Genomic DNA, 56,345 nt, shown 5'->3' on the forward strand with positions numbered 1-56,345 from the left:
TGCACGGCGACGGTCTTGATGCCCAGCTCTTTGCAGGCACGCAGGATCCGCAGGGCAATTTCCCCGCGGTTGGCGATCAGGACTTTTTCCAGCTTCGCAGACATCGTTGGTTCTCCGCGGTTCAAACGATGGTGAACAGCGGCTGGTCGAACTCAACCGGCTGGCCGTCTTCTACCAGGATGGATTCGATCACACCGCTGGCTTCAGCTTCGATGTGGTTCATCATCTTCATGGCTTCGACGATGCACAGGGTGTCGCCTTTCTTCACGGTCTGGCCGACTTCAACGAAGGCTGGCGAGGATGGCGAGGCCTTGCGGTAGAAGGTGCCGACCATTGGCGAACGGGCAACGGTGCCGTTCAGTTTCGGTGCGGCGGCTTCGGCAGCAGGAGCGGCTGCAGCGGCGGCAGGGGCCGGGGCTGCTACAGGAGCGGCGACTGGAGCCGGAGCGTAGTACTGCTGGGCTGGGGTCTTGCTGTGACGGCTGATCCGTACGGATTCCTCGCCTTCCTTGATCTCCAGCTCGTCGATGCCAGATTCTTCCAGCAGTTCGATCAGTTTCTTGACTTTACGGATATCCATTAATCATCAACTCCCAAGGTTCGGTCAGGGGCGTAAATATAAAAACGTGTTTTCTAACGTTTCTTGTGAGCCCAGGCCTTCAGGCCAGGTGCTCGGTATCAGGGTTTGGCGTTGGCAGCCAGGTGTTCCAGGGCAGACTCCAGGGCCAGGCGGTAGCCGGTGGCACCCAGGCCGCAAATCACCCCTACGGCGACATCGGAAAAGTAGGAGTGATGGCGAAACGGCTCACGCTTGTGCACGTTCGACAGGTGCACTTCGATGAATGGGATGCTCACTGCCAGCAATGCGTCACGTAATGCGACGGATGTGTGTGTGAAAGCAGCCGGATTGATCAGGATAAAATCGACGCCTTCGCTGCGCGCGGCGTGGATGCGGTCGATCAATTCGTACTCGGCATTGCTTTGCAGGTACTGCAGGTGATGGCCGGCGGCGCGGGCGCGCTGCTCCAGGTCCTGGTTGATCTGGGCCAGGGTGACGGCGCCATAGACGCCCGGTTCGCGGGTACCGAGCAGGTTCAGATTGGGGCCGTGCAGCACCAGTAGCGTTGCCATCTGTGGTTCCTTTTATCGTTAGGCACAAACGTTGCGCGGCGACTATGCCGTAAACCGGCGGGCAGTGTCCAGTTGCCGACAATAGCCAGCACGATGACCGAGATTCACGCCAAATATGTGACTAATTTATTAATTTTGGTCATCAGTAATGGCTTTTTGGCGGGCAGAAGAAGTTATAGACCCAGATCGGCGCGAATGCGCGTCAGATGTTCGGCAAATTCGACGGCGTTTGTCTCGCCAACCACACGAGCGCTGGTTTTTTCGCTGCCGTTCGCGGCAAAGAACAATAGCGCAGGTGGACCGAAAAGCTGATAGCGATCGAGCAGGGCACGCTGCTCTGCATTGCTTTGGGTGATGTCGAAGCGCAGCAGTTTGTAGCCGATGAGCTGGTTTTTGACCGCCGGTGCAGCCAGCACTTCGTGTTCGATGACCTTGCAGCTGATGCACCAGTCGGCGTACCAGTCCAGCACTACGGGCTGCCCGGCTTCCTTGGCCAGGGCCAGGGCGCTGTCGAGGGCGGCGGGGGTGGTGATGGTTTGCCAGTCGCTTTGTGCAGCGCTCAGGGGCTGGGCGCCTGCAGTGGGCGGCGGCAAGGGGCGCAGCGGATCGCTCTGGCCGCTCAGTGCGCCGTACCAGCAGGCCAGGGCATAGACCAGCAGGGCCAAGCCAAGCAGTTGCGCCAGACGCTGCAGCGTGGTTTTCGCCGTGAACTCCAGAGTACCGAGGAACAGCGCCACGCCCGCACTCAACAATCCGACCAACAGCAAGGTGACCTGTCCGGGCAGTACCCGGCTGAGCAGGCCGATGGCCAAGCCCAGCAACAGCACACCAATGGCATTCTTGACCGTGACCAGCCAGGGCCCGCTTTTTGGCAGCCAGGCCGCGCCGCCGGTGGCGACCAGCAGCAGTGGGGCGCCCATGCCCAGGCCCAGGGCAAACAGCTTCAAGGCACCGCCAACAGCATCACCGCTGGCGCTGATATACAGCAGCGCACCGGCCAGCGGTGCAGACACGCAAGGCGAGACCAGGAGGCTGGAGAACACCCCGAGGATCGCTGCGCCAATCAGCGAGCCGCCTTTGGTCTGGCCGACCAGCCGCTCCAGGCGATGACTGACGGCGTGGGGCAGTTTCAGCTCGAACAGGCCGAACATGGCCAGGGCGAAGACCACGAAGAACAATGAGAACGGCACCAGTACCCAGGCCGACTGCAGTCGCGCCTGCAGGTTCATGCCGGCGCCGAACAAGCCCATCAACGCACCCAGCAGGGCGAAACACGCGGCCATCGGCAGGACATAGGCCAGCGACAGGGCGAACCCGCGCAGGCCCCCGACCTGACCACGCAGCACCACCCCGGAAAGGATCGGCAGCATCGGCAGCACGCAAGGGGTAAAGGTCAGGCCGACACCCGCGAGGAAGAACAGCAGCAGTTGTTTCCAGGTCCACCCCTGGGGGGCTGCAGCGGTATCGGCATCGGGCGCCGCGCCGCTGCCGTCGATGCTCAGGCGCACGGTTTCCGGCGGGTAGCACAGGCCTTTGTCGGCGCAGCCCTGATAACCCACGACCAGGGTAAAGGCGCGGGTGTCGTTGGCCGGGCGCGGGATGTCGATATCCAGGATGCCGTGATAGACCTCGACGTCGCCGAAGAACTCATCATGCTTGGCTTCGCCCGGCGGAATCTGCGCGGCGCCCAGGGCGATGTCGGCAGGTTCGGCGCGGAACTGGAAGCGGTGGCGGTACAGGTAATAGCCGTCGGTGGCGACGAAGCGCAGCTTGAGGGTCTGGGCGTCGCTTTGCACCAGGCTCAGCTTGAAGGCTTCGTGTACGGGGAGGAAGTCGGCACTGTTGTTCAGTGACGGCGCACCCAGGGTGGCGCTTGGGCGGTTGTCGAGCAGGCCGGCGCCGACGGCGGGCAAGGCCAGAAGCAGGAAAAGAAGGCAAAGCAGGCGGCGCATGGCGGTCTCGCAGTACAGATGTGGCTGCATGATAGCGGACTTTATGCCTGTAGGAGCGGGCTTGCCCCGCGATAGCCATCCAACCGTCACATCCCATCGCGGGGCAAGCCCGCTCCTATCGAGGGATGTTGTTCACAGCCGAAACGCCCGTACCGCCGTGTTCAGTTCGCCTCCCAGCCTGAGCAACTGCTCCCCCTGCTCGCGGCCTTCGCCAATGCGTTGAAGGTTGTCCTCCCCCAGGTCATGAATCCGCTCGCTGTGATCGCGAATCTCACTCACTGCCCCGCTTTGCTGGGCCGTCACGTCGGCAATGCGCACGGCGGTGGCGGAGATGGTCTGGATTGCCGCAACGATCTCATCCAGTGCCCCATCGGCGGCCTGGGCCTTGTTGGCGGTGGCTTCGGCATGTTCAAGCTGGGCGCGCATGCCTTCCACCGATTCGCGCGCGGCCTGCTGCAGGCGCCCGATCAGGGTCTGGATCTCGCCGGTGGCGCCGGTGGTGCGCTGGGCCAGGGAACGCACCTCTTCGGCGACCACGGCGAAGCCGCGGCCCATCTCGCCTGCGCGGGCGGCTTCGATCGCGGCATTGAGGGCCAGCAGGTTGGTCTGTTCGGCAATCGAGCGGATTACCGTGAGGACGCCGCCGATGGTGGCCGACTCTTCGGCCAGTTGCTCGATCATCTGGGCATTGCCCTGAACTTCATCGACCAGGGCGCGCAGGCCGGTCAGGCTCTGGCCTATCACCGCCTGCCCCTGTTCCACGGCGCGGCCAGCATCGTGACTGGCGTCGGCAGCCTGACTGGCATCGCCGGCCACTTGCAGGATGGTGGCTTCCAGTTCTCCCAGGGCATCGCGGATTTGAGCGGTGTCGCCCGCCTGGCGTTCGGCGCCGTCGTGCAGGGCGCTGCTCATGCCGGCCAGGGCATGGCTACTGCCAGCCACCTGCTCGGCATTGTTGCGAATGGTCCCCACCAGCTCCACCAGATAACAGCGCAGGCGATTGAGCGAATCCTGGATGTCGTGCATTTCACGGTTGCTCTTGCCCAGCGAGATGGCCTCGGCGAAATCGCCCTCGGCCCAGCGCGACAAGGCCGGTGCCAGGTTGGTCAGTACTCGGGCGAGGCGGCGCTGCAAGGTGTCGATGAGCAGGGCGATCAGCAGGATCAGGCCGATCATCAGGCCCTGGATGATCCGCACCTCACCCTGGATGGTCGCGTGCTGGCTGCGCACCGCCGGTTCCAGCGCGGCAATGGCTTGCTGCACGGCGTCGATCTGTTGGTGGGTGCTGTCGGCCAGTTCGCTGCGACGCTGGATCTGCTCGCGGGTGCGCTGCAACTCGGCGGGGTAGCGATTGAGCAGGCTGTTGAGCTCGCGCTTGAGGGCGATCCCCGTGTCTTCGACGTCCTGGCTGCCTTGGGTCTCCAGGCCCATGAGGGCAGCAAAGTCATCGGCATTGGATTCGCGGGCAGCCGTCACGCCGAGCAAGGGCAGGGCATCGAGCGCCTTGGCCTGGTCGACGATCAGTTGCAGTTCGCGCTCCACCTCATCGGCCAGCGCGCTGCGTCCGCTGCTGACCAGCTTGTCGCGGGCCAGGGAAAGCCGCGACAGGTGCAGCGCGGCCTTGAACAGTGTGAGGCTATAGCGCCCGGCGTCCGGGTTGCTGCTGGCCTGGGCGTAGCTGGCCAGTTGGTCCAGGCTTGCGCCCAGTTCACGTTCGGCCTGCAGCAACAGTGCCTGCGGGTCGCCGGCCAACTTGCCGGCGGCCAGCAGCTCATCGCCGGCAAAGCGTTGCAGGTTGTCCAGGCTGGGGCGCAGGGGCGCGGCCAGTTCATCGGGCAGTTGCTTGAGGGCATCCTGCAAAGCCGCCGTCGCCTGCACCGCCGTGGCATGGCGCAGGGCATCGCCGCTGCTGAGGTAGTCGCCGATGTTGCGTGCCGCCTGGTTCTGGAATTGCTGCGACAGCGACAGGTAACGCTCCATCATTTGATAGGGGCGTTCCAGCGCGCGCTGCGACCACCACAGGGTGGCGCCCAGGGCGATGCAGACGGTTACCAGTAACACGGTATTGAAATTGGTGAGCAGCTTCAGGCGCATGTGCAGGGTCTACCAACGGCCGAACGGTAAGCGCCTGAAGTTATTGCGTTTTTATGACCGGGTTATGACGAAGTAGACCGTCCGGCTAAAAAAGTGGCACTTTGCCTTGATCAGTCCGCCCGCAGCACGCAGTTGCGTCCGGCGCCCTTGGCCCGGTACAGCGCCATGTCGGCGGCGGTGGCCATGCTCAAGGCGTCGTGCCCGTCCTTGAGTTGCACAACGCCGGCACTGAAGGTGCACGACAAGTCCCGGGGCTGGGCCGGGTAGTGGATTTCAGCGAAGCGGCGTCGGATTTCATCCAGCACTTTTTGTGCGGCGGCAAGGTCAGTGTTGGGCATGACGATGGCGAACTCTTCGCCACCGTAGCGGCCGATGAAGTCGGTCTTGCGCAGGCGCTGTTTGAGGAACAGGGCCAGGCTCTTGATCACCCGGTCGCCCATGGGGTGACCGTGGCTGTCGTTGACTTTCTTGAAGTGGTCGATGTCGAGCATGGCAAAGCTCAGCGGCTGTTCTTCGCGCCGTGCGCGAAAGCTGCAGTCTTCGAGCAGTTGCAGGATGTGGGTGTGGTTGTACAGGCCGGTCAGGCTGTCGCGCACCATCCGCGCCTTGAGATTGCGGGCGCGGGCGGCGCGGTTGCGCACGGTGGTAATCAGGTGGCGCGAGCGGATCGGCTTGGTCAGGAAGTCATCGCCGCCTTCGCTCATGGCATCGAGCTGTTTGTCCAGGTCGTCTTCGGCCGACAGGTAAATGATCGGCACACTGACGTAGCGATCATTGTGGCGAATGACCTTGGCAAGCTCTGTGCCGGTGCAGTCAGGCATGTACATGTCGAGGATGATCAGGTCGGGCTGGAAGTCCGCAAGCTCGGCCATGGTGCGGATCGGGTCGGTGAGGGTCCGGGTGACGATGCCGGCACTGTTGAGCAGGCGCTCGGTGTGCATGGCCTGGGCCCGGGAGTCGTCGATGATCAGCACTTTGAACGGTTCGTACTGGGTGACGCTGGTCAGCAGCTCGACCTTTTCCAGCAGGCTGGAGGCTTCCAGGGTGCCGGTGAGGAATTCCTGGCCACCGGCGCGCACCGCGGCCAGGCGTGTTGGCGTGTCGGTTTCATCGAGGCTGAAGAACAACAGCGGGACCCGCTGCTCCAGGCCTTGCTGGGCCTGGGCCGCCAGTTGCAGGCCGATGCCCGTGCCGGTGAAGTCGACATCCATGACGATGGCCGACGGCAACCGCTCGCTCATTGAGGCGCGAAAGGCATCGGCGCTGTACAAGGCTTGTACACCCAGGCCGAAGAACTCCAGTTGCTGGGCCAGGCGCTCGGCCCGATCGTGATCCTGGAGCATGATGTAGACCGGCTTGCGCAGCGGCGGCAGGGGCACTTGCTCAAGCTGGTCGCCCTGGCGCAGGCCCGTGCGTGACAGGCGCTGCATCAGGCGGTTGAGTTCACTGATCAGCGGGCTGCTCAGGCGCGCGCTGTTGGCTTCGACGGCTGTCAGGGTCTGGCCGATGGCTTCAGCCAGCAGGCTGTGCTCCGGTTGCTCGAAACGCTCGGCGTAGCGCTGCAGGCGCAGGTTGGCCTCGCACAGTTCACCGAGGTCACTCGTCGACCACTCGCTGCGCTGCAGGCGTTGCCAGATCTCGAGTATTTGCCGAGCCTGATGAATGACCCGTTGGGCAAAGTGTTGCTTGAGGCGCTCACGACTGGGGTCTTCTGGCTCGGTCATGTCCTGACTACTTATAAGAGGGTGAGGCAGTTCGAGTGATGGCTCTATGCTAGCACCACTTACTGGACAATCGAGTGCCTTGTATCAATTTACTGTACAAGTCTGTTTATTCAGTTGCCGACCCGCTAGTCGCTTATGCGAACCGGCGCGCTTGATTTATAGTGCTGTGATACTTGCCCACCCCGGCAGGCGGTGCGCAGCACAAAGCTCGCACAGCGCTGGCACGAAGCCCGGGGGTTGCGGTCGAACCCCTTGAACCGACGTGACATAAAGGACAACGCCATGCTGGACTGGAAAAACCGTACAGGCAAAGCCGAGGCGCGCGAGCGGGTCGAACCCCGCGGTGCCGCTACCCGCAGTTACTTTGGCGGGTTGTTTTTCAGCCGCGCCCTGGGTTCGCTGATCGGCATTTACCTGCTGGTGTGCGCGGGCCTGGGCTGGTACTGGAGTGCAGAGCCCGACCTGTTCCCCGTCCAGCAAAACGCCCAGATCGCCGCCGAACAGACCGGCAAGCAGATGGTGGTGGGCTACACCACGGTCGAAACCCTCAAGACCGTTGCCGGCACCCTGTTGCACAAGCCGGGCGGCTACATCTCCAACGACCGCTTCCCGCCGGGCCTGTGGATGGACAACATGCCCAGCTGGGAGTACGGCGTGCTGGTTCAGGTGCGCGACCTGAGCCGCGCCCTGCGCAAGGACTTCGCCCGCTCGCAGTCGCAGTCCGCTGAAGACGCGGACCTGGCCAAGGCCGAGCCGCGCTTCAACTTCGACAACAAGAGCTGGATCCTGCCGTCGAGCGAGTCCGAGTTCCAGGAAGGCATCAACTCCCTGACCCGCTACCAGAACCGTCTGGCCGCACCCGACCAGCCGGGCGCGCTGTTCTACACCCGTGCCGACAACCTCAACAACTGGCTCGGCGATGTCGCCACCCGTCTGGGTTCGCTGTCGCAGCGTCTGTCGGCCAGTGTTGGCCGGGTCAAGCTCAACAGCACCCTGAAGACCGAAGTCGTGGTTGCAGGCCAGGCGCCGCAGCTGGACGAGGAAGTGGTCGAAACCCCATGGCTGCAGATCGACAACGTCTTCTATGAAGCCCGCGGCCAGGCCTGGGCCCTGTCGCATCTGCTGCGCGCTATCGAAGTCGACTTCGCCGATGTACTGGCCAAGAAGAACGCCACCGTGAGCGTGCGCCAGATCATTCGTGAACTGGAAGCATCCCAGGAGCCGCTGTGGAGCCCGATGGTGCTCAATGGCAGTGGCTTCGGCATGTGGGCCAACCACTCGCTGGTCATGGCCAACTACATTTCTCGCGCCAACGCTGCAGTGATCGACCTGCGCCAGCTGCTGTCCCAGGGCTGATCGATGGCCATCTCCAAGCAAGAGGCGGCGCATCGCGCTGCCTCCGACGCCGAACTGATCGCCTGGGTCGACGAACACGACCAGCCGCTGGGTGCCTTGCCCCGCGTCGAGCTGCGCGAGAAGGGCCTGATCGGTCGCGGTACCTACATCCTGTTGTTCAACTCGGCCGGTGAGCTGTGTGTGCACCGGCGCACGGAAAGCAAAGCGATCTATCCGAGTTACTGGGATGTAGCCGCCGGCGGCATGGTGCAGGCCGACGAGAGCTTTGCCGAATCCGCTGCCCGGGAGCTGGAAGAGGAACTGGGTGTGGCCGGGGTCGAACTGACCTTCCACGAACGTTTCTTCTTCGACCAGCCTGGCAACCGGCTCTGGTGCGCGGTGTTTTCGGCCGTCTGGGACGGGCCTTTGCGCCTGCAGCCGGAGGAGGTCAGCGAAGCGCGCTTTCTGCCCCTCGAACAGGCCCTGGCCGACAGCCGGCAGCAGCCGTATTGCCCCGATTCGCTGGCTGCCCTGCAGCGCTACATCGACCGTCAAGCCTGACGTCGCTAAACCTGTGCAAAATGGCGCAGTTTTGTACTTAGCAATCGCGGCATTTATCGTTACACTGCGCGGCCTTTTAAGGCTGCCGCACCCTGGTGTGGCAGTTGCGCTGCCCCTGCCAGAGTGGGGCTTCGCGGTCGGTACCCTGCCCGGGGCGTCGACCAGTTTTTGTCCTCACCTTACGAGGATCAAAAGTGGCCAAGAAAGCCGCATCATTCGCCGCCCTCGGTGGCCTGGTGTTCTCCACTGATGCAGGTCGGCATTGTCCGGACTGCAGCAAACCCATAGATGCCTGCATCTGCAAACAGACGCTCATCCCCGAAGGCGATGGCATTGCTCGCGTGCGCCGCGAAAGCAAAGGCCGTGGCGGCAAGACGGTGACGACCATCAGCGGTGTACCGCTGCCCCTGGAACAGCTCAAGGAACTGGCCGCCACGCTCAAGCGTCGCTGCGGTACCGGCGGCGCGTTGAAAGACGGGGTCATCGAAATCCAGGGCGATCACGTCGAGCTATTGTTGGCAGAGCTGATCAAGCAAGGCTTCAAAGCGAAAAAGTCCGGCGGCTAGAGACCGCATCGCGATTTTTTGCAGTTCGCTTTCTAAACTCGTTCCCGTAGGAAGGGTCTATCCCTGAACACGGAAAATCGTCATTTCCAGGTTTTACACTGCGCCCGCCGATTGCTGGCCGGTGTTATTCGACTTTTTATATAGGGGACTTCAATGTCCGTACGACGCACACGCAAAGACGATGGCAGCCAATGGACAGTTGCGGACAGCCGCAGTGTTTACGGGATTCGCCATTGGGGGGCCGGTTACTTCGCAATCAACGAGGCCGGCCGCGTCGAAGTTCGCCCCAACGGGCCAGGCAGTGCGCCGATTGACCTGTACGAGCAGGTCGACGAGCTGCGCAAGAGCGGCCTGTCGCTGCCGCTGCTGGTGCGTTTCCCGGACATCCTGCAAGACCGCGTGCGCCAACTGACCGGCGCCTTCGACGCCAACATCGCGCGCCTTGAGTACCAGAACGTGTACACCGCCCTGTACCCGATCAAGGTGAACCAGCAGGAAGCGGTGGTGGAAAACATCATCGCCACCCAGAACGTGTCGATCGGCCTTGAGGCCGGCTCCAAGCCCGAACTGCTGGCCGTACTGGCCCTGGCACCCAAGGGCGGCACCATCGTCTGCAACGGCTACAAGGACCGCGAGTTCATTCGCCTGGCGCTGATGGGCCAGAAGCTGGGCCACAACGTCTTCATCGTCATCGAGAAAGAGTCGGAAGTGGCGCTGGTGATCGAAGAAGCGGCTGAGCTGAAGGTCAAGCCGCAGGTCGGTCTGCGCGTACGCCTGTCGTCGCTGGCGTCGAGCAAGTGGGCTGACACCGGTGGCGAGAAGTCCAAGTTCGGCCTGTCGGCTGCGCAGCTTATCTCGGTGGTGCAGCGCTTCCGCGATGCCGGCCTGGACCAGGGCATTCGCCTGCTGCACTTCCACATGGGTTCGCAGATCGCCAACCTTGCCGACTATCAGCACGGCTTCAAGGAAGCGATCCGTTACTACGGTGAACTGCGCGCCCTCAACTTGCCGGTCGATCACATCGACGTCGGTGGCGGCCTGGGTGTGGACTACGACGGTACCCACTCGCGCAACGCCAGCTCCATCAACTACGACATGGACGACTACGCCGGTGTCGTGGTCGGCATGCTCAAGGAGTTCTGCGATGCCCAGGGCCTGCCGCATCCGCACATCTTCTCGGAAAGCGGCCGCTCGCTGACCGCCCACCACGCCATGCTGGTGGTGCAGGTGACCGACGTCGAGAAGCACAACGACGAAGTGCCGGTGATCGAAGACAAGCAAAGCCTGCCGGAAACCGTGCAATGGCTGGCTGACCTGCTGGGCCCGACCGACATCGAGATGGTCACCGAGACCTACTGGCGCGCCACCCACTACATGAGCGACGTGGCCGCCCAGTACGCCGACGGCAAGATCACCCTGGCCGAGAAAGCTTTGGCCGAGCAGTGCTACTTCGCGGTATGCCGTCGCCTGCACAACTCGCTCAAGGCCCGCCAGCGCTCGCACCGCCAGGTGCTGGACGAACTCAACGACAAACTGGCCGACAAGTACATCTGCAACTTCTCGGTGTTCCAGAGCCTGCCGGATACCTGGGCCATCGGCCAGGTGCTGCCGATCCTGCCGCTGCACCGCCTGGACGAAGAGCCGATGCGCCGCGCAGTACTGCAAGACCTGACCTGTGACTCCGACGGCAAGATCAACCAGTACGTCGACGAGCAGAGCATCGAGACCAGCCTGCCGGTCCACGGGATCAACGAGGGTGAGGACTATTTGCTGGGCATCTTCCTGGTGGGCGCCTACCAGGAAATTCTTGGCGACATGCACAACCTCTTTGGCGATACCGACTCGGTGAACATCTACCAGAACCCGAACGGTAGCGTGTACCACGCCGGCATCGAGACCCACGACACCATCGAGGACATGCTGCGTTACGTGCACCTGTCGCCGGAGGAGTTGATGACGCACTACCGTGACAAGTGCGCCAGCGCCAAGATCACGGCGCGCGAGAAGACTCAGTTCCTCGATGCATTGCGCCTGGGGCTGACACGCTCTTCGTACCTGTCGAGCTGATGTTGTAGGAGCGGGCTTGCCCCGCGATGGCGGTGTGTCAGTCACACCGCCATCGCGGGGCAAGCCCGCTCCTACAAGCGTCTGACGAACCACCCATCGATCCGCTGCAAGCGCCACCCCATCAGCGCCAGTGTCACTGCCCGCAGTGCCATGAACAGCAAGAACCCCATCCATAACCCATGGTTGCCCAGCCCCGTGGCCAGCCAGGCAAACGGCAAGGCAATGGCCACGCTGATCAGCATGGCGTTGCGCATCTCCCGCGCCCGTGTCGCGCCAATGAACAGTCCATCGAGCAAATAGCTCCATACCGCCACCAGGGGCAACAGCGCCAGGTACGGCAGGTACTGGTACGCCGTTTCGCGCACGCTGGCGATGTCGGTCTGCATGTTGATGAACAGGTGCCCGCCAAACAGGAACAGTACGGCGAACCCGCTGCTGGCCAGCAATGACCAGCCGCAGGCCACGGTAAGTGAGCGGCGCAGGGCCTGGCGATCGCCGGCGCCAATGGCGTGGCCGCACAAGGCCTCGACCGCATGGGCCAGGCCGTCGAGCGCATAGGCGGTGAGCAGCAGGCCATTGAGCAGCAGGGCATTGGCGGCAACCGTGGATTCGCCCAGGCGGGCACCTTGCACGGTGATCAGGAAGAACACCGCCTGCAGGGCCAGGCTGCGAATGAAGATGTCGCGGTTGACCGCCAGCAACGGCCGCCAGCTCTGCCAGCGGGCCAGCAGGGCCCAGGCGATGTGTCCGGGGTAGGTGCGCAGGGCCGGGCGGGTGAGTGCCAGGCCCAGCAGGGCCGCGCTCCATTCGGCGATCACCGAGGCACGGGCCGAGCCCAGCACGCCCCAGTCCAGGCCCAGCACGAACCACAGGTTCAGGGCGATGTTGAGCAGGTTGGTGGTCAGCAGAATGGCCAGGGGCGCGCGGGCGTTCTGGGTGCCGAGGAACCAGCCCACCAGGGCGAAGCTGGCAAGCGCTGCCGGCAAACCCAGAAGGCGGGTCTGGAAGAAATCCTGGGTGGACTGCTCCAGCGCCGCCGAGGGCTGCATCAATTGCAGCGCCAGGTGGCTGAAGGGCACGGCCAGCACACCCAGCAGCACGGCGAACAGCATCGCCAGGATCAAACCCTGTACCAGCACCTGACGCAACGCCGCACCATCGGAGCGTCCTGCCGCCTGGGCGGCGAAGCCGGTGGAGCCCATGCGCAAAAAGCCCATCACCCAGGCCAGGAAGGTATACAGGCTGGCGCCCACCGCCACAGCGCCCAGCTGATGCGCATGGGGCAGGTGGCCGATGACGGCGCTGTCGACCAACGCCACCAGCGGTACGGAAATATTCGAGAGAATCATCGGCGCGGCCAGGGCCCAGACCTTGGTGTGGGTCGGGCGGTCGCGCCAGTCGGTCAGCAATCGGGACATGTCGGCTCCAGGCAAGCCGGACATTGTAGCTGCTGCGGGCACCAAATCACTTCAATGGGGTCTGAGCTCGGCGTCGCCGCGCTCGGTTGTTGCGTGGGTGATATATAGTTCTCCCTTCAGAACCCGCTGCCAAAGAGTGATTTCCATGCTCAACAAAGGATTGTTGCTGGCCTGCGCGCTGGCCTTGCTCAGTGCCTGCGACTCGTCTGCCCCAGACAAGCCCGCCACCGCGCCAACGCCCGCGCCGACCCAGGAAGCCGCCCCGGCGCCCAAGCCTGCGCGCGAAAGTGCCGAGACCCTGGCCCAACGCTATGCCGGTCGTGAGTTGAGCGTGGTGGATGTTTCCGAAGTCCAGGTCGATGGCGCCAGTGCGCTGTCCCTGACGTTCTCGGTGCCGCTGGACGCCGAGCAGAACATCGCCGACCGGGTGCACCTGGTCGACACCGTCAAAGGCAAGGTCGACGGCGCCTGGGAGCTTTCCGACAACGGCATGGAGTTGCGCCTGCGCCACCTGGAGCCCCAGCGCAAGCTGGTGCTGACGGTCGATGCCGGGCTGCAGGCCGTCAATGGCAAGCGTCTGGCCGCAGAGTCGGTGAGCCGTCTGGAAACCCGCGACATGCAGGCCACCATCGGTTTTGCCAGCCGCGGCTCGCTGCTGCCGACCCGTCTGGCCGAAGGCCTGCCGGTGATTGCCCTGAACGTCGACAAGGTCGATGTCGAGTTCTTCCGCATCAAGCCTGAATCCCTCGCCACCTTCCTCAGTGCCTGGGGCCGCAACAGCAGCCTGTACTACTACCAGTCCAAGGAAACCCTGGACATGGCCGAGCTGGTCTACAGCGGCCGCTTCGATCTCAACCCCGCACGCAACACCCGCGAAACCGTGCTGCTGCCGATCGCCGGCATCAAGCCGCTGCAGGAGCCGGGGGTGTACCTGGCCGTGATGCGCGCCTCCGGCACCTATGACTATTCGCAACCGGCGACCCTGTTCACCTTGAGTGACATCGGCGTGTCGGCCCACCGCTACCACAACCGCATGGATGTGTTCACCCAAGGCCTGGAAGGTGGCAAGGCCCTGAGCGGCGTGGCCCTTGAGTTGCTCGATGCCGAAGGCCGCGTACTCGGCCAGGGCAAGACCCACAGCGACGGCCATGCGCAACTGCCGATGCCGCCCAAGGCCGAAGTATTGTTGGCCCATCAGGGCGTGCACACCACGATGCTGCGCCTGAACAACGCGGCACTGGACCTGGCCGAGTTCGACATCACCGGCCCCCAGGCCAACCCCCTGCAGTTCTTCGTGTTCGGCCCGCGCGACCTCTACCGTCCGGGTGAAACCGTGCTGCTCAATGGCTTGCTGCGCGACCAGGATGGTCGTCCGCTCAAGCCGCAGCCGGTGACCGTGGAAGTGCGCCGCCCGGATGAGCAGATCAGCCGCAAGTTCGTCTGGGAGCCGGGCAGCAATGGCCTGTACCAGTACTCGCTGCAACTGGCCAGCGAAGCCCCGACCGGGCGCTGGCAGTTGTTGTTCGACCTGGGCGGTGGCAAGAAGCAGATCTATGAGTTTCTCGTCGAAGACTTCTTGCCCGAGCGCCTGGCGCTGGAACTCAAGGGCAGCGATGCGCCCCTGAGCCCGGAGCAGACCGCTGAAATCGACGTGGATGGCCGCTACCTCTACGGCGCGCCGGCCTCGGGCAACCGCTTGAGCGGCCAGGCCTATCTTCGTCCGCTGCGTGAGGCGGTGCCGGCGCTGCCGGGCTATCAGTTCGGCTCGATCACCGAGCAGGAGCTGAGCCAGGACCTGGAGCTGGAGGAGGTCAACCTGGATGCCGAGGGTAAAGCCACGTTGAGCATCGAGAGCAAATGGGCCGAGGCCCGCTCGCCGCTGCAACTGACCGTGCAGGCCAGCCTGCAGGAGTCTGGCGGACGTCCCATTACCCGCCGCCTGGAGCAGCCGATCTGGCCAGCCGAGCGTCTGCCGGGATTGCGCGGGCTGTTCGACGGTGAAGAAACCGACAGCGATGGGCCGGTGGAATTCGAAGTGCTGGTCGCCGACCGCGACGGCAACAAACTGGCGGCCGACAACCTCAAGGTCCGCCTGATCCGTGAGCGCCGTGACTACTACTGGAACTACTCCCAGAGCGACGGCTGGAGCTACAACTTCAACGAGAAATTCCTGACCCAGAGCGAAGAGACGGTCAGCGTCAAGGCGGGCGGCACCGCGCGACTCAACTTCCAGGTCGAATGGGGCCCGTACCGCGTCGAGGTCGAAGACCCGCAGACAGGCCTGGTTTCCAGCGCCCGCTTCTGGGCCGGCTACCGCGCCCAGGACAATGCCGACGGGGGGGCGGTACGCCCGGACCAGGTCAAGCTGGCACTGGACAAACCCTCCTATGCCGATGGTGCTACGGCTTCTATCACCGTTACCCCGCCTGCGGCCGGTACCGGCTACTTGATGGTCGAGTCCAGCGATGGACCGCTGTGGTGGCAGGAAATCGACGTGCCGGCCGAGGGCAAGACCTTCGCCGTCAAGCTCGACCCCAAATGGGCCCGCCATGACTTGTATGTGAGTGCCCTGGTGATCCGTCCGGGCGAGCGCAAGGTCAATGCCACGCCCAAGCGTGCCGTGGGTGTCCTGCACCTGCCGCTGGACCGCGCCGAACGCAAGCTGGCCGTGACGCTCAGCGCACCGGAAAAGATGCGTCCTAAGCAGCCGCTGACCGTCAAGGTGCAGGCACGCAATGCCGACGGCAGCGTGCCCAAAGAGGTGCATGTGCTGCTGGCGGCGGTGGACGTGGGGATTCTCAATATCACCGACTACCCGACCCCGGACCCGTTCACCGGCCTGTTCGGGCGCAAGGCCTATGGCGCTGATCAGTTGGACATCTATGGCCAGTTGATCGAAGCCGGGCAGGGCCGTCTGGCCAGCCTGGCGTTCGGTGGCGATGCGGGCATGGCCAAGGGCGGCAAGCGTCCCAATACCAGCGTCACCATCGTTGCCCAACAGAGTGCGCCGGTGACGCTCAACGAACAGGGCGAGGGTGAGGCCACCGTCGACATTCCGGACTTCAACGGCGAGCTGCGGCTGATGGCCCAGGCCTGGACCGACGAGCGCTATGGCGTTGCCGAAGGCAAGACGGTGGTTGCCGCCCCACTGATTGCCGAACTCTCGGCGCCGCGCTTCCTGGCCGGTGGTGACCGCACCACGCTGGCGCTGGACCTGTCGAACCTGTCGGGGCAGGCACAGAAGCTCACGGTGCGGGTAAGCACCGAAGGCCAACTGAGCCTGTTGGGCGCGGCCGAACAGAGCCTCGACCTGACCCAGGGCAAGCGCGTCACGCTGCTGGTGCCGGTGCAGGCCAATGGCGGCCTGGGGCAAGGCAAGGTCAAGGTCGAAGTGCTGGGCCTGCAACTGCCGGGTGAACAGGCCGCTGCCTTTACCCGCGACTGGACCCTGGGCGTCCGCCCGGCCTATCCGGCCATGCTCAAGCACTATCGTGTGGCGCTCAAGGATCAACCCTGGAGCCTGCCCGAGGGCGATCTGGCCGCGTTCGAGCCGCAAGGTCTGGAAGCCACGCTGGCGTTGTCCAGCCGTCCGCCGCTGAACCTTGCCGAGCAGATTCGCGCCCTGGAAGCCTACCCGTATGGCTGCCTGGAGCAGACCGCCAGTGGCCTGTACCCCTCGCTCTACGCCGATGCTGCAACCCTCAAGCGCCTGGGCATCACCGGCGAGCCGGCCGAGGTGCGCAAGCGCAAGATCGAGATGGGCATCGAGCACTTGCTGGGCATGCAGCGCTACAACGGCAGCTTCGGCTTGTGGAGTGCGGATGACCAGGAAGAGTATTGGCTGACCGCCTATGTCACTGACTTTTTGCTACGCGCCCGTGAACAGGGTTATGCCGTACCGGCCGAAGCCCTGAAAAAATCCAGCGAGCGCCTGCTGCGTTACCTGCAGGAGCGCAACCTGATCGAAGTCAGCTACAGCAAGAACGCCGAGCACAGCCGCTTTGCCGTTCAGGCCTACGCGGCACTGGTGCTGGCGCGTACGCAACAGGCGCCACTGGGTGCGCTGCGCAGCCTGTTCGAGCGGCGCAGCGATGCCCGTTCCGGCTTGCCGCTGGTACAGCTGGCCATCGCCCTGGACAAGATGGGCGACAAACCGCGGGCCGAGCAGGCCTTGCAGGCGGGCCTGGCGGTCAGCCGCAGCAGCGACGACTGGCTGGGTGACTACGGCAGCCCCGTACGTGACCAGGCCTTGATCCTGGCCTTGCTTGAAGAGAACAACCTGGCCAGTAGCACCCTTGATGCGCGGTTGTTCGAGCTGTCGGATGAGCTGGCGGCCAGCCGCTGGTTGTCGACCCAGGAGCGTAACGCGCTGTTCCTCGCCGGCCGTGGCCTGCTGGGCAAGCCGGAAGGCAAATGGACGGCACGCCTGGACAGCGCCGGTGAAGTGCGCGAGCTGGATGCGGCGCAATCGGGATTGAAACTCGAGGGCCCGTTGCTGGCTTCACCGCTGACCGTGCAGAACCAGGGCAGCGACACGCTGTTCCAGCAACTGACCGTGTCTGGTTACCCGCGCCAGGCCCCGGCGGCCAGCAGCAACGGCATGACCATTCGCCGCGATTTCCTCGGCATGAATGGTCAGGCGCTGGACCTGGGTAATCTCAAGAGCGGTGACCTGGTGCTGGTGCACCTGGCATTGACGTCGACAACGCGGGTGCCGGATGCCCTGGTGGTCGACTTGTTGCCGGCGGGCCTGGAGCTTGAAAACCAGAACCTGGCGCAAAGCGCGGCCAGCCTTGAGAACGCCAGTAGCGCCGTGAAACAGTGGCGTGAGTCGATGCAGAACGCCAACGTGGTGCACCAGGAGTTTCGCGATGACCGCTACGTGGCGGCGCTGAACCTTGAAGGTTATGGCACCACCCACTTGCTATACCTGGCGCGCGCCGTGACGCCGGGCACCTACCGGGTGCCACCGCCGCAGGTGGAGTCGATGTACCGGCCGAATGTGCAGGCGGTGGGCGAGACAGCAGGAGAGTTGGTGGTGAAGGCCCGTTGATCGCGGGGCAAGCCCGCTCCTACCGGTAGGAGCGGGCTTGCCCGGCGATTGTTCAATGAATGATCCAGCTCAGCACCCACAACCCCAGCACCAGCCAGATGATGCCGAGGATGATCGAGGCACGCATGAAGGCACGGATGGCCGAGTACAGCAGCATCAGGCCGATGATCAGGGCGATGATGCTGACCAGCGAGGTGTCCATGCCCAGTGTGCGTGCCAGGCCATCGATGAAGTTGCCACCAGCGTTGGCCAGCAGGTTGAACAACCCGCTCAGGCCGTCGACGACAAAGCGGATCAGTGCGCCGAGTGCCTGGCCAAGCCACTCGAAAAAACCTTCTACATGCATAGTTGCTTCCTGATGATCGAATCGGCGAGTCTGCCGTTGCCAAGCCTTTGGCCATTTACTGGCCGAGTCAGTTCCCTGTTCTCCAGCCGTGACAAGGTTGCCCGATGCTCATCTTAGCTCGCCCGCGCAGTCCGATGGCGAAACGGCTGGGTGCCGCCGCAGGGGCTGTGTTGCTGCTGTGCGCCTTGCTGTGGGGTGCCGATCGCCTGTGGCCATTGCCCCTGCCGGCCGATGACCTGGCGCGGGTCGTGCTGGCCGAGGACGGTACGCCCCTCTGGCGTTTTGCCGATGCCGAGGGCGTGTGGCGCTACCCGGTGAGCAGCGATCAGGTGTCGCCGTATTACTTGCAGGCGTTGCTCACCTACGAAGATCGCTGGTTCTATCACCACCCCGGGGTCAATCCCCTTGCGCTGGGCCGGGCGGCCTGGCAGAACCTGCGCGGCGGGCGGGTGGTGTCGGGGGGCAGCACGCTGTCGATGCAGGTGGCCCGCTTGCTCGAACCGCATCCGCGTACCTTGCCCGGCAAGCTGCGCCAGTTGTGGCGCACCGCGCAGCTGGAGTGGCACCTGTCCAAGGCGCAGATCCTGGAGATCTACCTCAACCGCGCCCCCTTTGGCGGCACCTTGCAGGGCGTGGCCGCCGCCAGTTGGGCGTACCTGGGCAAATCGCCGCTGCACCTGACCCCTGCGGAGGCAGCGTTGCTGGCGGTGTTGCCCCAGGCACCGAGCCGCTTGCGTCCGGACCGCCACCCGGCGCGGGCGCAAGTGGCCCGCGACAAGGTGCTGCAACGCCTGCTCGACTACCAGGTGTGGCCGCAGCAACGGGTGAGCGAGGCGTTGGAGGAACCCCTGCTGCTGGCGCCCAGGCAGGAGCCGGCCCTGGCGCCCTTGCTGGCCCGGCGCCTGAACCGGCCACACAGCCCACCGCTGATTCGCACCACCCTCGACGCCTCGTTGCAACGTCGCCTTGAAGACCTGCTGCTGGGCTGGCGTGCACGCCTGCCAGAACGCACCTCGGCGGCGATCCTGGTGGTGGAGGCGCAGAACATGGCGGTGCGCGCCTACCTGGGGTCGGTGGACTTGAACGACGAGCGCCGCTTCGGCCACGTCGACATGATCAGCGCACTGCGCTCGCCGGGTTCCACGCTCAAGCCCTTCCTTTATGGCATGGCCATGGACGATGGCCTGATCCATTCCGAATCGCTTCTGCAAGATGTTCCCAGGCGTTATGGCGACTATCGGCCAGGGAATTTCTCCATGGGCTTCAGCGGGCCGGTGGCGGCCAGTTCCGCCTTGGCGCTGTCGCTGAACCTGCCGGCGGTGCAGTTGCTTGAGGCCTATGGGCCCAAGCGATTTGCCGCGCAGATGCGCAGCGGCGGCGTGCCCCTGACCCTGCCGCCCTTGGCCGAGCCGAACCTGTCGCTGATCCTGGGCGGTGCCGGCAGTCGCCTTGAAGAGCTGGTGGCTGGCTACGGCGCGTTGTCCCGTGGGGGGCTGAGTGCGCCGATCCGTTTGCAGCCGGATGCGCCGTTGGCCGAGCGCCGGCTGTTGTCGCCGGGTAGCGCCTGGATCATCCGGCGCATTCTCAGTGGCCAGGCCCGCCCGGATCGCGACCCCCATGCCGAGTTGGTGCAGCGCCCGCTGCTGGCGTGGAAGACCGGCACCAGTTATGGCTTCAGGGACGCCTGGTCGATTGGCGTCGGCCCGCGTTACCTGATCGGCATCTGGATTGGCCGGCCCGACGGTACCCCCGTGCCCGGGCAGTTCGGCCTGGCCTCCGCCGCGCCGCTGATGCTGCAGGTTCACGATGTATTGAGTAACCGCGACAGCCAGCGCCGCATTGCTGCTCCGGTGGCCGCGGTACCTGCCAATGTCGGCGTGGCGGCGATCTGCTGGCCGTTGGGGCAACCACTGGCCCGGCAGGACGTCAATTGCCGGCGCCAACGCTTTGCCTGGACCCTGGACGGCACCACGCCACCCACCTTGCAGGCGGCCGACCAGCCCTTGAGCGTGGGCTTGCGCGAAACCGTATGGGTGAACGGCCAGGGGTTGCGGGTCGATGCCAGCTGTAGCGGTGCCGAGCCCAGGGAAATTGTCTTGTGGCCCGCGCCCCTGGAGCCCTGGCTGCCGCGGGTCGAGCGGCGCGACGCGCGGCTGCCCAAGGTCGATCCGGCGTGCCCGCCCCAGGTGCCTGCCAGCTCGCCACCGCTGTCCATTGTCGGTGTGCGCCAGGGCGATGAGCTGCGCCGCCCGGCCGCCAGCAGCGAGCCGTTGCGTCTTGAGGTGTCGGCACTGGGAGGCAGCGGCAAGCGCTGGTGGTTCCTTAATGGCGCGCCGCTGGGCGAGTCGGTTGGCCAGGAGCGCCTGAGTGCGCGGTTCGAGCAAGCCGGGCAGTTTGAGTTGAGTGCGCTGGACGAGAGCGGGCACACCGCCCGGGTCGAGTTCCAGGTCAATGAGTAAGGCGCCTGGGCGCCTTCAATTGGATATAGCGCCAAAGTGGAGTGCGCCTCGACATCCCTTTGCCAGGCGCGTAAGCCGTTGAATCACAACCCCGTTTTTTATCCTGTTCAAAGGTATAGAAAGGGTTAATACCAAGTTCCGAATTGTCCGCCGTCGTTGCCCGCGTTCAGATGCCTGCAACAGAGATCGGCGCTGCGTGTGTCGCTCTCAAACAACGAGCTGCGGCAACGGAGTCGCCCATGAAAACGCAAGCGTGGAAAGCAAGTACGGCCCTGGCCCTGATCCTGGCGGTGAGCCTGGGTGGATGCAGCAGCGGAGGCGGCGGCTCCAAGAGCCATGTCGACAGTTCGACACCCACTGAGGCCGGTTCCGACACGGGGGCCGGTGGCAGCAGTGATGGAACCGCAGGGGGCGGCACTGGTGGCATCGGTGGAACAGGAGATGGCCTGGCCGGTGGTGGCGCGGGTACTGGCGGTACGGGCAGTGCAGGCGGTTCTGGTGGGACCGGAGGTACAGGTGGCACTGGTGGAACGGGCGGGGGTGATGGCGGCACTGGCCCCGGCGGTGAAAACCCCGGCACTGGTAATCCAGGCACCGGCAATCCAGGCGGTGGCGACCCGGGCGGCGGCACTACCACGCCCTTGGTTACTGGCCAGGTGGTTGATCAGGTGGGCAATGCCGTGGCCGGTGTCGGTACGGGAGTCGCTGGCGTAGGTGCGAGCGTGGATTCGTTGCCTGTCCTGGGAAGTACCGGCGCCGGCGGCCTGGTGACCTCCGCCGGCACCGCCGTGAACAGCATCGGTAGCGGGGTCAGTGACGGGCTCGGCCAACTGGGCGCCGGCGGCAATGCCATCGGCACCACAGTGGCCGGTGTCGGCCAGGGCGTATCGGACCTTGGCGGTGGTGTACAGCAACTGGGCGGCAGCGATCTGATCGAGCACATTCCCGTGGTGAACACCGTGGTCGGTCATGTCGGGCAGGCCGTGACCATGCTCGGCGATACCTTGAGTACCCAGAGCACCACCGGCCCCTTGGGCGGCCTCAATGAGGGTGTGAGTAATAAGGTGTTGGTCCCGGTGGTCTCGCTGGTGGAAACCACCACTAACAATCTCGGCAGCCAGACCAGGCTCGGTGGCCCGCTGGACTCGGTGGTCAGCAAGGTCGGCGGTACGCTCGAGGGGGTGGGTGACAAGATCGCCAGTGCCGGTGGCAGCAATCCGCTGACCACGGCCGTCGGCAACCTGGCCAGCACGGTCGGCGGTGCAACCAGTACGTCCGGCGAACTGGTGAACGGCCCTGGCGGCAAGCCAGGCCTGCTGGAAACGGTCGGCGGCGCGGTGGCCGGTGTCGGCACCGGTCTTGATGCCGGCAGTAATAACGCCTTGCTCAGCACCACCGGCACCGCTGCGGCAGCGGTAGGTAACAGCGTGGCTTCGCTGGGCACGGTCATGGGTGGCAATGGCGTGGCCAGCGCTAGCGCGGGTGTGCCGACTGCCGCGCTGACCGGCACTGTGGGCGCTGCGGTGACGCCCGTCGTGACGAGCGTCGCCAGCGTCACCTCACAAGTGGGGGCGGCAACCGGCATCGGTGCACCGGTCGACGGCCTGGTGAGCAAGGTGGGTGGGGCGGTCAGCAGTCTGGGCAACCAGGTGGATGCGGCCAGCAGCAACCCGGTGGTCAGTTCCGTGGGCGCTGCCGTCAACGAAGTGGGTAAAACAGTCGATCAGGTGGGCGGCTTGCTTGCCCCGGAAGGGCAGCAGGGCGGTGGCCTGGGCGGCGCACTCAGTGGACTGGCGGGCGGCCTCAAACATGGGCTGACGGGGGCGCAGCCTTGAGGCACTGCCTTCATTAGACGATTGTTCGGGCAACACCTACGCTTGAGTCTGACGAGGGAACCACGTGGGTTCCCTCGTATTTTCGGGAACATGGAGCGTCCAATGCGTCCATTGGTTGTTGCGATTCTGGGGTTGTCCTGGGCCAGTGTGCTAAGTGCAGAACCCCTGCCAAGTTTCCTCAACAGCAACGATGTCGAACGCAGCCTGCCGGCACCGAACCTGCCCGCCGATGCCTTCCGGCCCACGACGCCAGACCTGCAGACGCCCGCGCCCGCCCCCCAGCAGCAACCTCTGCTGATGAGTACCCGGGTGATGGTGCGCAAGGTGCGCATCGAGGGCGGCACGATCTACCCCTTGAGTGACCTGCGTGATAACTACCAGGACCTGGTCAACCGCGAAGTCACCCTGGCCGAACTGATCGAGGCGACCCGGCGCCTGACTCAGCGCTACCAGCACGATGGTTACCTGCTTTCGTACGCCTACCTGCCGCCTCAGGACTTTGCCGATGGGCGTGTGCGGGTGGTGCTGGTCGAAGGCTATATCCGTGACTTTGAACTGCATGGCGATGTTGGCCCGGCATCGGCGTACCTGGACAAACTGTTCAGCCGGCTCAAGGCCGAGCGCCCCCTTACGCGTCAGTCCTTCGAGCGCTACACCTCATTGATGAGCCGGGTGCCTGGCATAACCTTCCAGGCGCAGGTGCCGCCGCCGGGCACCACCGATGGCGCGACCAAACTGATTGCCCAGGCTTCACGCAAGCCGTTCACCTCGACCCTGAACCTGACCGACGGTAGCCGCGACGACATCCAGGCGCTGTTGGGGGTGAGCAGCAACGCCCAGACGTCATTGGCCGAGCAGGTGAGCTTCAGTGCCCTGTTCCCGCCGGGGGATGATGATGAACACTACTATCGCCTGGACTACGCCCAGTACCTGGACAGCGAGGGCAGCCAACTGACCCTGTCGGCCTCGCAGTACCGCAGCGACCCCAGCGCCCTGGTGCGCCTGAACAACGGCATCAATCTGAAGCAGCACCGCGAGAACGACCGCTATTCGATTGGCCTTGGCCAAACGCTGATCGCCTCGCCCAACGAATGGCTCAGCGTTGCTGCGCGCCTGTATGCCGTCAATGACAACACCGATTACCGGGTCGTCGGCTTCCCGCTCAAGATCAGCAGCCGCACCGACCTGAGGGCCCTGGCCTTCGAGGGAGACTGGCGTGTGGCGGATGCCCGGCAACTGCGCATCGTCAGTGTCGGGGCCTATCAGGGCCTGGATTACCTGGGGGCCAAGACCGACAGCGACATCGACCTGGATTTTCTGCGCCTGCGCCTGTCGGGCGTGCAGAGTGACCGGTTCTTTGACAATTGGCAGGGCGTGGCCTCGGCGGCGTTGTACTGGAGCGGCGACAGCCTGCCAGACAGCGAGCGGGCGGTGTTTGGTGGGCAGAGCTTCGGCCGTGGTTACCCCAGTGACCAGGCGTCTGGCGACAAGGGCTGGGGCGCAGCTTATGAGGTGAACTACAGCTTCAAGCGTGAGGGCGACTGGCTGAAGATCCTGCAGCCCTATGTGGTGCTGGATGCAGCGCGCAGCTGGTTCAACGAGCTGGAAGTGCGCGACTCGACGCTGTCGTCGGCGGCACTGGGGGTGCGCTTTGGCGATGCCCGTTACTACAACATCTCCCTGGAAGCGGCCAAGCCGATGTCGGACATCGCCCTGGACAGTTTCAATCGGCGGCCACGGTACACCTTGAGTTTCAGCTACCAGCTATAGCGACCGCTCCAAATCACCCCCCCGGGGTAGGAGCGGGCTTGCCCCGCGAAAGGCCGGTACAGCCAGAAAAATGGGTGTTGCCCGAACGATTGATCGCGGGGCAAGCCCGCTCCTACCGGTCGAATCGGGGGGGTGAACATTAGTCATCGCGGGGCAAACCCGCTCCTGCCGGGGATGGGGAAACCCGGTGGGGCGGGCCTGTCCCGCGATGAAGTCGCAGGTCAGTTCACCAGGTGCAGGCGTGGCTTGGGGAAGAGGTTGTCGAGGGTTTCCAGCAGGCGAGTGTGGTAGATGGGCTTGCGAAACAGGTCCAGCACCTGCAAGCGCAGCAGGTCACTGATGTCGTCCATGTCGGCGTGCCCGGAGGTGACGATCACCGGCAGGTGCTGGCGGGCGGTGTGCTCGCGCAGGCGCTTGATCAGTGAAATGCCACTCTCTTCGGGCATGCGCAGATCAGTGATCACCAGCGCCACGTCCGGGTGGCGAGTGAGCTGCTGCAGGGCGAGTTTCACCGAGGTAGCCGTGTAGCAGCAAAAACCCTCGTTCTCCAGCAGCTCGGCCAGTTCCAGCAAGGCATCTTCTTCGTCATCCACCAGGAGAATCTGTTGACGTGTAGTTGGCATGGGCATTCCTTTATCGGTGGTGGATGTCTTTACTTTTTTTTACTACTCCGCCTTAGGAGGCTCTAGGGATGTTTTGATTGTTTCAAATGTGGTTTTGACATGCTTGGAGATATCCCCAACGAACCCCGCCAATACCACCGCCACCATCGCTGCAATGATGGCGTATTCGATACCGGACGCCCCGTCCTTGCGATGGAAGAATTCTTTGCAGCTCTTGAGAATCCGGGATACACGCATGGCACTTCTCCTTGCGCACAACGGCGCAGATGACAGGGGCGGGTCGATGATTCCCCTTTGCCATCACAGCATCGTCAACCACTGAAAAACCAGCAAATGTAAGAAGGCATTAATACGAAAGTGATAGCGCGAAAACTGACGCCAGTAAGTCGTTGATTCAGGGGGCTGTCAGCATTACGGCGGAAAAATTTCTGGCGGGTAATGGCGTTTTGTCTTCACTGCGCTACCGTCAAATAGCGAAATCGTTGCTTTCTTGGCAACACAGTTGGCCGGTTCAAAGGCGGTTGCGAGGGACGGGCAGGGCAGTTGGAGGACCGGCATGGGCAGTCGCTTAACCATCATTCTTGCGGGATTTTTTTTGCTGGGGGCTTTGCTGGCAGGCTATTGGGGGCTGGAACTCAGCCGTCCTGCCCAGGCCCCTGTCGCAGCGCCTGTTGCCGCCCCTGTGGTGGAACAGGTGGTCACCAGCGCCACGGACGAAATGCGCCAGCCCGTGGTGGTCCTGCGCCGCGATGTGGCGCCCTATACCCCCCTCACTGCCGACGACCTGCTGCTGGAGCGCTTGCAGGTAGCCCCCGCGGGCAGCTTCCAGACCTTCGAGCAAGTGCTCGGGCGCAGTAGCTGGCGGGCCCTGTCCGCCGGCACCTGGCTGGAGCAGGGCAGTTTCGACGCCGGCGGGCCGCTGGCGCGGATGATCCATCCCCATGAGCGTGCTCTGGCCGTCGCTGTCGATGAAGTGATCGGTGCGGCCGGACAGTTGAGCCCAGGCGACTACGTCGATGTGCTGCTCTACCTGCGCGAGGCCAACCAGAACCCCCAGGCCACCGCCCAGGTGGTGCTGCCGGCGCTGCGCGTGCTCAGTGTCGGGGCCCAGATGGGGTTGGGCAACGACGGCAGGGCGGTCACTCCCCCGCAGGATGAAAAGGCTCGTCAGGACGCGCAACGCAATGCGGCGCGCACGGTGGTGCTGGCAGTCCCCGAGAAGCTGGCCAGCCGCTTGATGCTTGCCACCCAAACCGGCAGCTTGCGCCTGGCGGTGCGCAGCGCCGAAGAAAAACGCCTGGCGCAGTATTGGGCCAATCCCCAGGGCAGCACGGTGGAAGTGGACAACGCCAACCGCGAACTCTATCGCTTCAGTCAGTTGGCCCAGGCACCGGTGCCTCAGGCGGTGGCCAGCACCTCGCCGCGTCGCGGCATGGAAATCATTCGAGGCAACCAATCCCTCCAACCCACTCCCTGATCCAACCAGCCAGGATGCCCTTCAATGAGCAGTCGTTCCGTGCGGGTAACTCAACAAGTGCTGTGCGTTTGGCTGTGCGCCGCCGCACTGGCTTCCCAGGCCCAGGCGGCCTCTACCGGGTGCGCGGCGATGGAGCGGCTGCCCGCGGCTATCGAGATCGACCAGGGCCTGCAACAAGAGGTGCGGGTGCCGGTGAACATCACCCGGGTTGCAGTGGGCGACTCGAAAATCGCCGATGTGCAGGCCAGCGGCGATGACGCGGTATTGCTGACGGCACTGGCGCCCGGTGCCACCAGCCTGATGCTCTGGACTGCCTGCTCCAAGGCCCCCCGCCAGGCCATGGTGTTCGTCAAGGGCGCCGCCACTGTCGACATGGCCGAGAGCGCCCTGCCGCCGTCGCAAGACCCGGTACTGCCCAGCCAGGTACAAGCGGATATCCGCTTTGTCGAAGTCAACCGCACCAAGTTCAAGGAGGCGGGGGCGCGACTGTTTTTCAAAGGCTCCAACAATGCCCTGTTCGGCTCGCCGGGCACGGTGCCCAATACCTTCGTCAGGCCCGACCATGTACCGGGGGTAATGACCGCACCTGGGGTATACGCCGATGTACGCCCGGGCATCCCGCTGGACAACGACGTGTTCAACATTGTCTTTGGCGGCGGCAGCAGCCGGTTTCTCGCCGCCATCAATGCCCTGGAAAACAGCGGCTTTGCCTACACCCTGGCGCGTCCCAGCCTGGTGGTGCTCAGCGGTATGACCGCAAGCTTTCTGGCCGGCGGCGAGATCCCCATTCCGGTGCCCAGCAGTGGTAGCGACAGTGTGTCGATCGAGTACAAGGAATTTGGTATTCGCCTGGCCTTGTCGCCCACCGTGGTCAGCCGCGACCGTATCACCCTCAAGGTGGCGCCAGAGGTCAGCGAGCTGGATTACGGCAAGGCTGTCAACATTGCCGGGACCCTGGTGCCTGGGCTTACGGTACGACGCACCGACACTAGTATTTCCCTGGCCGATGGCGAGAGTTTTGTCATCAGCGGCCTGATCAGCAGCACCACCCGCTCGGCGGTGGACAAGTTCCCCGGGCTGGGCAACCTGCCGGTCATCGGGGCGCTGTTTCGCCAGTCGTCAGTGGCGCGCGATGAAACCGAACTGCTGATGATCGTCACCCCGCACCTGGTCCAGCCCCTGGCGGCCAATGCGCAATTGCCGTCGCTGCCGGGTGAAGGGCTGCGCACGTATGACCCGAGCTGGGGCCGGCTGTTCTTCCTGGAAAACGGCGACTTCGAGGGTCGCAGCGGGTTATCCCAATGAGCGAAAGCCTGAGTCAGACCTTTCTTGCCATCACCCGCAACGACGAGGACCTGCAATGGTTGCAAGGCGCCCTTGCCCCCTTGGGGCAAGTGGTCGGTACCGGGCGCGGCAGCCTTGACGAGTTGCTGGCGCTGATTGATGTCACCTTCGCCAACCTGATCTTCGTCGGCCTGGACCGCGAGCACGTGGTGAATCAGTGCGCCATGATCGAAGGGGTGCTCGAAGCCAAACCGATGCTGGCGATCGTTGCCCTGGGTGACGGCATGGACAACCAACTGGTGCTGAACGCCATGCGTGCGGGCGCCCGTGATTTCGTCGCTTACGGCTCGCGCGCAAGCGAGGTGGCCGGGCTGGTTCGGCGCCTGGGCAAGCGCTTGCCGGCGGTCACCAGCAACCCGAGCCTGGGTGGCCTGACGGTCCTTTACGGCAGCCAATGCGCCTCCGACGGTGCCTTGCTCACCACGCACCTGGCCCGTGTCGTCCAGGGCAGTGGCCAGCAGACCCTGTTGCTCGACCTGGGCTTGCCGCGTGGCGACAGCCTAGCCCTGCTGGGCCTCGAGGCGTCGTTTCATTTCGGTGATGCCCTGCGGCACCTTCGACGCCTGGACAACACCTTGATCGACAGTGCTTTCACCCGTGAGAGTTCCGGCCTGCGCCTGCTGGCCTATGCCGATGACGACGAGCCACTGGAGCGCACCAGCGCTGCCGAGCTGTACATGCTGCTCAGCGCCTTGCGCCAGCATTTCCAGCACATTGTGGTGAACCTCACCGGCCAGCCCGACTGCGAAGCCTTGCGCACCTTTGTCAGCCACTGCGACAAGCTGATCTGGTACACCGACCAGAATGTCCTGGAGTGCAGGCGCAACCTGGATGTGCTGACCTTGTGGCGGGAAAAGGGCATGAAGCTTGAGCATGCCAGCCTGCTGGTAGACCGCTACCTCAAGGGCGTCGCCCCGGACTCCGAAGCCCTGAGCAAGCGTTATGGCCTGCCGTTGCTGGTGGTGTTGCCCTACAGTCCCGAGGTGCGCCTGAATGCCAAGAACCAAGGGCTGACACTGTTTGAACTGGCCCCGCGAGAAAGCCTCACCCATCACCTCAAGGCCCTGGGCGAGCGCCTGGCCCGGCGCTCCGAGCACAACAAACAGCCGTCGGGCAACTGGCTCAATCGGCTCTGGGGGCAAAAATGAGCAGCACCGATGAGCTGTTTGGCGGCCTTCGGCACAACCTGGGCAGCGACCCGCAGGGGCTCAAGCGTGCCCTGCACCGGTTCATCATCGATGCCATCGAGGACAGCGGGCGCAATTTGCTGGAAGGCTCGCGGCCGGCCTTGGCGCAGTTCGTGGTCGAGCAGGTGGGTGACTACATTGCCCGCTTGCACCTGGCCTTGTCGCGCTACGAGATGGAGCGCCTGGCCGAGGAGATTGTCGATGAACTGACCGGCTTCGGTCCGCTGGAGGTGCTGCTGCGCGACGCCAGCGTCACCGAGATTCTGGTCAACGGCCCGCACCGGGTGTTTATCGAGCGGGCCGGCGTGCTGCAACAAACCGACTTGCGCTTTATCGACGCCCATCATGTGGAGCGGGTGATGCAACGCATCCTTGCACCGCTGGGGCGGCGCCTGGATGAGTCGTCGCCGATGGTCGATGCGCGCATGCCCGACGGTAGCCGGGTCAATGCGATCATCCCGCCGGTAGCGCTGGACGGGCCGTGCCTGTCGATCCGTAAATTCCGCAAGGACATGCTCAAGAGTGCCGACCTGCTGGCCACCGGCACCATCGACGTGGACATCCTGGCGTTTCTTCAGTTGGCGGTGGCCAAGCGTTGCAACATCCTGGTCAGCGGCGGTACCGGCACCGGCAAGACCACGTTGCTGAACATCCTCAGCCAATTGATCACGCCCCATGAACGTCTTGTGAGCATCGAGGATGTGGCCGAGCTGCAACTGGACCATCCCCATGTGGTGCGCCTGGAAACCCGCCCGCCCAATGCCGAGGGGCACGGTGAGATCAAGGCCAGCGAACTGATCCGCAACGCCTTGCGGATGCGCCCGGACCGCATCCTGCTTGGCGAGATTCGCGGCGTTGAAGTGCTGGATGTGCTGACGGCGATGAACACCGGCCACGACGGTTCCATGAGTACCGTCCATGCCAATACCGCCCAGGATGCCTTGCTGCGCCTGGAAACCCTGGTGGGCCTGACAGGGCGCCAGGTGGCTGAGAAAACCTTGCGGCAAATGATCTGCGCGGCGTTGGATGTGGTGATCCAGCTCACCCGGCTGGCCGATGGCCGACGCTGTGTCAGCGAAGTGCTGGAGGTGGTGGGCGTGCGTGATGATGTGTATGTCACCAACACCCTGTTCCGCCTCGACCGGCGCCCCGGCGAGGGCTTCACCCGTGAGGCGCCGAACCCGGCCGGGGCAAAACTGCGTCGGGAGTTCACGGAGCCACAGCCATGATCGCGCTGGTGCTCGGGCTGATGTGTCTGGCGATGCTGGGCGTATCGATTCGGTTGTTCTATGCCGGCATGCGCAAGTCGGCGACCGAGCGCATCCTGCAACGGCTCGGGCAGGCCCAGTCAACCTCATCGGCCGTGGCTGCTCCCCGGCGCGACTGGCTTGATCGCCTGTTGCTGCGTGCGGGTATGGAGCGGCACAACGAACGCCTGGTGTTGTGGCTGACGATCTGGGCGCTGTTGTCGCTGTTCATCGGACTGGGTCTGGGATGGCTGGCAGGCGTTGGCCTGATGCTGTCGGGCCCTTTGTTGTTTCGTCTGTACCTGGGCTGGCGCTATCACCGTCGGCGCCAGCGCATGATCGAGCAGTTGCCGCAGTTGCTCGACCACAGCGTGCGCAGCCTCAAGGCCGGGCGCACCCTGAGCGATGCCGTGTTGGGCGCAATCGACGCCGCCAGGCAGCCCTTGCAGGGCGCCATGCAGCGGGTGCGGCGCAACGTGCAAATGGGCGTGGCCCTGGACGATGCCCTGCAAGACCTGGCCGAGCTGTATGACCAGGACGAATTGCGCCTGTTCGCCCTGGGGCTGCGGATCAATCATCGCTATGGCGGTAATGCCAGCGAGCTGCTGGAAAACCTCATCAAGACCATCCGCGAGCGCGAGCAGGGCGCCCGCCAACTGCGTGCCATGACTGGCGAAACGCGCATGACCGCCGTGGTGCTCGGGTCGCTGCCCGTGAGCATGGCCGCCTACTTTCTGTTCAGTAACCCCAAGTACCTGTTGAGCATGTGGCAGGACAGCAGCGGCCAGATGATGTTGGTCACAGCCTTTGCCCTGCAGGTGTTCGGCTGTCTGGCGCTGTGGCGCATGTTGCGGAGTCAGTGAAATGGCCTTGATGCTCTGCGCCGCGCTGTTCTTTACCGCCTTCGTGCTGTTGTGTACGCAACTGCTGCGCCAGCAACGTCGGCAACGGCTGGTGGCGCAGCGCCTGCAGGGCCAGTTGGCACGGGACAATCGCCTGGACAACTGGCTCCATCGACTGGGTAGCAGTCACCTGGCCCAGCGCCTGCTGAGCCTGGACAGCGAAACCCGGCAATTGCTCGATCGCATCGGCTGGCGCCGTAGCCGCCAGCGTGCCGTGTTCGCTGCGTGCCAGGTCGGCATTCCCTTGCTGGCCCTGGGGATTGCCGTACTGCTTGAAGAAACCGTCTACCACGACAGTCCAACGGCCTGGCTGGTACTGCCGATGTGCGCATTGGGGATCGGCTACCTGTTACCGAAACGGCTATTGGTGCTGGCGGTGTCCCGGCGCCAGCAACAGATCGCCCGTGAGGTATCCACCTTCATTCCCTTGCTGCGCATCCTCTTCGAGTCGGGCCTTGCGGTGGAGCAAGGGTTGCGGGTGTTGAGCCAGGAAGGGCGGCAACTGCTGCCGGTCATCAGCGAAGAACTGCGCGGCATCTTGTTGCGGGTCGACTCGGGCCTGGCCCTGGTGCCGGAACTTGAGAAAACCGCGCAGTTACTGGCGGTGGACGAATTCAGCGACACCTGCGTGATTCTTCAACAGCTGCTGACCCAGGGCGGCGGGGCGATGAAGTCGCTGCTGGCGCTCAAGCAACTGCTCGATGATCGGCGCCTGACGGGGATGCAGGAACGTATCTCGAAGATGTCCGGGAAGATGTCGGTGGTGATGATGGTGTTTTTGTTTCCGGCCTTGCTGATCGTGCTGGCCGGTCCCGGTCTTACGGCATTGGCCAGGGCCTTGGCTTCGTCATGAAGGGAGATGCGTGCATGAAAGCAGTCGTGGTGATCATGAGCCTGATGATGCTCGGCGGTTGTGCCACGGACGGCCGCGCGCCCTGGTCGGCCCTGGCCGGGAGCACGGCCAGTTGCGCCAAGCTCGATTCGAGCCAGGAGCTGGCATTGAGCATGGCCGACGAAATGCTTGGCGAAGGCCGACCCCATGCCAGCCTGGCGCACCTCGAGGCATTGCCGGCGGACATGGCCCAGGTGCGTTTGCGCAAGGCCAAGGTGTGGCGCCTGCTCGGTCGTAGCGAGGCCGAGCCCCTGTACCGCAGCTTGCTGGGCAGTTGCCTGGCGGCCGAAGGCGAGCATGGCCTGGGCCAGTTGGCCTCGGCGCGCGGTGACAACGTACAGGCTGAGCGTCATTTGCTGCGGGCGGTACGCCTGGCACCCACCGACGAGAAAATGCGTAACGACCTGGGGGTGGTCTACCTCGACCTTGGCAATGTCGAGCAGGCCCGTTTCGAGTTCCTCACGGCCATCGAGCTCAAGGACAACAACCCCCTGGCAGCGGTCAACCTGGTCAGCCTGCTGCTGTACCAGGACAAATGGCAGCAGGCGGCCGACCTGGTCTCGCGCTTCAAGTTGAGCCCGGCTCAGTTCAGTGAAGCGAAGTACCGTGCCGAGCAGTTGAAAAAGCCAACCACGTCAGCGCCGGCCAGGGTCGATCAGGTCGCGGCGGTACAACAGTGAGGTGTTTATGAAATCGAGATGGGTACTACTGCTGGCCTTGGTCAGCCTGCCATCGGCTGTACAGGCCATCGAGGAAGGGCCTTCGTCCCCGGCGCAGAAGGGGACGGAAACCTGGCTGCAACTGCAGGCGCGCAACCAACAGGCGTCGAAAATACCGCAGACGGCTACCCCCGCGGAGCGCGATCGCAGCATGCAGCGCTGGCTCGACAGCTACAAATATGAGCTTCCGGAACACTTTGACTATGACAGCGTCGGCGCCGGCGACAAGTAGCGGCGCCCGCTAGTGCGTCGTTATTCGCTGGTGCTGCGGCGCATTGCCAGGCGAAAGGGCCAGTGCCAGTTGGGTGCGGTTGCGCATGTGGGTCAGGCGCAGTACCTGGGACACATAGAGCTTGACGGTGTTTTCGGTAATGCCCAGCTCACAGGCCACCTGGTAGTTGGTCTTGCCTTTGCCGACCAGGCGCGCCACGTCCTGCTGGCGCGGTGACAGCTGATCGAAAATCACCGAAATGGTGCTGTTGTCGAGTTCGCCGTCGGCGTCTGTGGCAGGCCGCAGGGCACCAGCAGGGCGGGCCTTGTCCAGGTCCTGGCAGAGGTCGTCGATGGACTCGGCCAGGTACTGCAGTTTCTGATTGAGGTGGCCCAGGTGCTGGTAGTTTTTCTGCCGCTCCTGCAGCGCCGCTTCCTGGCGTTGAATGCCTTCGAGCAGTTCGTAGAGGTCGACCGGCTTTTGATAGTAGTCGGCAAAGCCTTCGCGCAGTGCCCGGATTACGTCCTGCTTGTCGGCGCGACCGGTGAGCATGATGGCCTCGAAGGGCCGCTGCTGCCCGGCAATGATCTTCAGCGCCCTGACCAGCTCGATACCGTCACGCTCGGGCATGTGCAGGTCGCACAGCACCAGGCCGATGGCCGGGTCGGCGGCAAAGCGTTCGATCGCCTGGGTGCTGGAACGGCAAGGGACACAGCGGTAGCCGCTGCTTTCGAGAAATTCGCACAATTCTTCCACTATCGGTGGCTGGTCATCGACGACCAGCACCTTCACTTCGCTAACAGGCTTGTTCACGCGTGACTCCCTGCTTGACGTGCCCTTGCTTCCGGGGTTTGTACGGTCTGGGCATTGGCCGACAACACTGTAGAAAGTAGTCGGTCCTTACGGCGATGCACAAGGCTTGAAAGCCTGGAAAAGCTGCCCAGGCGACTAGTGGACCCATACTGCCGCAAGCAGAAAGCCGGCCAGTATGAAGGGCGCAAAGGGTTGTTTTTTTGACGATTCTTCCAGCACCTGCTTGAGTCGGCTCTTAACCTTTTGACTTAGAAGGGACCACAGCCAGCGTCGTGTCGTCAGCCACACCAGCACCGCAATGCCGGCGCCGATAAAGGTTCCCAATACGTACATCCGGTCGGTGGCCAGCGCCAGCGCGGCGAGCAGTTTGACGTCACCTGCACCGAAGCGTCCCAGCATGTAGCCGGGCAGGGTCAGCAGCATGACGATGGCCAGCGCCCAGCCGCCTTCACTGGCGTCGGCGCCGATCCAGGTGTGTCCGGTCATGAACAGGTAGACCAGCGCGCAGGCTGCGGCGCCGAGGGTCAGGGTATTGGCAATCTGGCGCTCACGCACATCTTGTTCAGCGCATAAGGCAAGCCACAACAACAGGACAATGCTTTGCATCGTGAAATGCATCCCTTTGTGGTGAATGATTCTATGCTGTCAGACAGGTGTCACTGTCAGGGTAGACGCGATCATGAAAGCAAGCCTGTGCAATCGGCAAAAAGGCGCTGCAGCGCTGGAGTTCGTGGCGGTATTCGTGATCTTCTTCGCAGTGTTCTATGGCGTGGTCAGCTATGCCCTGCCCATGCTCATGTTGCAGTCCTTCAACCAGGCCAGCAGCGAAGCGGTACGTCGTTGCGTGGCACTGGACCCCACCAGCAAGACCTACGGCGCCGATGTCGAGACACTGGCCAGGCAAGTGCTGACCCAGCAGCTGTCGTGGATGCCGGGCTCTCTCGACTTCAAGGCCAGCGACGCCAAGGTGACGCTGTCGCCCACCAAGGTGCTGACCGTGAAAATCGACTACGCCAGGGCCAAACTGACCGCGGTGATACCGGTGCTCGACCTGCCGGTGATCGGCCAGGTACCCCGATTGCCGCCCAGCCTCACGGCTGAAGCGAGCCTGCAACTGTGAGTGTGGGGCAGCGCTTGTTGGCGCTTTGGCGTGGACATCCCGCCACAACCCCGCCGGTGGAGCCGGAACCTGTGAGTGTGCCCGCCGCTGCGCTACAGGTGTGGCTGGATGACAACGCCCGTGTGTTGCGCCTGGCCGGGCCCTTGCGCTCGGCCCTGGCCTTGCCTGCGCAGGCCCAGGGGCGTCTGCAGGACTATGTGCAGCCCTGCAGCCTGCTGGTACTCGAAGGCGAGCCGATGGACTGGCAGGGCCAGCCCCTGGATCTGGATTTCAAGGCCGTCGGCGGCACCACCTTGCACACCCGTGGCTGGCTGCAACAACAGGCCGGGCAATGGCTGTTACAGGTGTTCGATGTCGGCGACTTGCTGCAGCATCGCCAGCAATCACTCATCGCCGAGCGCCAGCGTCACCTGACCAGCCACCTGGCCTGTGCGGTCCGCGACTGTAGCATCGAATGCCTGGAGGCCGTGGCGAAGGAGCAACTGCAATGGCTGGCGCGTCATTGGCAGGCTGCAGGCGTTCAGGTTGTGTTGCAGCGCGGTGAGGGGTGGCAAACCTATGTCGCCAGCGGCGATGTTTTGCATGCCCCCAGTGACGAAGCCCTGAGCCCGGTGCTGAGTATGCTGGCGCCGGGGCAAGTGTTTTCCAGTGCCACCCATGTGCATTTGCAGCCGTTGTTCCCGGGCATTGCGGCGTGTCTGGTGCCCTTCGCTTCAGGGCTGCAGGTCAAGGCCTGGCTGATCTGCTTCAGGCCAGGGCAGCCGCTGCTGGGGGGCGATGCGCTGAATCTGTTCGGTGCCTATGCCGAGCCGCTGCTGGGCCGTTTGCAGGCGTTCGAGCTGGAGCAGCAGAGCGAGCGACTGGACAGCCTGCAGGCCCAGTTGGGCGCCGGTTGGTGGCAGTGGCGATTGATCACGCCCACGTTGCAGTTGGACCCAGGGTTGGCCCAGCGTCTTGGCGTGCCTGCGCAATTGACCCTGAGCCAGTGGCTGAGCCGGGTGCACCCCGCTGACCGGGAGGCGGCGCAGCTGGCCCTTGGGCAATTGCAGTGCGAGGGCTGCGACCTGGAGCTGACCCTGCGCCTGCTCGACAACAAGCTGCAAGCCAACCCGCGTTGGTACCGGCTGTGCGGGCAAGTACGCGGCAACGGGCCACAGCGTCGTCTGCAAGGGTTGATGCTCGATATCAGCGACAGCAAGGCGCAGCAACTTCAGGCCGCTGCCGCCCAGGCCCGCCTGGAGAACCTGATCGCAAGCTCTCCCGCGGTGATCTACATCCAGCGCTACAGTGAGGGCGCGCTGCACGCCGAGTTCTTCAGTGCCAGCCTGCAACCGATGCTGGGCTGGGAGGCCCCGCAAGAAGGCGTATTGCAGCCCGGGCAGTGGGTTCATCCGCAGGATCAGTCGCTGTGGCTGGAGCGCACCCGCACCTTGTTGCGTGAGGGGCAGGTACGTAGCCGCTATCGCTTGCGTGACCGCCAGGGCGGCTATCACTGGGTACTCGACGAAGCACGATTGCTGCGCGATGACCTGGGCTTGCCGGTGGAAGTGGTGGGCATCTGGCTGGACGTCAGCGAGGCCACTGAAGCCGCTGAAAAAATGCGTGAGAGCGAGGAGCGCTACCGGGTGCTGGTGGAGGATTCCCCGGCGATGATCTGCCGCTACACCGCCGCACTTGAGCTGGTGTTCGGCAACCAACCACTGGCCGATTATCTGGAGTGCAGTCCTGCACAGTTGCCGGGCATCAACCTTGGCCAATGGATGTCGGCGTCGCAGCGAGAGATGTTTGTCCAACGGCTGGCCAGCCTTACACCAGAGCACCCGGTGAGTACGGCGGAGATCTGCCTGGAGCTGCCCGGACGCGAACATGCGTGGTGGGTATGGTCAGATCGCGGCTTGTTCGACGAGCGCGGCAAGCTGCTGGAAATCCAGGCGGTGGGGCGCGACAACACCCAGGTTCGGCGCACCCGCCAGCAACTGGTGCAAAGCGCGAAAATGGCCACCCTCGGCGAGATGGCCACCGGACTTGCCCATGAGATCAACCAGCCCCTGAACGTGATGCGCATGGCCGTGGTCAACGCCCTGAAGCGCCTGGAAAACGGCGAGGCCCAGGTGGACTATCTGCAGGACAAACTCAAGCGCATCGACGCCCAGGTGCAGCGTGCCTCACGGGTGGTCGAGCACATGCGCGTGTTTGGCCGACGCTCCGAGGTCGATCAACACCTGTTCGCACCGTGGCAGGCGGTGGAGGGCGCTTTGTCGCTGCTTGGGGACGGCTTGCGTGGCAAGGGCGTGGACCTGCGGATCGACACGCCGGAAGAGGGGTTACAGGTCAGCGGTCACCAGGACCAATTGGAACAGGTGCTGATCAACCTGCTGGTCAACGCCCGGGACGCTCTGCTGGCGCGGCGGGAGCACAGCGCACTGGCGCCCTGGATTGCCCTGCGCCTTGAACAGGACCCCGACCAGGTTCGCTTGCTGGTCGAAGACAACGGCGGCGGTATCGACCCGCGTCTGCTGGAGCGCATTTTCGAGCCGTTCTTCACCACCAAGCCGGTGGGCGTCGGCACCGGGCTTGGGTTGTCGGTGAGCTATGGGATCGTCGATGCCATGGGCGGCAGCCTCAGCGTCGAAAACGGCGACGAAGGGGCGCGCTTCTGCATCGAGCTACCGGTTCACAGCACCAGTTGAGCGCGGGTGCTGGAGCAACTGAGGTTGGCGCTGACTTCGGTGGTGTTGAGGTCGATGCCCAGGGCTTTGAGCAGGGAGTTGATCAGAGGGTCCACCAGGGGGCTGAGTACGTTTTTTATCATGGGTCTAAGAATGTTGGTGACCCCGGTCAACAGGCCATCGACACCCTCCAGAATTGAACCCAGCACATCGCCTTTTTCCTGGTATTTGTATATGTGCAGGGGAACGCTCCCTACAGTGGTATTCAGGCTTTCGATGATGTTGCTCGTTTGCATGGCCTGATAAGGGGAGGGCTTTCCGATCTCCAGCAAACTGTCGCCCTTGAATAGCATATCTTCGTGGTGGGGAAGCAACACCACGGGTTCTGGTTTGATCCCAATCCCCCCGCCAGCGAACGGCTTGCGGCCTTCGCAAACCTTGATAAGCCCCAGAAGACCGGTACAGACATTGGTGCCGATATCAATCAGCGGAATCGGGTTGATAGTGCCTTCGCCCTCTTCTAAAAAGGTGTCCGGATCATCGATCTTGCCGATGGAAATCTCCCCGGTTGCCCTGTCCGTGGCAGCGGTCAGTTGCCTCTGGGGCGCGCAGCTGAAATCACTGACCCGACTGGTGGCTTTGACCGCACTGACACTGATGTCGATACGAGCGGCTTTTTTCAATGCTTCTATATCGCTGACTTTGCAAGGTATGAGCAGGGCGCACCCCAGGGATTTGATGGTGCCCATGAGGTCCAGGCGCAGCAGGTCACTGAGCGGTTTGGTCAATGTTGTCGCCAGGTTGGCAACGGTGCTGACGATGTTGCCTACGGTTTCGATAACGGGTGTGTTGAGCGAAATCATGGTCCGGATCTGTGCCGTCTGCACATTGATGTTGTCGGTCTGAGGATTGCCAATGGCAGAAACTTTCGGTGGCTCAATCACCTTTACCTGAATTTTGGCGGTGACCAACCCCAATACGTTCACCGGCAGATTGACCACCGCCGCATTGTGCTTGTTCGACAGCAGAATCACCCCTTGCACCAGTTGCAGCAGTTGCAGGCTGGTATCCAGCCCGGCCTTGGGCGTTCCCGCACTCACCTGAAGGATATCGGCGAGCTTGAGCACTCGGTTGTTGTCGGTAGCAACGGTGAGTTTTGCAAGGTTGCTGGCGACATCCAGGGCTTTGTTGCTGCCGTTCTTCATGACTTCGACGGCAGCGTCGATCAGGTCGGTGGCCGAGACATTGGAGTTCAACAGCTCATCATAATTGCCGACCTGTGCGTTGACCTCGATCGCCAGTTGATCCAGGTATTCCAGCAGGTTGATGTCGGTATTGGCCAGGCCTTGCCAACCCAGCGCATCCAGATGTACCCGGGCTCCCAAGGGGTCGGCCAGTGCATTGAGCAAGGCGGATTTTTGCGTGTCGATCGTTGCCAGCGTGGTGCGAATCCGTAGCTGCGCCAGCGGCGGCTTGGGCGTGGCCGCCACGGCAGTGGCACTGAGGGAAATGGTGGTGGGCAAGTCGTTGCCTTTGACCAGGGCCAGGACGCCGGCAGCAACGCTGGTTGCCACTTCGCGGTGAACGATCACGCGGATCGCTTCATTGCGTGTGGCATCGGTATTGAAGCGGCGCAGGCTGTTGGTGCCGGTCTGCAAGGTACCGCAGGCGGTTTCAAGCCGCCCTGGCGCCTCGAGTCCGTTGCGTTTTGCACCGGCCTTGGCCAGGGCATCGGCCGACGGACCGATGCCGTTGCAGGTGCCCAACTGACCCGCAGCTTCCAGCGCCGACATATCGGCGATCCGTTGCAGCTTTCGTTGCTCCAGGTACAGCCTGCCGCTGTCGACCACCATCAACAGAAACAGCAGCGCCATGCCCAGGGTCAAGGCCGCCATCAGGCCGATTGCACCGCGTTGCCGTGCGGGAAAGCGTGAAGACACGAGCACTCCTTTGCTGCCCATGGTCACGCAGGGCAACAGCTGTAAGGAGTGTAGACAAGATAATGGCCAGTCGCCTCTATGACGACTGGCCGAGCAATGCTCAATGGGGTGGGTAGTTGGCCATCACCTTGGCCACGGTGTTGCGGATCGCGGTGTTGCGCTCTTCCGGGCTTGGCGGGTAGTTGTTCATGATCTGTTCGGCACTGCCGCGCCATACCAGCTTGCCGTCGCGGCTGTCGAACATGTCGACCTGGATGGTTGCCACCTTGTAGTCGACGCTGCGGGTCTCGTTGTACATCGGCCCACCCCAGTAGTTGCCCCAGTACCCGCCCCAGGCGCCGCCATAGTTGGTGGTGATCTGCTGCTGGCGGTTTTCGACAATCAGGTAGGTCTGTACTTTCAGGTCGCCCTGGGCGTTGCCCTGGGCCGGGCGCAGGCCACGTTGATCAAGCTGCCCGGCCACGGCCTGGCGAATGCGCTGTTCGGTCAGGTCGCTCTTGATCCGCGGATCATCCGGGCGGTACTGCAGCGCCGGTTCCTGCCACACCCAGCTGCGGTAACCGGCAAAGTCGCGGCTGGCATCGAAGTCCTGGGTCGCGTTGTTGCTTGAGCACGCACTCAGCAACACCACCATTGAGAGTAAAGCGATACGGCGCAACATGATGGATCTCCAATTGCCTTTAGCTGGGAGGATAGCCGTTGAGGGCCTTCTTAACGGATTCGCGCAGGGCATCTTCGCGCTCGCCCTGGGAACCCTGGCTGCTGGTCTCGGCGCTGGCACTCCACACCGGTTGGCCGTCGCGGGCGTCATACAGATCGACCCGAACCACCATCACCTCGACTTCATAGGTGCGTACCAACGGCACGCTGGCATACGCGCCGTAGCCGTTGAGGTAGCCGCCAACGCCACCGTAGGCGCCATAGCCCCCGTAGGGATAGCCGCCATAGGGGTAAGCGCCGTAGGGGTAGTAGTCGTCGCGCACCTGGCGCAAGCGGCGTTCCAGGCTCAGGTTGGCACTCACCAACAGATCGCCCTGGCCGTTGCGCGCCGGTCGCAGGCCGCGCTGGTCCAGGGCATTGCTGACCGCATCGGCCAGCTGTGCAGGTTCGGTCAGGGCGACACCCGACGGCAACTGACTGTCGCGCCAGGTCCAGCTACGGTAGCGGCCATAGTCGCGAGGCGGAGCCGGGTAGGCGCTGGCGTCGAACGTAGTGGCCGCCTGGGGCGGCGCCGGTGGCAGCGGGCGGGAGCTGGCGACATAAGGGTTTGTGCTTTGGCACGCTGCCAGGCTCAGGCACAGCAGGCCCAGGGTCAAACGGTACGGCATGTCACCCTCCAGGCAGGTGTCAGCGGGGTCGGCAGATCCAGTGCAGGTAGCGCCCAAGGCCGGCAAAGGCCGGATGACGCCGATGGGCCAGTTCCATTTCCAGCAGATCGAGCAACTCGGCCTTGGCTTGGAACTCACTGGGCATGTAGTCGTGGAAAACGCGCACGCCACTCTCTGTTTCGACCTGCCACAGATCTTCAAGTTGCGCCCTGAGCGTGCGCGGATCAAGTGGTTTTTGCGGGGTCAGGCTCTGCTTTTCGCCGGCCATGTCATTGCGCCGCAGTTTGCGGAAATGGCCCTTGAGCAGGTTGCGGTAAACCAGTGCATCGCGGTTGTAGAAGGCCAGTGACAACAGGCCGTCGCTGCGGGTCAATTGGTGCAGCACTGGCAGGATGGTTTCCGGTTCGGCCAGCCATTCCAGCACGGCGTGGCACAACACCAGGTCATAGGGTTCGGTCAGTTGCCCGAGCAGTTCCTGCCAGGGCGCCTGGATAAAGGTGGCCTGCTGACCGGCCTGGGCGAAGCGTTCGCGGGCGCCGGCGAGCATGGGCTCGGCAGGTTCGGCCAACGTCACCTGATGCCCGCGTTCGGCCAGCCACAGGGCCATGTGCCCCAGGCCTGCGCCGATATCCAGGACCCGCAAGGGGCGATCGGGGAGGGCTTCGGCGAGGTCCGCCTGCAGGACCGCGAGGCGGATGGCACCCTTGGCGCCGCCGTAGATCTTTTCTGCGAAGCGGGTGGCCAGGGCGTCGAAGTGACGGTCGTTCATCGGGCAAACCGCCGTTCATTGTCGGCCAGCTTGCTGCGCACCACCTGCTCCATGTCCAGGCCCAGCTCACTGCAGAGCAGCACCAGGTACAGCACCACGTCACCGACTTCCTGGCCGGCGTGCGCCAGTTTTTCGGGGGACAGTTGGCGCGATTGGTCTTCGCTCAGCCACTGGAAAATCTCCACCAGCTCGGCCATTTCCACACTGGCGGCCATGGCCAGGTTCTTGGGGCTGTGATAGCCACGCCAGTCGTTGTTGTCGCGGATGCGGTGCATGCGTTGGGTCAGTTCGTGCAGGTTCATCAAAGCTCTCCTCAAGCCGCATAGCTTCAGGCGGGCGCCGTCGCAACGCAAGAGGGCCTTTCAGTCCAGCGGCCGCCAGGTTCCGCGCATGTGCTGCAAGTCGCCATGGCCTTGCAGCTGCAACTGGCCTTCGGCGGCGGTCGGGCTTGCGTTGAGGATGACTTCACTGGGCAGGCGCACCGGCTTGAGGAAGTCCACGGCGATCTCGTAGCCGCTGACCGGCAGGTGGCCGCGCAGTGCGGCCAGGGTCATGGCTTTGCTCCACATGCCATGGGCGATGGCGGTGGGGAAACCGAACAGTTTTGCACTGGTGGCACTCAGGTGGATGGGGTTGTAGTCGCCGCAGACCCTGGCGTAGTGCCGGCCGATATCGGTATCGGCATACCAGCGGGTCAGTTCGCTCAAGGGTGGGGTGGCAGGCTCGACATCTGCATCGGGCTCGCCCGCCAGTTTCAGCCCGCGGCACAGCATGCGGCTGGTCTCGGACCAGATCAGCCCCAGGCCATCGGACGCCTCGGTGAGCAGATCGAACGTGCCGCCCTTTTCATGGGGTTGCAGATTCTGCACCTGCACGCTGAAGCGCAAGTGGCTGATGCCGCCCAGCGGCCGCACCACGCGGATGCTGTTGTGCAGGTGCACCAGGCCCAGCAGCGGGAAGGGAAAGTCCTTGCCGGTCAGCAACTGCAGTTGCAAGGCGAACGCCATGACATGAGGAAAGGTCGGCGGCAGGCGCCCGTCGTCACTGAAGTGGCAGAGTTTGCGGTAGTCATCGAGTTGCTTGGGATTGACCTCCAGGTAACAGCGCAAGCCCGTCTCGGGCAGCGTATCGCCGGTGATCTTGCGTTTGCGCGCCGCGCGCAGGTACAGGCCGGACAACGCGGCGGTGCTGCTCAGGTCGTGCCACTGTCGCGTCATGTTCAAGCCCCCATCACGGCCTGGCCGCATACCCGCAGCACCTGGCCATTGACCGCGCCGGTCCCGGGCTGGGCAAGCCACGCCACCGCTTCGGCGACATCCTGGGGCAAACCACCTTGCCCCAGGGAGCTCATGCGCCGCCCGGCTTCGCGCAGGGCGAAGGGGATGGCGGCGGTCATGCGCGTTTCGATAAAGCCGGGGGCCACGGCGTTGATGCTGCCGCCGCGTTCGGCCAGCTTCGGCGCCCAGGCCTGGGCCAGGCCAATCAGCCCGGCCTTGCTGGCGGCATAGTTGGACTGCCCGCGGTTGCCGGCGATGCCGCTGATCGAGGCCAGCAATACGATGCGCGCGTTGTCGTGCAGGGTGCCGCTGTCGAACAGGGCCTGGGTCAGGAGCAGCGGGGCCTTGAGGTTGACTGCCAATACCGAGTCCCAGTATTCCGGGGTCATGTTGGCCAGGGTCTTGTCGCGGGTGATGCCCGCGTTGTGCACCACGATGTCGATGCCGTCGGGCAGCCCTTCGATCAGTTGCGCGGGGGCGTCGGCGGCGCAGATGTCCAGGGCCAGGCTTTTACCGCCCAGGCGCGCGGCCAGGGCTTCGAGGTCGGCCTTGGCCTGGGGCACATCGAGCAGCACCACCTCGGCGCCATCGCGGGTCAGGGTTTCGGCGATGGCCGCGCCAATGCCGCGGGCCGCCCCCGTGACCAGGGCCTTGCGTCCGGCCAGGGGCCGGGTCCAGTCCTGCACGGCACTGGTACAGGTGCCCAGGCGCAGCACTTGCCCGGAAACAAAGGCACTCTTGGGCGAGAGGAAAAACCGCAGGGCGCCTTCGAGCTGGTCTTCGCCCGTGTCGCTGACATACAGCAGCTGCAAGGTCCCGCCGGCACGCAGTTCCTTGGCCAGGGAGCGGCTGAAGCCTTCGAGGGCGCGTTGGGTCACCTGGGCCAGTGGATCATCGAGCTGTTCCGGCGCCCGGCCCAGTATCAGCACATGGGCACTGGGGGCGAGGCTGCGCAGGATAGGTTGGAAGAATTCACGCAGTTGCTTGAGCTGGTCAGTGTCGTCCAGTTCGCTGGCATCGAAGACCACGGCCTTGAGTTTGGGGCCGAGCCCGGCGACCCATTCGGTAGCGCTCAGGTCGGGGCTGGCGAAGCTGTAGACGTCGTCGGTGAGGCGCTGCGCGAATGCCTCGACCTTGTTCGCCAACGGCCCACCGCCCAGCAGCAGGGCACCGTCCACAGGCCTCAGGCGACCTGCCTCCCAGCGTTCCAGGCGAGCCGGGCTGGGCAGGCCGACGGCCCCCACCAGGCGCCGGCCAAGGTCGGAGTTGGCGAAGTCGATATAGCGGTCGCTCATGTGCGCGTCTCCCTGAAATAAGCTTCAAAGTGTGGACCATGATTGGCCGTTGGTCGTTCGCCTGCGTAAAAAACACCTACGCTGTAGCGGACTGTTTGCTGACTAAAGAGGACATTACGCATGCGCTCACTGCGCCGGGTCGCGATCATTGGCGGCAACCGAATTCCCTTCGCCCGCTCCAACGGAGCCTATGCCACGGCCAGTAACCAGGCGATGCTCACCGCCGCCCTCGAAGGGCTGATCGAGCGCTACGGCCTGCATGGCCTGCAGTTGGGGGAGGTGGCCGCCGGGGCGGTACTCAAGCATTCACGGGACATGAACCTGACCCGCGAATGCGTGCTCGGCTCGCGCCTGTCGGCGCAGACCCCGGCCTACGACTTGCAACAGGCCTGCGGCACGGGGCTTGAGACGGCGATACAGGTGGCCAACAAGATCGCCCTTGGGCAGATCGACAGCGGGATTGCCGGTGGCGTCGACACCACATCCGATGCGCCCATCGCCGTCAACGAAGGCTTGCGCCGGATTCTGCTCCAGGCCAATCGCGGCAAGACCACGGCCGACAAGCTCAAGGCCTTTCTCAAACTGCGCCCGGGCCACCTTAAACCCGAACTGCCCCGCAACGGCGAGCCGCGCACAGGGCTTTCCATGGGGCAGCATTGCGAGCTGATGGCGCAGACCTGGCAGATTCCCCGCCAGGATCAGGACGCGCTGGCCCTGCTCAGTCACCAGCACATGGCGGCCGCCTATGCCGAAGGCTGGCATGACGACCTGCTTACCCCGTTCCTGGGCCTGACCCGTGACAACAACCTGCGCGCTGACCTGACCCTGGAGAAGCTCGCCAGCCTCAAGCCTGCGTTCGAGCGCAGCGAAAAAGGCACCCTGACCGCGGGCAATTCCACGCCGCTGACGGACGGCGCCTCGGTAGTGCTGCTTGGCAGCGAGGACTGGGCCCGTGAACACAACCTTGAGGTGCTGGCCTACCTGGTCGATGGTGAAACCGCCGCGGTGGACTTTGTCAAAGGTCAGGAAGGTCTGCTGATGGCGCCGGCCTACGCCGTGCCACGCTTGCTGGCACGCAATGGCCTGAGCCTGCAGGATTTTGACTACTACGAAATTCACGAAGCCTTCGCTGCCCAGGTGCTGTGCACCCTGAAGGCCTGGGAAGACCCCGACTACTGCCAGCGCAAGCTGGGCCTGAGTGAGCCGCTGGGGGCCATCGACCGCAGCAAGCTCAACGTCAAGGGCAGTTCACTGGCGGCCGGGCATCCGTTTGCCGCCACCGGGGGGCGCATTCTGGCCAGCATGGCCAAGCTGCTGGCCACGGCAGGCAAGGGCCGTGGCCTGATTTCGATCTGCGCCGCCGGTGGTCAGGGCGTAACCGCGATCATCGAGCGCTGACCAGCGCTGGCGTTACGACCGGGGCCGGGCGATTGGCATAGTGCTCGGCCATGATCGAGCAGACGATCAGCTGCAGTGGGTGGTAGATCATGATCGGCAGCAGGATCAGGCCCAGTCCCGGGTGGGCGCCGAAGATCAGCGCCGCCATCGGCGCCCCGGCTGCCAGGGATTTCTTGCTGGCGCAGAACACCGCCGCCACTTCGTCGGCCGGGCTCAGGCGCAGGGCCCGTGCGGTGCGGGTGGTCATCCACAGAATCAAGGCCAGCAGCATGGCGCTGCCCACCAGCGCCGTGAGCAGGACTGCGCTGCCTTGTTGTTGCCACATACCCGACACCATCGAGTTGCAGAACGCGGCATAGACCAGCAGCAGGATCACCAGCTTGTCCATGATGTTGGTGTAGCGCTTGTGCCGGGCGAAGAAGCGGCCCAGCCATGGGCGCAGCAGTTGCCCGAGCAGTAGCGGCAACAGCAGCAGGACGCAGAGGTCGAGCAGGGTGGCGCCCAGGTCGATGCCGCCGCTGCCGGTGCCCACCACCAGGCTGACCAGCCATGGGGTGATGAAGATGCCGAGTACGCTGGACAGGCTGGCATTGAGAATGGCCGCCGGCACATTGCCGCCTGCGCTGCCGGTCAGGGCCACCGAGGACGAGATGGTCGAGGGCAGGGCGCACAGGTAGAAAAAGCCCAGCATCAACAGCGCCGGCACCTGGCTGCCGAGCACGCTGTCGGCCAGCCACCAGATCAACGGAAAGACCACGAAGGTGAACCCCTGCACCATCAGGTGCAAGCGCCCGTTCCTCAGGCCATGGCGAATCTGTTCACTGGAGAGGTTGATACCGTGCAGGAAGAACACCAGGAATACGCCGACGTTGATGACGTACTCGGCATGCATCGCGCCGCCGCTGCTGCCGAAACCCGGAAACAGCCAGGCCAGGAAGGTGGCGAGGAACATGCCGCAGAGGAACCAGTCGGTCACGACGCGTTTGAGGTGCTTGAGCGCTTGCATGGGCGGGCCTTTGAATCATTTTGTAATCAATGAGGCGAAAGGCTACGCTGCCCGGAACACTGCCGTCTTGCGATATAAGGCCAAGCGATGCCGACAAACGGACAAAAACAAAGCCCTCGTCCGATCCCCACCCTGGCGCAGCTACCGAGGCCTGTGTACGCACGCGCCGAAAGCTTGAGCGCCGGTTCCTGGACCACCCGCCACCAGCATGACTGGGTGCAGTTTTCCTATGCGATCAGCGGGGTGCTTGGGGTGCGCACCGCCGAAGGCAGCTATTTCGCCCCGCCACAGTGGGGGGTCTGGATACCGGCGGGGGTCGAGCATGAGGTGGAAACCTCGATGCGGGCCGAGATGCGCAGCCTGTATGTTCACCGCGACGCCTGCCCCTGGGCGCCGGAGCAATGCCGGGTATTGGAAGTCACCCCGCTGGCTCGCGAGCTGATCAAGCAGTTTTGCCTGTTGCCGGTGGACTATCCCGAAGGCGACAGCGCCGAGGCGCGGCTGGTCGGCGTATTGCTCGATCAGCTGCAGGCGTTGCCGCAAGTGGGCTTTTCCTTGCCACTGCCGCAAAACCCGCGCCTGCTGGGGTTGTGCAACGAATTGCTCGCGCACCCGGAGGAGGGGCAAACCCTCGGCCAATGGGCGCAACGGCTGAACACCTCGGAAAAGACGCTGATGCGCTTGTTCCAGCGTGAGACCGGCCTGAGCTTTCGCGGCTGGCGCCAACGCATGCGCCTGTTGTCGTCGCTCACCGCCTTGGAAGCGGGGCAAAGCGTTACCGACGCCGCGCTGGGCTGTGGCTATGACTCGACATCGGCCTATATCGCCGCCTTCAAGGGCCTGTTCGGCATGACCCCGGGGGGCCTGCGGCTGTGACTGGCAACGAATTTTGATGATTTTTGTGAACGTTTGTGCACCGAGAGATACAAAAACAATGGCAAGTCTGACGGTTTGTCGATACAACGCAGAGCGGTCTTGATACAGCGACAATCCGGTGCAGCACCGGTGACCTACAAAAATCCATGTGTCTGGCAGAACAGGACCCCCGACAAAAGCCGATGAAGACTCCAAAACGCATTGAACCACTGGTTGAAGATGGACTGGTCGACGAAGTACTGCGACCACTGATGAGTGGCAAGGAGGCCGCTGTGTACGTGGTGCGCTGCGGTCGGGAACTGCGTTGCGCCAAGGTCTACAAAGAGGCCAACAAACGCAGCTTCCGCCAGGCCGCCGAGTACCAGGAAGGGCGCAAGGTGCGCAACAGCCGTCAGGCCCGGGCCATGGCCAAGGGTTCCAAGTACGGGAAAAAAGAAGCCGAAGACGCCTGGCAGAACGCCGAGGTGGCCGCCCTGTTCCGCCTGGCCAATGCCGGCGTACGGGTGCCGCGGCCCTACGACTTCCTCGACGGCGTGCTGCTGATGGAACTGGTGGCCGACGAATATGGCGATGCCGCGCCACGGCTCAACGATGTACACCTGGAGCCCGAGCAGGCGCGCGAGTACCACGCCTTTGTGATCCGCCAGATCGTGCTGATGCTCTGCACCGGCCTGGTGCATGGTGACCTGTCGGAATTCAACGTACTGCTGGGGCCCGATGGCCCGGTGATCATCGACCTGCCACAGGCGGTGGATGCAGCGGGCAACAACCACGCCTTCAGCATGCTTGAGCGCGATGTCGGCAACATGGCGGCCTATTTCGGCCGCTTTGCCCCGGAACTCAAGCAGACCCGCTACGCCCGGGAAATGTGGGCCCTGTACCAGGCTGGTGATCTGCTGCCGGAAACTGAGCTCAGCGGCCAGTACCAGGACGATGAGCACACCGCCGATGTCGACGGGGTCATGCGCGAGATTGATGCCGCCCGTCTGGACGAAGCCCGCCGGCGTGCCGCCAGGGACGACGCCGAACGGGGTCCGAGCAAGGACGAAGAACCCGCGCCGCCCTGGCTGCAGTAATGCGTCAGTGACAGCAACTGCTGCCGGCTGCCAGGTCCTTGAGGATCGGGCAGTCCGGGCGGTCGTCGCCCTGGCAGTGGGCGACCAGTTCGCTCAAGGTGTCGCGCAGGCTCACCAACTCTTCGATACGCCGGTTCAGGTCGTCAATGTGCTGGCTGGCCAGGGCCTTGACGTCGGCACTGGCGCGCTGGCGGTCTTGCCACAGGGTCAGCAGCTTGGCGACCTCTTCCAGAGAAAAACCCAAATCACGCGAGCGCTTGATGAACGCCAGGCTGTGCAGATCGTCCTGGGAGTACAGGCGATAGCCGCTGTCGCTGCGCAGGGCCGGCTTGAGCAGGCCGATGGACTCGTAGTAGCGGATCATCTTGGCACTCAACCCGGAACGGCGAGCGGCTTGTCCGATGTTCATGGGGCGTCGTCCTGTGGCGGAGTTTCGGGTTTCCAGGTCTTGAGCAGCAGGGCGTTGCTGACCACGCTGACACTCGACAGGGCCATCGCCGCCCCAGCCAGTACCGGGCTGAGCAGGCCGAAGGCGGCCAGAGGAATGCCGATCAGGTTGTAGATGAACGCCCAGAACAGGTTCTGGCGGATCTTCGCATAAGTCTTGCGGCTGATCTCGAGGGCGGCCGGCACCAGGCGGGGATCACCGCGCATCAGGGTGATGCCGGCAGCCTGCATGGCCACGTCGGTACCTCCGCCCATGGCGATACCGATGTCGGCGGCGGCCAGGGCCGGGGCGTCGTTGATACCGTCGCCAACCATCGCGACCACACCCGATTGCTTGAGCTCGGCGACTTTCGCCGATTTGTCACCGGGCAACACCTCGGCATGCACGTCGGTAATACCCAGGGCCTGGGCCACTACCTTGGCGCTGCCGCGGTTGTCGCCGGTCAGCAGGTGACTGCTGATGCCCCGCTCGGCCAGCTGGCGCACGGCCTGGCCGGCGCCCGGCTTGAGGCTGTCGCCGAAGGCGAACAGACCCAGCACACGCGGTTGCGGGCTGCGCTCGATCAGCCAGGACAAGGTCCGGCCTTCGGCTTCCCAGGCATTGGCATCGGCTGCCAGCCCGCCCGGTTGCAGGCCGCTCTCGTCGAGCATGCGGCGGTTGCCCAGGGCCAGGTCGCGACCGTCCAGGGTGCCGGCGATGCCGCGACCGGTAAGCGATTGGCTGTTGCTGATATCGGCGACAGGCAGGCCCTGTTCTTCACAGGCATCCAGCACCGCCTTTGCCAGCGGGTGCTCGCTGCCGCGCTGCAGGGCACCGGCCTGCTGCAGCAGCTGCGCCTGTTCGCCGACCGCGGCCTTGCTGTGGACAATGCGCGGGCTGCCGGAGGTCAGGGTGCCGGTTTTGTCGAACACCACGCGGTTGACGGCGTGGGCACGTTCCAGGGCTTCGGCGTCCTTGATCAGGATGCCGTGCCGGGCGGCGACGCCGGTACCGGCCATGATCGCCGTCGGCGTGGCCAGGCCGAGTGCGCAAGGGCAGGCGATGACCAGTACGGCGACCGCGTTGATCAGGGCGGTTTCGATCGGGGCGCCGGCCCACCACCAGCCCACCAGGGTGATCAGCGCGATGACCAGCACCGCGGGGACGAACACCTGGCTGACCCGGTCCACCAGCTTCTGGATCGGCGCCTTGGCGGCCTGGGCGTCTTCGACCAGGCGGATGATGCGTGCCAGCACGGTTTCAGTCCCCAGTGCCAGGGTGCGTACCAGCAGGCGGCCTTCGCCGTTGATGGCGCCGCCAGTGACCTTGTCGCCCGGCTGCTTTGGCACCGGCAGGCTTTCGCCGCTGATCAAGGCCTCGTCGGCATGGCTCTGGCCTTCCATGACTTCGCCGTCGACCGGGAAGCGTTCACCGGGCTTGACCACCACCAGGTCGTGCAGGCGCAGTTCGCTGATGGCCACGTCGCGCTCCTGGCCATCGACCAGCAGCAGGGCGCGTTCAGGGCGCAGGGCTTCGAGGGCGCGGATGGCGCTGGCGGTCTGGCGCTTGGCGCGGCTTTCGAGGTATTTGCCCAGCAGCACCAGGGCGATCACCACGGCAGACGCTTCAAAGTACAGGTGCGGTGTAACGCCGGGCCCCGCCTGGGCCCATTCATAGAGGCTCAGGCCGTAGCCGGCGCTGGTGCCGATGGCCACCAGCAGGTCCATGTTGCCGGCACCGGCACGCACGGCTTTCCAGGCCGCCACATAAAAGCGTGCACCGAGGATGAACTGCACCGGTGTGGCCAGCACGAACTGGGCCCAGGCCGGGAGCATCCAGTGAATACCGAAGGGCTGTAGCACCATCGGCAGTACCAATGGCAAGGCCAGCAGTACCGCCAGTGCCACCGACCAGCGCTCTTTGCGCAGGCGGCGTTCGGCATCGTCCTGATTGACCTGGGTGCTTTGTGGCAGGCTGGCGCTGTAACCGGCGCGGGTGACGGCGTCGATCAGCACGCTGCTGTCGACCTGGCCGAGCAGTTGCACATGGGCGCGCTCATTGGCCAGGTTGACGCTGACCGATTGCACGCCGGGCACTTTGGCCAGGGCGCGCTCGACCCGACCTGCGCACGATGCGCAGGTCATGTCGCCGATCTGCAGTTCCAGAGATTGGCTGGGCACGTGGTAGCCGGCTTGCTCGACCGCCTCGACCAAGGCGGGAAGACTATCGGCCGGGGCCTGGATGCGGGCTTGTTCGGTGGCCAGGTTGACGCTGACCTGCTCGGCGCCGCTGACCTTGCGCAGGGCGCGTTCGACTCGGCCAGCACAGCTGGCGCAGGTCATCCCGGCAATCGGCAGATCGAAAGTGGTAGATGCAGACATGGGCACTCCTCCTTGGACAGGCCACCAGCATCAACCTTGCCATGCAGGGAAGGTCAATAGCCCAGGCCGGCTCTGATCAATGTGAGGCCATTCTGATCGACTGCAATGCGGTATTTGTTGATCTGGCCGGCCGCAAGCTTCAAACGGGTGCTGCGCTGGTTCTCGATCCCCGGCTGGCAGCCCGGCACTTGCCCGGGCAAATAGCGCAGGCGTACATCGAGCTCGCCCGCTGGCAGGTTGAAGGAGGTGGATTGTTCCTGGAACAGCCGGCCCGCCAACTGATCGTTGATGTACACGCCGATCTCGCACGACGTCGCCACTTCCAGGCGCTCGCGAGAGATGATCAGAATGCTGTAGTCGCTCGGCCCTGCGGCGCCGGCCTGGGGAAGCAGACCGACCATACCCAACAAGCCAAAAAGGCCGAAAGCTGCCCTGCGCATGAAATGAAACTCCTGCATCGTCAATCGTCAGGCTCGCAGCTTGGCCGACACGGTGAATGATTTCCAGCCCGGCAGCGTGAGGAAAGTCTTGACCTTGTCCCGATGGCAAGCTTGAAGCTGTGCTCAAACCCACAGGAGGCAATCACCATGCAAGTGTTCAACGTTCAAGGAATGACCTGCGGCCATTGCGTAAAGGCCGTGACCCGCGCGGTACAGGCGCAGGATCAAGACGCCATTGTCGAAGTCGATCTGGCCCAGAAGCAGGTGAAGGTACAGAGCTCGCTGCAAGCCCCGCAGATTCTTGAGCTGATTCGCGAAGGGGGCTATCAGGCCGAAGCGGTCTGACCCCGATGGCCCGTGGCAGGAATGAAGTTTCGTGCGCGGGCCAACTCTTCGCAGCGCAACCCCGGCAGGGCGGTTAGACTAGCGGACTTGCTTAGCCTGCTATGGATTTCCCATGAACCTGCGAACCATCCTGATTCTGGGCGCCCTCAGTGCGTTCGGGCCCCTGGCAATCGACTTCTACTTGCCCGGCTTCCCGGCCATGGCGCTGGCGTTCGGCACCGACGAAAAACACATCCAGACCACCTTGGCGGCCTACTTTCTGGGCCTGTCGATCGGCCAGCTGGCGTATGGGCCGGTGGCGGACCGTTTCGGTCGCAGGGTGCCGCTGTTGGTCGGGGTGATGCTGTTTACCCTGGCGTCGGTGGCCTGTGCCTTTGCCCCCACCCTTGATGCGCTGATCGTGGCACGGTTTGTCCAGGCCCTTGGCGGCTGCGCCGGCATGGTGCTGTCGCGGGCGATCGTCAGCGACAAATGCGATGCGGTGGCCTCGGCCAAAGTGTTTTCCCAGTTGATGCTGGTGATGGGGCTGGCCCCTATCCTGGCGCCGATGCTGGGCGGGGTGATGGTCAATCTGTACGGCTGGCAGTCGATCTTCCTGGCCCTGACCGTGTTCAGTGCGCTGTGCACCCTGGCGGTTGCCCTGGGCCTGCCGGAAAGCCTGCCGGCCAACCAGCCACGCCAGCCACTGTCCGGTGCCCTGCACCAGTACGGGCGCCTGCTCAAGGATCGGGTGTTCCTCGGGCATGCCTTGACCGGAGGCATCGCCATTGCCGGGATGTTTGCCTATATCGCCGGTTCACCCTTTGTCTTCATCAAGCTGTATGGCGTGCCGGCCGAGCATTACGGCTGGCTGTTCGGCAGCAATGCGGCGGGGTTCATCCTGGTGGCGCAGGTCAATGCGCGGCTGCTGGCCAAGCGCGGGCCGGCGTTCCTGCTGGCGCGCACGGTCTGGGTCTACCTGGGGGCGGGGCTGACGCTACTGGCGGTCAGTGCGCTGCATCCGGCCATGCTGTGGCCATTGCTGATTCCACTGTTCATCTGTGTGGCGAGCCTGGGTTGCATCATTCCCAATGCCTCGGCCTGCGCCATGAGTGGTCAAGGCGCGCGAGCCGGGAGCGCCTCGGCGCTGCTCGGCTGCATACAGTTCAGCATTGCCGCCGGAGCGGCGGCGTTGGTGGGCGTGCTGCACGACGGCAGCGCGGTGCCGATGGCACTGGTCATCAGCCTCTGTGGCCTGGCAGCGACGGCGGTGGCCATGGGCACGCGTCGCTTGCAGCTCAGCCGGCCCGTTTGAGTGGGTGCGGCGCCTGCAGGCGGGTTTGCAGGGTGTTGACGAAGGCGCGGGCTTCAGCCTCGCTACGGAAGCTCACCACATGCTGGTCCAGTCGAACCTGCCACGGGCAGCCTGGTTTTTGGCCTGATGCACTGACTTGAATAATCATCGCTGCATACCTGCGGTTGGCGTTGGCTGAAGAATTGTAGCGCTGCCTGTCAACAGGGAAATGGCCTGAGTCACTTGTCGGACTGACGGTCACGCCCACCCCGAAAACGGGGTGGGCGTTTTGTTTCAAAAGCCTTCAAGCACGATTTTTCCCTTGGCCGCACCGCTTTCCAGGAGGGCATGGGCGCGGCGCAGGTTGGCCGCGTTGATGGTGCCGAAGTGCTCGCCCAGGGTGGTCTTGAGGGTCCCGGCGTCGATCAGCTCGGCGACCCGATTGAGCAGCTTGTGCTGCTCGATCATGTCGGCGGTTTCAAACAGCGAGCGGGTGTACATGAACTCCCAGTGCAGCGACAGGCTCTTGCGCTTGAGCAGGCCGACGTCCAATTGCTTGGGGTCGTCGATCAGGGCCAGCTTGCCCTGAGGGGCCAGCGCCTCGACCAGCTGCGCGAGGTGCTGGTCGGTCTGGGTCAGGCTGGCCACGTGGGTGACCTGATCGATGCCTTGCGCTTTGAGCGCCTCGGCCAGCGGCTGGCTGTGGTCGACGACCAGGTCAGCACCCAGTTGGCGGACCCAGTCCTGGGTCTGTGGACGGGAGGCCGTGCCGATGACGGTCAGGCCGGTCAGTTGGCTGGCCAGTTGAGTCAGGATCGAACCCACGCCACCGGCGGCGCCGACGATCAACAGGCGCTGGCCCAGGTCGTCTCGGCCTTCAGCAACTTGCAGGCGTTCAAACAGCAACTCCCAGGCGGTGATTGCGGTCAGCGGCAGCGCGGCGGCTTCGGCAAAACCCAGGCTCTTGGGCATATGGCCGACGATGCGCTCATCGACGACATGCAGTTCGCTGTTGCCCCCGGCACGGGCAATGGAACCGGCGTAGAACACCTTGTCACCTGGCTGGAACAGGGTGACATCACTGCCCACCGCCTTGACCACACCGGCCACATCCCAGCCCAGCACCTTGGCGGTACCCGCGTCCGGCTGCACGTTCTGGCGCACCTTGGTATCCACCGGGTTCACCGAGATGGCGCGGACCTCTACCAACAGGTCCCGCGCACCTGGCTCGGGGGCAGGCAGCTCGATGTCTTGCAGGGCGGCCGGGTCGGTGATGGGCAGGGAGTGGTAGTAGGCAATGGCTTTCATGACTGTCGTCCTCAGGGGGAATGGATGGACGCCATGATTGGTGCTTTCACTCCTGGTTAAAAGCCGATAAAACCACAGATACTTTCAATATTTTTTTGTTAATGGAGGGCCTGCGGTGCGACTCGATGACCTGCTGTTGTTTGTCCGTGCTGCGGAGCTGGGCAGTTTGTCGGCTGCGGCACGCTTGCTCGACCTCTCTCCTGCGGTGGCCAGTGCAGCGCTCAAGCGCCTGGAGGGGCAATTGGGCGCACGCCTGCTGGCGCGCTCCACCCGCAACCTGCGCCTGACGGCCGAGGGTGAAGGCTTTCTGGGGCACGCACGTACCGCCCTGGCAAGCCTGGAGGAGGGGCAGCGCCTGCTTGCCCAGGGCCAGGACCAGGTGAGCGGGGTGCTGCAGTTGTCTGCGCCGTCGGATTTCGGTCGCAATGTGCTGTTGCCCTGGCTCGACGAATTGCAGCGTGAGCACCCGAAGCTGTCGGTCCGCCTGCTGTTGGGGGATCGCAATGCCGACCTGTTTCGCCAGGCCGCCGATGTTGCCCTGCGCTATGGCGCGCCGGAGGACTCCAGCCTGGTGGCACTGCCGGTCTGCCCTGACAACCGCCGCGTTCTTTGCGCGTCACCGGCGTACCTGGCGCGTCATGGCGAACCAAGGGAGGTGGCGCACCTGGCGCAGCACAATTGCCTGCTCTATCAACTGGGTTCCCGGGTGCATGACCATTGGTGCTTTGGTCAGGGCTCGAACGAAGTGGGCCTGACCGTTCGCGGCGACCGCTTTTGCGACGATGCAGACGTGGTTCGCCGTTGGGCCCTGGCCGGCCAGGGCATCGCTTACAAGTCGTGGCTGGATGTGGCGATGGATATCCAGGAGGGGCGGTTGAAACTTTTGCTGGGGCATTTGCCGGGTGAGCCGGCGCCCTTCAACCTGATGTGCACGCACCGGGCTCAGTTGGGTAAACCGGTTCAGTTACTGCTTGGCATGCTTCGGGTGCGCTGCCAGGCCCTGCTTGACCTGCGTGCGCGGGCACAGTGATTGAGGCTACGGAACTTGCTATTTAGTGTGTGGCTTGTAGTTAAGTTCGTTGTAGGTTTTATCGCTTGTTTTTTGATGTCGATTATTGAATGCGCGAAGAACAGATATAGCCCGCGCGGCTCGACACAGTTTTTTCAAATTAAACATTTTGTAGCCTCGAAGATCAGAGTGTCCGAGGTTTGCAAGAGCAGGCGTTGCCTGACGCATTCGGCGCCGCCTGGCTCGGCAATCGTGCACGTAAAGCGGCTTATAATCGCTGCACCAGTCATTTCCAGCGAGAGACACTTCCATGCCAAAGGTCGGTAAGTAACGCTTCTCACTCGAATACTGTCTGAGGCACGCAGCCGGGGTCTATCACTTCAACTTCCTGCTTTTCTGGCATTGGGTACCTCGCAGTAAGTGCTGCTGGCATGGTTATTCAATCGACATCCGTCGTGATCTCTCAGGGAGTTGAGAAATGAAACCTGTAACAAGTATCAGCCAGATCGCCAGCCTGCTCGCCGACCCTAAACGCAGCGCAATGCTCTGGGCCTTGATCGACGGCATGGCGCGGCCGTCCGATGAACTGGCGAACCTGGCCGGACTGACCCCTTCTTCGGCGTGCGCTCACCTGGCCCGGCTGTCAGCCAGTGGCCTGCTCAAGCTGGAACCCCGGGGGCGC

51 protein-coding genes (2 of these 51 cut by a window edge) are annotated in these 56,345 nt (G+C 63.9%); 26 read left to right on the forward strand and 25 right to left on the reverse strand.

The annotated features are described in order from the left end of the window. The 6 genes from accC to U9R80_RS02760 form a co-directional block, all read right to left on the reverse strand. On the reverse strand, positions 1–104 hold the start of the coding sequence (accC, locus tag U9R80_RS02735) for an acetyl-CoA carboxylase biotin carboxylase subunit (protein ID WP_301838148.1). Its footprint begins 1,252 nt before the window's first position; 104 of the gene's 1,356 nt are visible here — the first part of the coding sequence; it begins with the start codon at positions 102–104; its stop codon lies beyond the left edge, outside the window. Between the two features lie 17 nt (positions 105–121). After that, positions 122–580, reverse strand: a complete 459-nt coding sequence (accB, locus tag U9R80_RS02740; protein ID WP_028945754.1) for an acetyl-CoA carboxylase biotin carboxyl carrier protein — start codon at positions 578–580, stop codon at positions 122–124. Between the two features lie 98 nt (positions 581–678). Further along, entirely contained in the window at positions 679–1,131 is a 453-nt protein-coding gene (gene aroQ, locus U9R80_RS02745) for a type II 3-dehydroquinate dehydratase (RefSeq protein ID WP_045182308.1), read from the reverse strand. 173 nt (positions 1,132–1,304) lie between these two features. Next, positions 1,305–3,083, reverse strand: a complete 1,779-nt coding sequence (locus tag U9R80_RS02750) for a protein-disulfide reductase DsbD (RefSeq protein WP_301838652.1) — start codon at positions 3,081–3,083, stop codon at positions 1,305–1,307. Positions 3,084–3,215: 132 nt separating this feature from the next. Continuing rightward, positions 3,216–5,177: a methyl-accepting chemotaxis protein gene (locus tag U9R80_RS02755; protein ID WP_301838134.1), complete on the reverse strand. Its 1,962-nt coding sequence runs from the start codon at positions 5,175–5,177 to the stop codon at positions 3,216–3,218. Positions 5,178–5,287: 110 nt separating this feature from the next. Beyond that, positions 5,288–6,901: a response regulator gene (locus tag U9R80_RS02760; protein WP_301838133.1), complete on the reverse strand. Its 1,614-nt coding sequence runs from the start codon at positions 6,899–6,901 to the stop codon at positions 5,288–5,290. 282 nt (positions 6,902–7,183) lie between these two features. On the opposite strand from U9R80_RS02760, the gene U9R80_RS02765 reads away from it, so the two are divergent. The 4 genes from U9R80_RS02765 (at position 7,184) to speA (ending at position 11,430) form a co-directional block, all read left to right on the forward strand. Then, positions 7,184–8,257 (forward strand): DUF2333 family protein, encoded by a 1,074-nt coding sequence (locus U9R80_RS02765; protein WP_301838130.1) that lies wholly within the window; start codon positions 7,184–7,186, stop codon positions 8,255–8,257. A gap of 3 nt (positions 8,258–8,260) precedes the next feature. Then, positions 8,261–8,797: an NUDIX hydrolase gene (locus U9R80_RS02770; RefSeq protein ID WP_301838121.1), complete on the forward strand. Its 537-nt coding sequence runs from the start codon at positions 8,261–8,263 to the stop codon at positions 8,795–8,797. A gap of 194 nt (positions 8,798–8,991) precedes the next feature. Beyond that, positions 8,992–9,363, forward strand: coding sequence for a translation initiation factor Sui1 (locus U9R80_RS02775; RefSeq protein WP_301838119.1), 372 nt, complete (start codon positions 8,992–8,994; stop codon positions 9,361–9,363). Between the two features lie 153 nt (positions 9,364–9,516). Then, a complete protein-coding gene (speA, locus tag U9R80_RS02780; RefSeq protein WP_301838118.1) occupies positions 9,517–11,430 on the forward strand; it encodes an arginine decarboxylase in 1,914 nt (637 codons plus the stop codon). A gap of 71 nt (positions 11,431–11,501) precedes the next feature. Here speA and U9R80_RS02785 read toward each other — a convergent pair whose 3' ends face one another. After that, entirely contained in the window at positions 11,502–12,848 is a 1,347-nt protein-coding gene (locus U9R80_RS02785; protein WP_301838116.1) for an MATE family efflux transporter, read from the reverse strand. A gap of 145 nt (positions 12,849–12,993) precedes the next feature. Between U9R80_RS02785 and U9R80_RS02790 the strand changes: the two genes are divergently transcribed. Then, the gene (locus U9R80_RS02790) at positions 12,994–17,901 is read left to right on the forward strand and encodes an alpha-2-macroglobulin family protein (RefSeq protein WP_301838113.1); all 4,908 of its coding nucleotides are present in this window, start codon (positions 12,994–12,996) and stop codon (positions 17,899–17,901) included. 52 nt (positions 17,902–17,953) lie between these two features. Here U9R80_RS02790 and U9R80_RS02795 read toward each other — a convergent pair whose 3' ends face one another. Next, positions 17,954–18,247: a hypothetical protein gene (locus U9R80_RS02795; protein ID WP_133216558.1), complete on the reverse strand. Its 294-nt coding sequence runs from the start codon at positions 18,245–18,247 to the stop codon at positions 17,954–17,956. 104 nt (positions 18,248–18,351) lie between these two features. On the opposite strand from U9R80_RS02795, the gene pbpC reads away from it, so the two are divergent. The 4 genes from pbpC to U9R80_RS02815 all read left to right on the forward strand — a co-directional run bounded on the left by pbpC (position 18,352) and on the right by U9R80_RS02815 (position 24,311). Next, positions 18,352–20,706 carry a peptidoglycan glycosyltransferase PbpC gene (pbpC, locus tag U9R80_RS02800; RefSeq protein WP_301838104.1) on the forward strand — a complete coding sequence of 785 codons (2,355 nt, stop codon included), beginning with the start codon at positions 18,352–18,354 and terminating at the stop codon, positions 20,704–20,706. A gap of 393 nt (positions 20,707–21,099) precedes the next feature. Further along, a complete protein-coding gene (locus U9R80_RS02805; protein ID WP_301838103.1) occupies positions 21,100–21,420 on the forward strand; it encodes a hypothetical protein in 321 nt (106 codons plus the stop codon). Between the two features lie 8 nt (positions 21,421–21,428). Then, positions 21,429–22,541: a collagen-like triple helix repeat-containing protein gene (locus U9R80_RS02810; RefSeq protein ID WP_301838099.1), complete on the forward strand. Its 1,113-nt coding sequence runs from the start codon at positions 21,429–21,431 to the stop codon at positions 22,539–22,541. A 102-nt stretch (positions 22,542–22,643) separates the two neighbouring features. Then, positions 22,644–24,311: a ShlB/FhaC/HecB family hemolysin secretion/activation protein gene (locus tag U9R80_RS02815; protein WP_301838098.1), complete on the forward strand. Its 1,668-nt coding sequence runs from the start codon at positions 22,644–22,646 to the stop codon at positions 24,309–24,311. A gap of 221 nt (positions 24,312–24,532) precedes the next feature. Here the strand turns inward: U9R80_RS02815 and U9R80_RS02820 are convergent, their stop codons facing one another. Both U9R80_RS02820 and U9R80_RS02825 read right to left on the reverse strand, forming a co-directional pair. Beyond that, the gene (locus U9R80_RS02820; protein WP_301838096.1) at positions 24,533–24,940 is read right to left on the reverse strand and encodes a response regulator; all 408 of its coding nucleotides are present in this window, start codon (positions 24,938–24,940) and stop codon (positions 24,533–24,535) included. A 36-nt stretch (positions 24,941–24,976) separates the two neighbouring features. Then, complete coding sequence (locus tag U9R80_RS02825; RefSeq protein WP_301838095.1) at positions 24,977–25,171, reverse strand: Flp family type IVb pilin; 195 nt, start codon at positions 25,169–25,171, stop codon at positions 24,977–24,979. A gap of 319 nt (positions 25,172–25,490) precedes the next feature. Here U9R80_RS02825 and cpaB point away from each other — a divergent pair, with 319 nt between their 5' ends. Genes cpaB through U9R80_RS02865 form a run of 8 tightly spaced genes read left to right on the forward strand, consistent with a single transcriptional unit; the run spans position 25,491 to position 32,934 of the window. Continuing rightward, a complete protein-coding gene (cpaB, locus tag U9R80_RS02830) occupies positions 25,491–26,411 on the forward strand; it encodes a Flp pilus assembly protein CpaB (protein WP_301838094.1) in 921 nt (306 codons plus the stop codon). A 24-nt stretch (positions 26,412–26,435) separates the two neighbouring features. Continuing rightward, positions 26,436–27,716, forward strand: coding sequence for a type II and III secretion system protein family protein (locus U9R80_RS02835; protein WP_301838092.1), 1,281 nt, complete (start codon positions 26,436–26,438; stop codon positions 27,714–27,716). Continuing rightward, positions 27,713–28,903 carry a pilus assembly protein gene (locus U9R80_RS02840; protein ID WP_301838089.1) on the forward strand — a complete coding sequence of 397 codons (1,191 nt, stop codon included), beginning with the start codon at positions 27,713–27,715 and terminating at the stop codon, positions 28,901–28,903. The genes U9R80_RS02835 and U9R80_RS02840 overlap by 4 nt, the downstream gene beginning before the upstream one ends. Beyond that, positions 28,900–30,171, forward strand: a complete 1,272-nt coding sequence (locus U9R80_RS02845) for a CpaF family protein (RefSeq protein ID WP_301838088.1) — start codon at positions 28,900–28,902, stop codon at positions 30,169–30,171. Before U9R80_RS02840 ends, U9R80_RS02845 begins: the two co-directional genes overlap by 4 nt. Next, positions 30,168–31,052: a type II secretion system F family protein gene (locus tag U9R80_RS02850; protein ID WP_301838087.1), complete on the forward strand. Its 885-nt coding sequence runs from the start codon at positions 30,168–30,170 to the stop codon at positions 31,050–31,052. Before U9R80_RS02845 ends, U9R80_RS02850 begins: the two co-directional genes overlap by 4 nt. Before the next feature lies 1 nt (position 31,053). Beyond that, the gene (locus U9R80_RS02855) at positions 31,054–31,944 is read left to right on the forward strand and encodes a type II secretion system F family protein (RefSeq protein WP_301838085.1); all 891 of its coding nucleotides are present in this window, start codon (positions 31,054–31,056) and stop codon (positions 31,942–31,944) included. A gap of 14 nt (positions 31,945–31,958) precedes the next feature. Further along, on the forward strand, positions 31,959–32,663 hold the full coding sequence (locus U9R80_RS02860; protein ID WP_301838082.1) for a tetratricopeptide repeat protein: 705 nt from the start codon (positions 31,959–31,961) through the stop codon (positions 32,661–32,663). Between the two features lie 7 nt (positions 32,664–32,670). Then, on the forward strand, positions 32,671–32,934 hold the full coding sequence (locus U9R80_RS02865) for a DUF3613 domain-containing protein (RefSeq protein ID WP_301838080.1): 264 nt from the start codon (positions 32,671–32,673) through the stop codon (positions 32,932–32,934). A gap of 9 nt (positions 32,935–32,943) precedes the next feature. On the opposite strand, the gene U9R80_RS02870 is transcribed toward U9R80_RS02865, so the two are convergent. Together U9R80_RS02870 and U9R80_RS02875 are read right to left on the reverse strand one after the other, a co-directional pair. Beyond that, positions 32,944–33,726 (reverse strand): response regulator transcription factor, encoded by a 783-nt coding sequence (locus U9R80_RS02870; RefSeq protein ID WP_301838078.1) that lies wholly within the window; start codon positions 33,724–33,726, stop codon positions 32,944–32,946. Between the two features lie 135 nt (positions 33,727–33,861). After that, positions 33,862–34,332, reverse strand: coding sequence for a prepilin peptidase (locus tag U9R80_RS02875; protein WP_301838076.1), 471 nt, complete (start codon positions 34,330–34,332; stop codon positions 33,862–33,864). Between the two features lie 73 nt (positions 34,333–34,405). On the opposite strand from U9R80_RS02875, the gene U9R80_RS02880 reads away from it, so the two are divergent. Together U9R80_RS02880 and U9R80_RS02885 are read left to right on the forward strand one after the other, a co-directional pair. Further along, entirely contained in the window at positions 34,406–34,846 is a 441-nt protein-coding gene (locus U9R80_RS02880; RefSeq protein ID WP_301838074.1) for a TadE/TadG family type IV pilus assembly protein, read from the forward strand. Continuing rightward, positions 34,843–37,536: an ATP-binding protein gene (locus tag U9R80_RS02885; protein ID WP_442964931.1), complete on the forward strand. Its 2,694-nt coding sequence runs from the start codon at positions 34,843–34,845 to the stop codon at positions 37,534–37,536. The genes U9R80_RS02880 and U9R80_RS02885 overlap by 4 nt, the downstream gene beginning before the upstream one ends. Here U9R80_RS02885 and U9R80_RS02890 read toward each other — a convergent pair. The 7 genes from U9R80_RS02890 to U9R80_RS02920 all read right to left on the reverse strand — a co-directional run bounded on the left by U9R80_RS02890 (position 37,521) and on the right by U9R80_RS02920 (position 44,124). After that, positions 37,521–39,455, reverse strand: coding sequence for a pilus assembly protein TadG-related protein (locus U9R80_RS02890; RefSeq protein ID WP_301838070.1), 1,935 nt, complete (start codon positions 39,453–39,455; stop codon positions 37,521–37,523). The two genes, U9R80_RS02885 and U9R80_RS02890, sit on opposite strands and share 16 nt — an antisense overlap. Before the next feature lie 100 nt (positions 39,456–39,555). After that, positions 39,556–40,116 (reverse strand): DUF4136 domain-containing protein, encoded by a 561-nt coding sequence (locus U9R80_RS02895; protein ID WP_301838068.1) that lies wholly within the window; start codon positions 40,114–40,116, stop codon positions 39,556–39,558. Between the two features lie 19 nt (positions 40,117–40,135). Further along, the gene (locus U9R80_RS02900; RefSeq protein ID WP_301838066.1) at positions 40,136–40,783 is read right to left on the reverse strand and encodes a DUF4136 domain-containing protein; all 648 of its coding nucleotides are present in this window, start codon (positions 40,781–40,783) and stop codon (positions 40,136–40,138) included. Between the two features lie 19 nt (positions 40,784–40,802). Next, entirely contained in the window at positions 40,803–41,552 is a 750-nt protein-coding gene (locus U9R80_RS02905; RefSeq protein ID WP_301838064.1) for a methyltransferase domain-containing protein, read from the reverse strand. Beyond that, complete coding sequence (locus tag U9R80_RS02910) at positions 41,549–41,854, reverse strand: nucleotide pyrophosphohydrolase (protein WP_301838063.1); 306 nt, start codon at positions 41,852–41,854, stop codon at positions 41,549–41,551. Before U9R80_RS02910 ends, U9R80_RS02905 begins: the two co-directional genes overlap by 4 nt. 60 nt (positions 41,855–41,914) lie before the next feature. Then, positions 41,915–42,769, reverse strand: a complete 855-nt coding sequence (locus U9R80_RS02915) for a MaoC/PaaZ C-terminal domain-containing protein (protein WP_301838061.1) — start codon at positions 42,767–42,769, stop codon at positions 41,915–41,917. Positions 42,770–42,771: 2 nt separating this feature from the next. After that, entirely contained in the window at positions 42,772–44,124 is a 1,353-nt protein-coding gene (locus U9R80_RS02920) for a 3-oxoacyl-ACP reductase (RefSeq protein ID WP_301838058.1), read from the reverse strand. 120 nt (positions 44,125–44,244) lie between these two features. Here U9R80_RS02920 and U9R80_RS02925 point away from each other — a divergent pair, with 120 nt between their 5' ends. Beyond that, the gene (locus U9R80_RS02925) at positions 44,245–45,522 is read left to right on the forward strand and encodes an acetyl-CoA C-acetyltransferase (protein WP_301838055.1); all 1,278 of its coding nucleotides are present in this window, start codon (positions 44,245–44,247) and stop codon (positions 45,520–45,522) included. Here U9R80_RS02925 and U9R80_RS02930 read toward each other — a convergent pair. Beyond that, positions 45,509–46,528 (reverse strand): bile acid:sodium symporter family protein, encoded by a 1,020-nt coding sequence (locus U9R80_RS02930; protein ID WP_301838053.1) that lies wholly within the window; start codon positions 46,526–46,528, stop codon positions 45,509–45,511. The genes U9R80_RS02925 and U9R80_RS02930 overlap by 14 nt on opposite strands. A gap of 87 nt (positions 46,529–46,615) precedes the next feature. On the opposite strand from U9R80_RS02930, the gene U9R80_RS02935 reads away from it, so the two are divergent. Together U9R80_RS02935 and U9R80_RS02940 are read left to right on the forward strand one after the other, a co-directional pair. Further along, a complete protein-coding gene (locus tag U9R80_RS02935; RefSeq protein ID WP_301838049.1) occupies positions 46,616–47,404 on the forward strand; it encodes an AraC family transcriptional regulator in 789 nt (262 codons plus the stop codon). Between the two features lie 182 nt (positions 47,405–47,586). After that, positions 47,587–48,480, forward strand: a complete 894-nt coding sequence (locus U9R80_RS02940) for a PA4780 family RIO1-like protein kinase (RefSeq protein ID WP_301838047.1) — start codon at positions 47,587–47,589, stop codon at positions 48,478–48,480. A gap of 4 nt (positions 48,481–48,484) precedes the next feature. On the opposite strand, the gene cueR is transcribed toward U9R80_RS02940, so the two are convergent. From cueR to U9R80_RS02955, 3 genes are read right to left on the reverse strand one after another with little or no spacing between them, the layout of a single operon-like run. Beyond that, entirely contained in the window at positions 48,485–48,889 is a 405-nt protein-coding gene (cueR, locus tag U9R80_RS02945; protein ID WP_301838045.1) for a Cu(I)-responsive transcriptional regulator, read from the reverse strand. Then, positions 48,886–51,288 carry a heavy metal translocating P-type ATPase gene (locus tag U9R80_RS02950; RefSeq protein WP_301838043.1) on the reverse strand — a complete coding sequence of 801 codons (2,403 nt, stop codon included), beginning with the start codon at positions 51,286–51,288 and terminating at the stop codon, positions 48,886–48,888. Before U9R80_RS02950 ends, cueR begins: the two co-directional genes overlap by 4 nt. 53 nt (positions 51,289–51,341) lie before the next feature. After that, a complete protein-coding gene (locus U9R80_RS02955) occupies positions 51,342–51,728 on the reverse strand; it encodes a hypothetical protein (protein ID WP_301838041.1) in 387 nt (128 codons plus the stop codon). Between the two features lie 147 nt (positions 51,729–51,875). Here U9R80_RS02955 and U9R80_RS02960 point away from each other — a divergent pair, with 147 nt between their 5' ends. Together U9R80_RS02960 and U9R80_RS02965 are read left to right on the forward strand one after the other, a co-directional pair. Continuing rightward, entirely contained in the window at positions 51,876–52,073 is a 198-nt protein-coding gene (locus U9R80_RS02960) for a heavy-metal-associated domain-containing protein (RefSeq protein WP_301838039.1), read from the forward strand. A 112-nt stretch (positions 52,074–52,185) separates the two neighbouring features. Next, positions 52,186–53,367, forward strand: a complete 1,182-nt coding sequence (locus U9R80_RS02965) for a multidrug effflux MFS transporter (protein WP_301838037.1) — start codon at positions 52,186–52,188, stop codon at positions 53,365–53,367. Here U9R80_RS02965 and U9R80_RS02970 read toward each other — a convergent pair. Both U9R80_RS02970 and U9R80_RS02975 read right to left on the reverse strand, forming a co-directional pair. After that, a complete protein-coding gene (locus U9R80_RS02970) occupies positions 53,351–53,515 on the reverse strand; it encodes a hypothetical protein (RefSeq protein ID WP_167332139.1) in 165 nt (54 codons plus the stop codon). The genes U9R80_RS02965 and U9R80_RS02970 overlap by 17 nt on opposite strands. A gap of 125 nt (positions 53,516–53,640) precedes the next feature. Further along, the gene (locus U9R80_RS02975; RefSeq protein WP_301838033.1) at positions 53,641–54,654 is read right to left on the reverse strand and encodes a zinc-binding alcohol dehydrogenase family protein; all 1,014 of its coding nucleotides are present in this window, start codon (positions 54,652–54,654) and stop codon (positions 53,641–53,643) included. A 115-nt stretch (positions 54,655–54,769) separates the two neighbouring features. Here U9R80_RS02975 and U9R80_RS02980 point away from each other — a divergent pair, with 115 nt between their 5' ends. Together U9R80_RS02980 and U9R80_RS02985 are read left to right on the forward strand one after the other, a co-directional pair. Next, on the forward strand, positions 54,770–55,684 hold the full coding sequence (locus U9R80_RS02980) for a LysR family transcriptional regulator (RefSeq protein WP_301838030.1): 915 nt from the start codon (positions 54,770–54,772) through the stop codon (positions 55,682–55,684). 457 nt (positions 55,685–56,141) lie between these two features. Continuing rightward, positions 56,142–56,345, forward strand: the beginning of a protein-coding gene (locus U9R80_RS02985; protein WP_301838027.1) for an ArsR/SmtB family transcription factor. Its footprint extends 513 nt past the window's final position; only the first 204 of its 717 coding nucleotides appear in the window; its start codon is at positions 56,142–56,144; its stop codon lies off the right edge, out of view.

The organism is Pseudomonas sp. JQ170C, from assembly GCF_035581345.1.
Taxonomy (GTDB): Bacteria; Pseudomonadota; Gammaproteobacteria; order Pseudomonadales; family Pseudomonadaceae; genus Aquipseudomonas.

What these genes read in the sequence shown, in the direction of transcription:
- cpaB (WP_301838094.1), top strand. Translation starts at nt 25,491, where the DNA reads ATGGGCAGTCGCTTAACCATCATTCTTGCGGGATTTTTTTTGCTGGGG.
- accB (WP_028945754.1), bottom strand. Translation starts at nt 580, where the DNA reads ATGGATATCCGTAAAGTCAAGAAACTGATCGAACTGCTGGAAGAATCT.
- U9R80_RS02855 (WP_301838085.1), top strand. Translation starts at nt 31,054, where the DNA reads ATGGCCTTGATGCTCTGCGCCGCGCTGTTCTTTACCGCCTTCGTGCTG.
- U9R80_RS02950 (WP_301838043.1), bottom strand. Translation starts at nt 51,288, where the DNA reads ATGTCTGCATCTACCACTTTCGATCTGCCGATTGCCGGGATGACCTGC.
- U9R80_RS02895 (WP_301838068.1), bottom strand. Translation starts at nt 40,116, where the DNA reads ATGTTGCGCCGTATCGCTTTACTCTCAATGGTGGTGTTGCTGAGTGCG.
- U9R80_RS02835 (WP_301838092.1), top strand. Translation starts at nt 26,436, where the DNA reads ATGAGCAGTCGTTCCGTGCGGGTAACTCAACAAGTGCTGTGCGTTTGG.
- U9R80_RS02845 (WP_301838088.1), top strand. Translation starts at nt 28,900, where the DNA reads ATGAGCAGCACCGATGAGCTGTTTGGCGGCCTTCGGCACAACCTGGGC.
- aroQ (WP_045182308.1), bottom strand. Translation starts at nt 1,131, where the DNA reads ATGGCAACGCTACTGGTGCTGCACGGCCCCAATCTGAACCTGCTCGGT.
- U9R80_RS02820 (WP_301838096.1), bottom strand. Translation starts at nt 24,940, where the DNA reads ATGCCCATGCCAACTACACGTCAACAGATTCTCCTGGTGGATGACGAA.
- U9R80_RS02880 (WP_301838074.1), top strand. Translation starts at nt 34,406, where the DNA reads ATGAAAGCAAGCCTGTGCAATCGGCAAAAAGGCGCTGCAGCGCTGGAG.
- pbpC (WP_301838104.1), top strand. Translation starts at nt 18,352, where the DNA reads ATGCTCATCTTAGCTCGCCCGCGCAGTCCGATGGCGAAACGGCTGGGT.
- U9R80_RS02875 (WP_301838076.1), bottom strand. Translation starts at nt 34,332, where the DNA reads ATGCAAAGCATTGTCCTGTTGTTGTGGCTTGCCTTATGCGCTGAACAA.
- U9R80_RS02860 (WP_301838082.1), top strand. Translation starts at nt 31,959, where the DNA reads ATGAAAGCAGTCGTGGTGATCATGAGCCTGATGATGCTCGGCGGTTGT.
- U9R80_RS02795 (WP_133216558.1), bottom strand. Translation starts at nt 18,247, where the DNA reads ATGCATGTAGAAGGTTTTTTCGAGTGGCTTGGCCAGGCACTCGGCGCA.
- U9R80_RS02770 (WP_301838121.1), top strand. Translation starts at nt 8,261, where the DNA reads ATGGCCATCTCCAAGCAAGAGGCGGCGCATCGCGCTGCCTCCGACGCC.
- U9R80_RS02900 (WP_301838066.1), bottom strand. Translation starts at nt 40,783, where the DNA reads ATGCCGTACCGTTTGACCCTGGGCCTGCTGTGCCTGAGCCTGGCAGCG.
- U9R80_RS02965 (WP_301838037.1), top strand. Translation starts at nt 52,186, where the DNA reads ATGAACCTGCGAACCATCCTGATTCTGGGCGCCCTCAGTGCGTTCGGG.
- U9R80_RS02755 (WP_301838134.1), bottom strand. Translation starts at nt 5,177, where the DNA reads ATGCGCCTGAAGCTGCTCACCAATTTCAATACCGTGTTACTGGTAACC.
- U9R80_RS02915 (WP_301838061.1), bottom strand. Translation starts at nt 42,769, where the DNA reads ATGACGCGACAGTGGCACGACCTGAGCAGCACCGCCGCGTTGTCCGGC.
- U9R80_RS02790 (WP_301838113.1), top strand. Translation starts at nt 12,994, where the DNA reads ATGCTCAACAAAGGATTGTTGCTGGCCTGCGCGCTGGCCTTGCTCAGT.
- U9R80_RS02955 (WP_301838041.1), bottom strand. Translation starts at nt 51,728, where the DNA reads ATGCGCAGGGCAGCTTTCGGCCTTTTTGGCTTGTTGGGTATGGTCGGT.
- U9R80_RS02940 (WP_301838047.1), top strand. Translation starts at nt 47,587, where the DNA reads ATGAAGACTCCAAAACGCATTGAACCACTGGTTGAAGATGGACTGGTC.
- U9R80_RS02840 (WP_301838089.1), top strand. Translation starts at nt 27,713, where the DNA reads ATGAGCGAAAGCCTGAGTCAGACCTTTCTTGCCATCACCCGCAACGAC.
- U9R80_RS02865 (WP_301838080.1), top strand. Translation starts at nt 32,671, where the DNA reads ATGAAATCGAGATGGGTACTACTGCTGGCCTTGGTCAGCCTGCCATCG.
- U9R80_RS02905 (WP_301838064.1), bottom strand. Translation starts at nt 41,552, where the DNA reads ATGAACGACCGTCACTTCGACGCCCTGGCCACCCGCTTCGCAGAAAAG.
- U9R80_RS02910 (WP_301838063.1), bottom strand. Translation starts at nt 41,854, where the DNA reads ATGAACCTGCACGAACTGACCCAACGCATGCACCGCATCCGCGACAAC.
- U9R80_RS02925 (WP_301838055.1), top strand. Translation starts at nt 44,245, where the DNA reads ATGCGCTCACTGCGCCGGGTCGCGATCATTGGCGGCAACCGAATTCCC.
- U9R80_RS02970 (WP_167332139.1), bottom strand. Translation starts at nt 53,515, where the DNA reads ATGATTATTCAAGTCAGTGCATCAGGCCAAAAACCAGGCTGCCCGTGG.
- U9R80_RS02815 (WP_301838098.1), top strand. Translation starts at nt 22,644, where the DNA reads ATGCGTCCATTGGTTGTTGCGATTCTGGGGTTGTCCTGGGCCAGTGTG.
- U9R80_RS02825 (WP_301838095.1), bottom strand. Translation starts at nt 25,171, where the DNA reads ATGCGTGTATCCCGGATTCTCAAGAGCTGCAAAGAATTCTTCCATCGC.
- U9R80_RS02930 (WP_301838053.1), bottom strand. Translation starts at nt 46,528, where the DNA reads ATGCAAGCGCTCAAGCACCTCAAACGCGTCGTGACCGACTGGTTCCTC.
- U9R80_RS02765 (WP_301838130.1), top strand. Translation starts at nt 7,184, where the DNA reads ATGCTGGACTGGAAAAACCGTACAGGCAAAGCCGAGGCGCGCGAGCGG.
- cueR (WP_301838045.1), bottom strand. Translation starts at nt 48,889, where the DNA reads ATGAACATCGGACAAGCCGCTCGCCGTTCCGGGTTGAGTGCCAAGATG.
- U9R80_RS02960 (WP_301838039.1), top strand. Translation starts at nt 51,876, where the DNA reads ATGCAAGTGTTCAACGTTCAAGGAATGACCTGCGGCCATTGCGTAAAG.
- U9R80_RS02760 (WP_301838133.1), bottom strand. Translation starts at nt 6,901, where the DNA reads ATGACCGAGCCAGAAGACCCCAGTCGTGAGCGCCTCAAGCAACACTTT.
- U9R80_RS02975 (WP_301838033.1), bottom strand. Translation starts at nt 54,654, where the DNA reads ATGAAAGCCATTGCCTACTACCACTCCCTGCCCATCACCGACCCGGCC.
- U9R80_RS02920 (WP_301838058.1), bottom strand. Translation starts at nt 44,124, where the DNA reads ATGAGCGACCGCTATATCGACTTCGCCAACTCCGACCTTGGCCGGCGC.
- speA (WP_301838118.1), top strand. Translation starts at nt 9,517, where the DNA reads ATGTCCGTACGACGCACACGCAAAGACGATGGCAGCCAATGGACAGTT.
- U9R80_RS02785 (WP_301838116.1), bottom strand. Translation starts at nt 12,848, where the DNA reads ATGTCCCGATTGCTGACCGACTGGCGCGACCGCCCGACCCACACCAAG.
- U9R80_RS02850 (WP_301838087.1), top strand. Translation starts at nt 30,168, where the DNA reads ATGATCGCGCTGGTGCTCGGGCTGATGTGTCTGGCGATGCTGGGCGTA.
- U9R80_RS02750 (WP_301838652.1), bottom strand. Translation starts at nt 3,083, where the DNA reads ATGCGCCGCCTGCTTTGCCTTCTTTTCCTGCTTCTGGCCTTGCCCGCC.
- U9R80_RS02935 (WP_301838049.1), top strand. Translation starts at nt 46,616, where the DNA reads ATGCCGACAAACGGACAAAAACAAAGCCCTCGTCCGATCCCCACCCTG.